The organism is Paraflavisolibacter caeni (genome assembly GCF_025628885.1).
Lineage (GTDB): Bacteria > Bacteroidota > Bacteroidia > Chitinophagales > Chitinophagaceae > Flavisolibacter > Flavisolibacter caeni.
Window position 1 is genome coordinate 1 of sequence record NZ_JAOTIF010000005.1, and the last position, 57,671, is coordinate 57,671.

At 40.1% G+C, this 57,671-nt stretch carries 44 protein-coding genes (1 of these 44 running past the window's edge); 18 read left to right on the forward strand and 26 right to left on the reverse strand.

What is annotated here, in order from left to right; all coding sequences use genetic code 11:
• Window positions 1-331 precede the first annotated feature (331 nt).
• The 18 genes from OCK74_RS08920 to OCK74_RS09005 all read right to left on the reverse strand — a co-directional run bounded on the left by OCK74_RS08920 (window position 332) and on the right by OCK74_RS09005 (window position 31,019).
• The gene (locus tag OCK74_RS08920) at window positions 332-1,756 is read right to left on the reverse strand and encodes a Gfo/Idh/MocA family oxidoreductase (protein WP_279296682.1); all 1,425 of its coding nucleotides are present in this window, start codon (window positions 1,754-1,756) and stop codon (window positions 332-334) included.
• A 78-nt stretch (window positions 1,757-1,834) separates the two neighbouring features.
• A complete protein-coding gene (locus OCK74_RS08925) occupies window positions 1,835-3,202 on the reverse strand; it encodes a 3-keto-disaccharide hydrolase (protein ID WP_279296683.1) in 1,368 nt (455 codons plus the stop codon).
• A 332-nt stretch (window positions 3,203-3,534) separates the two neighbouring features.
• Window positions 3,535-3,900: a glycoside hydrolase domain-containing protein gene (locus tag OCK74_RS08930; protein WP_279296684.1), complete on the reverse strand. Its 366-nt coding sequence runs from the start codon at window positions 3,898-3,900 to the stop codon at window positions 3,535-3,537.
• A gap of 70 nt (window positions 3,901-3,970) precedes the next feature.
• Complete coding sequence (locus OCK74_RS08935; protein WP_279296685.1) at window positions 3,971-6,502, reverse strand: beta-galactosidase; 2,532 nt, start codon at window positions 6,500-6,502, stop codon at window positions 3,971-3,973.
• Between the two features lie 224 nt (window positions 6,503-6,726).
• Window positions 6,727-8,094 carry an alpha-L-fucosidase gene (locus OCK74_RS08940; RefSeq protein WP_279296686.1) on the reverse strand — a complete coding sequence of 456 codons (1,368 nt, stop codon included), beginning with the start codon at window positions 8,092-8,094 and terminating at the stop codon, window positions 6,727-6,729.
• Window positions 8,095-8,190: 96 nt separating this feature from the next.
• A complete protein-coding gene (locus OCK74_RS08945; protein WP_279296687.1) occupies window positions 8,191-9,630 on the reverse strand; it encodes a sialate O-acetylesterase in 1,440 nt (479 codons plus the stop codon).
• Between the two features lie 56 nt (window positions 9,631-9,686).
• On the reverse strand, window positions 9,687-11,750 hold the full coding sequence (locus tag OCK74_RS08950; protein WP_279296688.1) for a DUF2264 domain-containing protein: 2,064 nt from the start codon (window positions 11,748-11,750) through the stop codon (window positions 9,687-9,689).
• Between the two features lie 52 nt (window positions 11,751-11,802).
• Entirely contained in the window at window positions 11,803-13,395 is a 1,593-nt protein-coding gene (locus OCK74_RS08955) for a DUF4955 domain-containing protein (protein WP_279296689.1), read from the reverse strand.
• A 182-nt stretch (window positions 13,396-13,577) separates the two neighbouring features.
• Window positions 13,578-14,564: a DUF5017 domain-containing protein gene (locus OCK74_RS08960; protein WP_279296690.1), complete on the reverse strand. Its 987-nt coding sequence runs from the start codon at window positions 14,562-14,564 to the stop codon at window positions 13,578-13,580.
• Window positions 14,565-14,607: 43 nt separating this feature from the next.
• On the reverse strand, window positions 14,608-16,656 hold the full coding sequence (locus OCK74_RS08965; protein ID WP_279296691.1) for a RagB/SusD family nutrient uptake outer membrane protein: 2,049 nt from the start codon (window positions 16,654-16,656) through the stop codon (window positions 14,608-14,610).
• A 19-nt stretch (window positions 16,657-16,675) separates the two neighbouring features.
• A complete protein-coding gene (locus OCK74_RS08970; RefSeq protein ID WP_279296692.1) occupies window positions 16,676-19,843 on the reverse strand; it encodes a SusC/RagA family TonB-linked outer membrane protein in 3,168 nt (1,055 codons plus the stop codon).
• A gap of 71 nt (window positions 19,844-19,914) precedes the next feature.
• Window positions 19,915-21,177, reverse strand: a complete 1,263-nt coding sequence (locus OCK74_RS08975) for a glycoside hydrolase family 88 protein (protein ID WP_279296693.1) — start codon at window positions 21,175-21,177, stop codon at window positions 19,915-19,917.
• Between the two features lie 167 nt (window positions 21,178-21,344).
• Window positions 21,345-22,616, reverse strand: a complete 1,272-nt coding sequence (gene fucP / locus OCK74_RS08980) for an L-fucose:H+ symporter permease (RefSeq protein ID WP_279296694.1) — start codon at window positions 22,614-22,616, stop codon at window positions 21,345-21,347.
• Window positions 22,617-22,765: 149 nt separating this feature from the next.
• Entirely contained in the window at window positions 22,766-23,536 is a 771-nt protein-coding gene (locus OCK74_RS08985) for a response regulator transcription factor (protein ID WP_279296695.1), read from the reverse strand.
• 32 nt (window positions 23,537-23,568) lie between these two features.
• On the reverse strand, window positions 23,569-26,823 hold the full coding sequence (locus OCK74_RS08990; RefSeq protein ID WP_279296696.1) for a ligand-binding sensor domain-containing protein: 3,255 nt from the start codon (window positions 26,821-26,823) through the stop codon (window positions 23,569-23,571).
• 153 nt (window positions 26,824-26,976) lie between these two features.
• Entirely contained in the window at window positions 26,977-29,109 is a 2,133-nt protein-coding gene (gene cslA, locus OCK74_RS08995; RefSeq protein ID WP_279296697.1) for a chondroitinase-AC, read from the reverse strand.
• A gap of 63 nt (window positions 29,110-29,172) precedes the next feature.
• Window positions 29,173-29,577, reverse strand: coding sequence for a response regulator (locus OCK74_RS09000; RefSeq protein WP_279296698.1), 405 nt, complete (start codon window positions 29,575-29,577; stop codon window positions 29,173-29,175).
• Window positions 29,578-29,972: 395 nt separating this feature from the next.
• Window positions 29,973-31,019 (reverse strand): phosphotransferase enzyme family protein, encoded by a 1,047-nt coding sequence (locus OCK74_RS09005; RefSeq protein WP_279296699.1) that lies wholly within the window; start codon window positions 31,017-31,019, stop codon window positions 29,973-29,975.
• Window positions 31,020-31,371: 352 nt separating this feature from the next.
• On the opposite strand from OCK74_RS09005, the gene OCK74_RS09010 reads away from it, so the two are divergent.
• Window positions 31,372-32,286 (forward strand): nucleotidyltransferase family protein, encoded by a 915-nt coding sequence (locus OCK74_RS09010; RefSeq protein ID WP_279296700.1) that lies wholly within the window; start codon window positions 31,372-31,374, stop codon window positions 32,284-32,286.
• A 50-nt stretch (window positions 32,287-32,336) separates the two neighbouring features.
• Here OCK74_RS09010 and OCK74_RS09015 read toward each other — a convergent pair whose 3' ends face one another.
• The 3 genes from OCK74_RS09015 to OCK74_RS09025 all read right to left on the reverse strand — a co-directional run bounded on the left by OCK74_RS09015 (window position 32,337) and on the right by OCK74_RS09025 (window position 36,203).
• Window positions 32,337-34,412, reverse strand: coding sequence for an alpha-L-fucosidase (locus OCK74_RS09015; protein ID WP_279296701.1), 2,076 nt, complete (start codon window positions 34,410-34,412; stop codon window positions 32,337-32,339).
• 96 nt (window positions 34,413-34,508) lie between these two features.
• On the reverse strand, window positions 34,509-35,546 hold the full coding sequence (locus tag OCK74_RS09020) for a LacI family DNA-binding transcriptional regulator (RefSeq protein WP_279296702.1): 1,038 nt from the start codon (window positions 35,544-35,546) through the stop codon (window positions 34,509-34,511).
• A gap of 27 nt (window positions 35,547-35,573) precedes the next feature.
• Entirely contained in the window at window positions 35,574-36,203 is a 630-nt protein-coding gene (locus OCK74_RS09025; protein WP_279296703.1) for a carbohydrate-binding family 9-like protein, read from the reverse strand.
• A gap of 171 nt (window positions 36,204-36,374) precedes the next feature.
• Here OCK74_RS09025 and OCK74_RS09030 point away from each other — a divergent pair, with 171 nt between their 5' ends.
• The gene (locus OCK74_RS09030) at window positions 36,375-37,712 is read left to right on the forward strand and encodes a sugar MFS transporter (protein ID WP_279296704.1); all 1,338 of its coding nucleotides are present in this window, start codon (window positions 36,375-36,377) and stop codon (window positions 37,710-37,712) included.
• A 343-nt stretch (window positions 37,713-38,055) separates the two neighbouring features.
• On the opposite strand, the gene OCK74_RS09035 is transcribed toward OCK74_RS09030, so the two are convergent.
• On the reverse strand, window positions 38,056-38,196 hold the full coding sequence (locus tag OCK74_RS09035) for a hypothetical protein (protein WP_279296705.1): 141 nt from the start codon (window positions 38,194-38,196) through the stop codon (window positions 38,056-38,058).
• A gap of 85 nt (window positions 38,197-38,281) precedes the next feature.
• Between OCK74_RS09035 and OCK74_RS09040 the strand changes: the two genes are divergently transcribed.
• The 6 genes from OCK74_RS09040 to OCK74_RS09060 all read left to right on the forward strand — a co-directional run bounded on the left by OCK74_RS09040 (window position 38,282) and on the right by OCK74_RS09060 (window position 43,862).
• Window positions 38,282-38,491 carry a sensor histidine kinase gene (locus tag OCK74_RS09040; protein ID WP_423803151.1) on the forward strand — a complete coding sequence of 70 codons (210 nt, stop codon included), beginning with the start codon at window positions 38,282-38,284 and terminating at the stop codon, window positions 38,489-38,491.
• 90 nt (window positions 38,492-38,581) lie between these two features.
• Window positions 38,582-38,746 (forward strand): response regulator, encoded by a 165-nt coding sequence (locus OCK74_RS27940; protein ID WP_423803152.1) that lies wholly within the window; start codon window positions 38,582-38,584, stop codon window positions 38,744-38,746.
• 920 nt (window positions 38,747-39,666) lie between these two features.
• Window positions 39,667-40,182, forward strand: coding sequence for a methylglyoxal synthase (locus tag OCK74_RS09045; RefSeq protein ID WP_279296706.1), 516 nt, complete (start codon window positions 39,667-39,669; stop codon window positions 40,180-40,182).
• A gap of 363 nt (window positions 40,183-40,545) precedes the next feature.
• The gene (locus OCK74_RS09050; protein ID WP_279296707.1) at window positions 40,546-41,748 is read left to right on the forward strand and encodes a glycosyltransferase; all 1,203 of its coding nucleotides are present in this window, start codon (window positions 40,546-40,548) and stop codon (window positions 41,746-41,748) included.
• Between the two features lie 12 nt (window positions 41,749-41,760).
• Window positions 41,761-42,846: a glycoside hydrolase family 88 protein gene (locus OCK74_RS09055; protein ID WP_279296708.1), complete on the forward strand. Its 1,086-nt coding sequence runs from the start codon at window positions 41,761-41,763 to the stop codon at window positions 42,844-42,846.
• Window positions 42,843-43,862, forward strand: a complete 1,020-nt coding sequence (locus OCK74_RS09060) for a glycosyltransferase family 4 protein (RefSeq protein ID WP_279296709.1) — start codon at window positions 42,843-42,845, stop codon at window positions 43,860-43,862. The genes OCK74_RS09055 and OCK74_RS09060 overlap by 4 nt, the downstream gene beginning before the upstream one ends.
• Window positions 43,863-43,876: 14 nt before the next feature.
• Here OCK74_RS09060 and OCK74_RS09065 read toward each other — a convergent pair whose 3' ends face one another.
• Together OCK74_RS09065 and OCK74_RS09070 are read right to left on the reverse strand one after the other, a co-directional pair.
• Window positions 43,877-45,334, reverse strand: coding sequence for a glycoside hydrolase family 130 protein (locus OCK74_RS09065; protein WP_279296710.1), 1,458 nt, complete (start codon window positions 45,332-45,334; stop codon window positions 43,877-43,879).
• 674 nt (window positions 45,335-46,008) lie between these two features.
• Entirely contained in the window at window positions 46,009-46,215 is a 207-nt protein-coding gene (locus OCK74_RS09070) for a hypothetical protein (RefSeq protein WP_279296711.1), read from the reverse strand.
• 153 nt (window positions 46,216-46,368) lie between these two features.
• Between OCK74_RS09070 and OCK74_RS09075 the strand changes: the two genes are divergently transcribed.
• From OCK74_RS09075 to OCK74_RS09085, 3 genes are all read left to right on the forward strand, one after another.
• Window positions 46,369-47,124: a hypothetical protein gene (locus tag OCK74_RS09075; protein WP_279296712.1), complete on the forward strand. Its 756-nt coding sequence runs from the start codon at window positions 46,369-46,371 to the stop codon at window positions 47,122-47,124.
• Between the two features lie 101 nt (window positions 47,125-47,225).
• Window positions 47,226-47,435: a hypothetical protein gene (locus OCK74_RS09080; protein ID WP_279296668.1), complete on the forward strand. Its 210-nt coding sequence runs from the start codon at window positions 47,226-47,228 to the stop codon at window positions 47,433-47,435.
• A gap of 4 nt (window positions 47,436-47,439) precedes the next feature.
• Entirely contained in the window at window positions 47,440-47,622 is a 183-nt protein-coding gene (locus OCK74_RS09085) for a hypothetical protein (protein WP_279296713.1), read from the forward strand.
• A 65-nt stretch (window positions 47,623-47,687) separates the two neighbouring features.
• Here OCK74_RS09085 and OCK74_RS09090 read toward each other — a convergent pair whose 3' ends face one another.
• Window positions 47,688-48,038 (reverse strand): DUF6876 family protein, encoded by a 351-nt coding sequence (locus OCK74_RS09090; RefSeq protein ID WP_279296714.1) that lies wholly within the window; start codon window positions 48,036-48,038, stop codon window positions 47,688-47,690.
• Window positions 48,039-48,700: 662 nt separating this feature from the next.
• Here OCK74_RS09090 and OCK74_RS09095 point away from each other — a divergent pair.
• From OCK74_RS09095 to OCK74_RS09105, 3 genes are all read left to right on the forward strand, one after another.
• Window positions 48,701-51,652, forward strand: coding sequence for a type I restriction enzyme HsdR N-terminal domain-containing protein (locus OCK74_RS09095; RefSeq protein ID WP_279296715.1), 2,952 nt, complete (start codon window positions 48,701-48,703; stop codon window positions 51,650-51,652).
• A 658-nt stretch (window positions 51,653-52,310) separates the two neighbouring features.
• Complete coding sequence (locus tag OCK74_RS09100; RefSeq protein WP_279296716.1) at window positions 52,311-52,580, forward strand: hypothetical protein; 270 nt, start codon at window positions 52,311-52,313, stop codon at window positions 52,578-52,580.
• A gap of 1,284 nt (window positions 52,581-53,864) precedes the next feature.
• A complete protein-coding gene (locus tag OCK74_RS09105) occupies window positions 53,865-54,254 on the forward strand; it encodes a DEAD/DEAH box helicase family protein (protein ID WP_279296717.1) in 390 nt (129 codons plus the stop codon).
• Here the strand turns inward: OCK74_RS09105 and OCK74_RS09110 are convergent.
• Window positions 54,192-55,310 carry a lactonase family protein gene (locus OCK74_RS09110; RefSeq protein ID WP_279296718.1) on the reverse strand — a complete coding sequence of 373 codons (1,119 nt, stop codon included), beginning with the start codon at window positions 55,308-55,310 and terminating at the stop codon, window positions 54,192-54,194. The genes OCK74_RS09105 and OCK74_RS09110 overlap by 63 nt on opposite strands.
• A 249-nt stretch (window positions 55,311-55,559) precedes the next feature.
• On the opposite strand from OCK74_RS09110, the gene OCK74_RS09115 reads away from it, so the two are divergent.
• The 4 genes from OCK74_RS09115 to OCK74_RS28085 form a co-directional block, all read left to right on the forward strand.
• Complete coding sequence (locus tag OCK74_RS09115; protein WP_279296890.1) at window positions 55,560-55,682, forward strand: four-helix bundle copper-binding protein; 123 nt, start codon at window positions 55,560-55,562, stop codon at window positions 55,680-55,682.
• Window positions 55,683-55,906: 224 nt separating this feature from the next.
• On the forward strand, window positions 55,907-56,062 hold the full coding sequence (locus OCK74_RS09120; RefSeq protein WP_279296719.1) for a hypothetical protein: 156 nt from the start codon (window positions 55,907-55,909) through the stop codon (window positions 56,060-56,062).
• 252 nt (window positions 56,063-56,314) lie between these two features.
• Window positions 56,315-57,529, forward strand: a complete 1,215-nt coding sequence (locus tag OCK74_RS09125; protein WP_279296720.1) for an NAD(P)/FAD-dependent oxidoreductase — start codon at window positions 56,315-56,317, stop codon at window positions 57,527-57,529.
• A gap of 114 nt (window positions 57,530-57,643) precedes the next feature.
• On the forward strand, window positions 57,644-57,671 hold the 5' portion of the coding sequence (locus tag OCK74_RS28085) for a four-helix bundle copper-binding protein (RefSeq protein ID WP_279296891.1). Its footprint extends 38 nt past the window's final position; only the first 28 of its 66 coding nucleotides appear in the window; the start codon lies at window positions 57,644-57,646; its stop codon lies off the right edge, out of view.

Below are 57,671 nucleotides of genomic sequence, written 5' to 3' on the forward strand. Positions count from 1 at the left end.
TGTTCATATTTTTTTCAGCAGTAAATGCTGACTGAAGCACCCGCTTTTGTGCGATAAAATTATGCATATCCTTTCCGGAAAGCGAGCGCAGACGTTTGTGCATTATTCCTCCGTTAAGCGGATGCCTTATTTTTTACGTTTCACATTTCACGTTTCACAACCAATTACCCCACTACTCAATTTTATTTGGTATAATTCCAATGTTTCACTTTTAGCTAATACATCATGACTTAACCAGCTCCTTTCATATCTCTTTCCGTTTTTTGTTACCGATTGGATATCCTTGTTTTGCGATGGCTTTTTCTTGTTATCTATTATTTGCCGGATAGCATTAAACTTTATAATACTGCTCCCAACCTTTGCGGGGAGGCGGGCCAACGAGTAATTCATTTGCCCGTTTGCTGCTGGTAACAGTTTTCTTTTTGCGATTGAATACAATTTTCTCACCCGTCCATTGTGCCAACACGCCTAAGCAGAATACCTGGGATAAAGGACCCGCAATTGCAAATGGTGAACGTGTTTTTTCTTCACCCTTACAGGCTTTTAAAAAATTGGCAAAGTGATTGGATGGGCTTGCAGGAACATCCGGCAATTTTGAAGCCATTGCTTTTGCTTTTTCTTCCGGAATAATGGACAGCGTACTTCCATGCGAACCGCCTTTAAAGATCAGGTCTTTGGTGTAAATGATCTTACCAGGATTGAGCTTGGCAGGCTGTATTACGCCGTTGCTTGGCGGTGGAATGTTGGGATCGAGTGCTTGCACACCATATCCATCCGGAAGGGGTGGCTGGTTGTTAATCCCGTCATACCATTTCACATCCACCGGGGGCATGTTACCACGCTTGGGAAATTTAAAAGATAGCGTTGTTGACATAGGGAAGAAGAAATTATTATGGCCTTCTAACTTCAACGGGTTTACTTCGTACGGCAAACCAAGATCGAGGAACTCATGTGCAGTGTCGAGCAGGTGCGCACCCCAATCGCCAAGGGCGCCCATTCCAAAATCGTACCAGCAGCGCCATTGACCGTTTACAAAATTTTTATTGTATTCATGTCCCTGTGTTTGCATTTGCCACACATCCCAATCGAGTGTTGACGGAATAGATTCTGCGGAAGGGAAGGATGTGATCTTCGGATTCCAGCCATGCCAGCGACGTGCAGAGTTCATGTGTGCAGTAATCGCTGTTACATCTTTAATGATACCTGCCTCTTTCCACGCTTTAAATTGGAAATAGTTTGCTTCCGAATGTCCCTGGTTGCCCATTTGCGTAACCACATTCGGATGTTTGGCAGCCGCTTTCATCATCAGCTCCACTTCGTTAAAAGTATGAGCCATGGGTTTTTCTACATATACGTGTTTACCTAAACTGAGCGCCATCATGGTAACGGCAAAGTGAGCAAAGTCGGGTGTACATACAGACACCGCTTCAATTTGGTTGCCCATTTTATCAAACATCTGGCGGAAGTCTTTAAAGCGGGGCACATCTGGAAACTGTTTTAAGATAGTGAGCGTATGCGGTGCTTCCATATCCACATCACAAAGCGCTACAATATTGGCCAACCCTGTTTTGTGTAATTCCTGGATTACTTCTGCTGCACGGTTGCCAATACCCACACAGGCCAGGTTTACTTTTTCACCTGCGGGCATGCCAGGACTTTTTCCTTTAGCCAGCAATAGGCCCGGCGTAGCTGCCGCTGCAGAAGCCAGCAAAGCCTGTTGCAAAAACTTTCTTCTTGAATACTGGTTATTTGACATAAATATCGTTTTTAATAAAAATGGAAGGCGTTAATCCCCGGCAGTAAAATAACTCACCTTTCTTAACCTGGCAATTAACTATTTCAGTTCCCTGATCTTAATACTTCTAAACCATACTTCGTTACCATGATCCTGTATCAGGATATGCCCCTTGGGCGCTTCACCAAAGTTGGGCCATACCTTGTATTTGCTGATGGCAACCAGGTCACGAAACGCTTGTGAACCACGGTCGAACTCTACCACTTTTACACCATTGAGATAATGCTCTACACGATTGTTCGGATAAACAACAATGCGTCCTGTATTCCAGTTGCCGGGCTGGCGAAAAAAACGGGTGGACTTTTGTGATTTAATGAGATCATACAAAGAAGCCAGTGTACGATTGCCATCACGACCCAATTTTGCATCGGGATGAGTTGAGTCATCAAGCAATTGATATTCCAGGCCAATGGCCGATCCATTGCTGTTTTCTTTGAGTGTAACAAAATATTTCACACCGCTGTTGGCGCCTTTGGTAAGTTTAAAATCAAAAGACAGTTCAAAGGCGTTGTATAGATCTTTTGTAACAATATCGCCGCCATTGGTTGACTCAGCACCAGTTGATGGCAATACTCTTAGGGTACCACCTTTCACTTCCCATCCTTTTTCGGGAAACGAATCCTTGTGTGCGCCAACCCAGCCATTGGTTGTTTTTCCATCAAACAACAACTTCCAGCCATTTTGTTTTTCATAAGCTGTAAGTTGGTTGGGTTGCAGGTTGACAACATAAACCCCTTTGGGGAAAGACTTTGGTTTTATGTTCTTTGTTTGAATACGAATATCCTTCCAATAAATTTTCACACCTGCATGCTGAGGCTTACCAATAGCATGTACCTGTAAGCCAATTAAACCTTGATTGGCCGTTATTGTATCCACCAGGTAAGAAACGGCGTTTCCATCGAGCCAGGTTTTTACAGTATTACCAATACATTCAATCCTGATCTTGTGATACACATTCGGCGCAAAAAATATTTGCCCCTTAGGGTTGTAAGAAACCGGGTACAACCAGCTTCTTCTTCCCTCTTCGTAAATACCGCCGGTCCAATTGCGTGAAGAAGGATCAAAATCGAATTGATAACCATAAATTCTCCCTTGTCCATTATTTGCTTTGGCATCAAAATTACTTTTGAACTGTACGCCAGAATTAGTATTAGTGTCGGCCATCATAGCCTCCAGTTCCAATACAAAATCGCCGGTAAATTTCTGATCACATACCAGGAAGGAATTGGGCGAACCCATTACAGTGGTACCAACAATCTGCCCATTCTCTACGGTATAAGGGGCAGAACCAGTCATCACATTCCAACCATTCAACGACTTTCCATCAAATAAAGATTCCCATCCGCTCTTCTGTGCATAGCTGTTAAAAGAAATGACCAACAAAATGATCGCTAAAACCTGTTTCATAAATTGATTGTTGATAATGCTAAGTGTTTAAATGATTAAATATGGTTAAATGAGGTGCAGTTTTAATGAGTTTGCGAAATGCAGTACATGCGGATAAGCTTGCCCGTTTGTTTTCGGCAAATAAAATAAGTAGCAGTGTTTATAATAAAGCTTAGTAAAGCTCTTTGCATGCAACAAGCAATTTTGATTATTAAAGTGTAATCCTTTCAAGGGTTTAAAGTTGCTTGCAAGCATTGAGGAAGATGGGCGTAAAATGTATTTTTTTAGGGTAAAAATTGTCTCAGCCATGTTCTTTGATCAGATAAAATGCATAAACACAGAAGGGCCGCCTATCAAAGCCAGCCCTTCTGTGTTTCCTGAATATTTTCAAAATAGCCTGCCTGGTCTTTTTTAAAGCTGCTGCTATTACCCGTAAAACCCACCACAATCGGATTCACCATTTTAAACCATACATCATCCTTACCCACCAACCCTAATTCGGGCGAATTGTGAAAAGCATTTTCGCAAATTAACCGGGCCCATTTTTGTGTTAGCCAGGGTTTGCCCAATACATTAAACATGAAGGGTACATGGTGTACCGGTTCGTTGGCATGGTTGTAATAGTATAGCACTGAATTAATAAACTCTTTTCCATAGTTACCCATGTATATTTGGCGACCATGTTGTGAAAATTGAGCATAAGTAGCAGTAGCCATCATATTTCATTGGTGGTATATTCGATTTCATTGGTATGTTCAACTGGCTTTAGTCCTTAAGCATCTAATCCTTTTATTTCACCATTTTCTCTTCAATCGCTACCTTGTATCTGTACACCGGAACGATGTCAATTTCCTTTACTTTAGCCTTTAACTGATCGTCTAATGTTTTTTCTAAGCTACCCCAATAAATATCGAATTGCTTTTCGACAGGTAATACTTGAATTAATATAGGATCGGCTGTATTCTTAGATAAATAATTCAATCTAAACTTGCAAATACCATTATAGTTAAACTGGTCGTACACCAATTTATTGTCTTGATACATTGTCATCAAATCTCCATCGTAATTCACCGTCACTTCCCAGTCAACTACACCGGCAGATGGCTTGCAACTATAGTTTGACTGATAAAGTTGCTGATTGGGCAAAGAATGAAATGTTGGTAAATATAGCGGACCAGGCTGCAGCGGATTAAACTCCTTTGACTTTTTAAACACAGACAAAATAGAGTCTTTGAATGATTGAGCCGCTGCAATATTATTATCAACGATTGGCGAAAAATGTGCAGAAGGCTTGTTACCAACAGAAGGATTGATAATAAATGAGCTGAATAAGTTGCCTGCATCCACCTGCTTGCAGGTTACCCCATTTGAAATTGATTTAACCACTACATCAGAGTTTGGATAGGTTTTAATCTCAATCTTCCCGTCTTTGTTTGCAACTTCAAGACTCCATTGATTATTTGCTTCCTGTCTTATTAAGGCCTCTGTAAAGATCAATGCCTCTTTTTTATTACCATAATCAATTTTATATGTCTGTAAGGCCTGCTCCCGGGTAACAACAAGCACTTTAACCAGTTCACCATTTTTACCCATTACTTCAAAATAAAAACTTCCTTCTTGTTTATCGCATGTTATCGTGCCGCTTTTTGCATTCCACAGACAACCTTTTAAAGCAGTTACTTTTTTTATGGTAGTGTTATCAAATACCATTTCCGGAGCAATGGCATCCCTGAAGAATACAAAAGTTTTTGTTCCACCATTATTTACAATAGAAAGCGGCTGTACCGTAGCATATTGTAGCAGTACACTTTGCATTTCTAACTTATAAGGCCAGATTACATAATGATTAGAAGGAAAAGTAATCGGCTTTGCCGGAACCATTTCCACCGTTGTGCCATTATTTAAACTAAGTTGAAAATCTTTAACTGCGGGCAATGAAACAAGCCTTTGGTAATTGGAAAGAAATATAAAGCCCGCACCATTTTTGGTACGAACAGAAGCCTGCACTGTATCTGTTGAAAACATTGAACGTTTCAATTTAGCAGGAAAATAAGGGCGTGTTTCTGTCAATTTGCTTCCATAATCCTTTGCGAAAAGATTCATCAATTTTAATTCAGAGAAAGAAGGCGCCGGTATTCCCATCGCGCCTAAAGGAGCCTGGAAATCGTAATTAAGCAAGGGCATATCGTTAGGATAATTAGAAACCCTTGATTCCTGGAACCCGTAATTGTTTCCCAAATCAAGAGGAGTCATCCCTCCATGAAACATAAAATATCCGAACCCATTTAAACCTGCTGCTAATTTTGCAAAAATATTGGCTGCTACATCTGCGGCAGACACGTCTACACGCCTGTGATAGGTTTTCTGCATACCGGCACCCAATTCAGCAGAAATTAATGGATAATTGTTTCGAACATTAGCATCCACTTTCCCTAACAAATCACTTCCGATATCATCATCTGCTTTCAACGGTTTAATGAAATACACGGGTTTAATAAATGCCTTTGTTGTTGTATTCCACGGGCTATCGGGATAGCTGCCAAGAGTATACAAAAATTCATCCTGCTTATCTGGACCTGGGGCAAAACCACTATAATAAGGGACATCTATTCCATCACGAATTGCCATCTTTTTCAATGTCTTCATGTGTTCATATTCAGGAGCATTCTTAAAATTCAATTCATTTTCCAGTTGAAGTCCGATAATTGGCCCGCCTTGTTTAAAATAATATCCGTTACATTGTTTAGCTACCTGTTTATAATACAAATCAGAATAATGCAAGTAAGCTGAATCGTCTGTCCGTAGTTTTATGTTTTTAGCCATCAGCCAGTCGGGGAACCCGCCATTCTTAATTTCAGCATGTACCCATGGCCCTATTCTTACCCATACATACATTCCATGTTTTTTACAAAGAGCCAAAAACTTGTTGAGGTCATTGTTTCCACTCCAGTCAAAAACACCTTCTTTGGTTTCATGGAAGATCCAAATAATATAAGAACTGATCACCTGAACACCACCTGCTTTCATGGCAAGAATCTGCTGCTCCCATTGTTCAGCATTGTACCTCTCATAATTAAATTCACCCATAACAGGAAACCAGGGTTTTCCATTGCGTAGCAGGTAGTTTCCTGTATAGCTAAAGCTTTCGCCATCGGGCCTCACACTGGTTCCCATTTTCAACTTCGGTGTTATTACTGCCGCATTACTACTTTTAATTTTTATATCATATTCCAAGCGATTCTGAGCATGCAGTGCAATACACTGAATGCCAAGCATGCTCAAAAGAAAAAAAAGGCTTTTCATCATATTAATATTTCTCACTTAAGGTTTTTAATAAGAGCTGTTTAATACAACTTGACCAATAGCCTGTTTCGGCTATTTTCCCGGTCGAATTTTTATAAAGTTTACTTGATTAACTCTTGGCGGCGTTACATTATTTTACTGATACTTCAATTACATAGGCAGTATAGAACGGATAGCCGCAGGCACTTCTATCATCAACTTACCCTTTTCAACACTGTAAGCGGATTTCGTGTCAACCAGCATCAATTCAATACCAATTCTATTACCGGTATTTCATACAAAGGCTTTTTAGCTGGCAGTTTTATCACGACATCATCTCCCTGCACTTCAAACTTTAATTCAGAGTTATCAAATAAAAACTGCGCATATTTTAGCTTGCTTTTATAACCCGGCAAAAGCAATTTGGCATCAGAAGGATAATTATATAAATGCACATACAACCTTTTAATATCAGCATTATATGTAAGCTTGCTTCCTTCAGGCACTTTATATTCATCGGGGGCATAAGTACATTTGTAAATCGATTTGCTGTTGGCATGCATCCAATCAGCTAGACTGTCTAAAGCATTTTTTGCCCTGTAGTCAAATTCGCCACGGGCAGTAGGCCCAACATTCAAGATCAGGTTGCCGCCGTTGCTAACAGAAGATATGAGCAGGTCGAGCAGCTGCCTTTGCGATTTCCAGGTATTTTCATCTCTGTAATAGCCCCATGAGCCTGAAAATGTCTGGCAGGTTTCAAATGTCTTTCCCTTGAATTTTGCCAGTTCTTCGGGTTTCACCTGTTCAGGCGTTTCAAAGTCGGCGCCATCTTCGTACTCCGTCAAGTCTAGACGGTTGTTTACGATAATATTGGGCTGAAGTTTTCTTACCTGTTTTAACAATGCAACAGACCCCCAGTCATCTTTACCCTTCCCAAGTAAATTACCTTTTGTGGCGTATGAATAATCCAGCCACAATAAGTCTATTTTACCGTAGCCTGTCAGCAACTCCGTAACCTGGTTATACAGGTATTTTCTGTACACGGCCATATCCCTGTTTTTATTCGCATCCTTATATGCCGCCGCCGTATCTGTAATATTGTTCAGTCGCTGCGGATGTATACGATCGATCGTAAAATCCGGGTGGTGCCAATCAAGCAAAGAATAATAAAAGCCTATTTTAATTCCCTCCGCTCTGAAAGCATCTACAAATTCTTTCACCAGGTCTCTCTTTGCCTGCGTATTGGTGCTTTTGTAGTCTGTGTATTTGCTATCGAACAAACAAAATCCCTCGTGATGTTTGGTGGTGAGTATGGCGTATTTCATTCCGGCCGCTTTCGCCTCCTTCGCCCATAACTTTGGATCGAACTGATCAGGGTTGAAGAGGTCAAAATATTTTTGATATTGTTCATTGGTTTGCTTTTCCCTCATTTTTATCCACTCGTGGCGTGCAGGCAGGGCATACAAGCCCCAGTGAATAAACATTCCGAAGCGGGCATCCGTCCACCACTCCATCCTTTTCGTTTTCTGCTCAATCGTTTCATTACCTAACTTCTTTTGACCAAAGGCAAAACCTGCCATCATTACAAAAAAAGCAAACAACAAAAAAGTTTCACGAAAACTGCTTCTCATTTTGTACATAGTTTTTATTCAATTGAGTTTAAATGGATCATTTATTTTTGAAGACATAGACATACGCAGCATTTTTTACTAAACAGTGTAATGCTGTTACCAATCATCAGTCCTAAAACTGCTCGTTGGAAATCCTTCCGTATTAAACAGGTCGCCCACTACAAAATCCTTAAAAGCATAGCGTACTGCCACCGGGTTGGGAACTTCGGGGCTTGATACCAGTAGTTTTCCCTGAAAGATGACAGCTCTCGCCGGGCGAAAGACTTTATCGGGGCCAGCAATTTCAAAATAGCTTAATTGCTTGCCAAAAGAAGTTAACCCGTTGGGTGCATTGGCGAATTTGATGGTAGCCACATTGCCTGCAAAGCTTACAGACTCATACATTGGAGAAGCATAGGGGAATCCTTTGAATCCGTATGTTTTTGCCAATGCCATATAAGCCAAACGTTTGCTAACAGTTTCCTTGTCCCAGGGATGAATGAAGATTTCATTGCCAATATCCATGGTTACCGCCATGCCGCTATTCGGGATTTTCGCTAATGCTTTTCGTTGGGCATCTCTCAAATAGGCAGAATTGTATTTGGTTGCCGAGTCGGGCTTATTGAGGGTATAGTTGAAAGGTGCAATTTGTACATAGTAAAATGGAAGACTATCGTTGTTGGATTTTGTTCTTAGCATTTTAACAAATGCAGGAAACAAGGTTTCGTATTGTTTGGATCTTGTGTAATTACTTTCTCCCTGGTACCAGATACAGCCTTTAATGGTATAACCTAAGAAAGGATGCATCATGCCATTGTACACTCCAGTGGCATTCTGATTGTTGATTTTTTTTGAAGTATCTGTTTTAGAGGGGAAGGATTTGATTTCAGGAAATGCTTTCAATGCTTCTTCATCCATAAAACCTTCAACAGGAGTGCCGCCATAGCTAATGCACACCAAACCAACCGGCACTTTTAGTTTTTCCTGCAATAATCTTCCAAAATAATAGGCTGTGGCACTGAAGTTGGAAACCGATTCAGGTTCTGCAGCACTCCATGCTTGCTTTATTGAAGTATCTTGGGGAACACGTTGAAGAGCACGTGGAACTGTGTATAACCTGATTTTATCGTTGGTTGAATTAAAAATAGCATCATTGGAACCAAGAACGGGCTGATCTCTATACCCTTTCATATTCATTTCCATATTGCTTTGGCCACTGCAAAGCCAAACCTCTCCAATTAAAACATTTTTAATTGTGATTGAACTGTTCCCTTCACTTATACTGATCTCAAAAGGCCCGCCGGCAGCGGGGGTATCCACATTTGTTTTCCATTTGCCTTTTTCATCGGCAGTAACCACATACTTCTTTTTATTCCAGGAAGTGATGAGGATTACTTTGCTTCCTGCATTACTCCATCCCCATATCAATGGCGCAGTCCGTTGTTGCAGTACCATATTATCCGAAAAGAAATAGGGAAGCTTAATAGCACCGAAAGATTGGCTCAACAGGCCAAAAATGCCTATAAAGATGACGATTGTTTGCTTATAGACCTTCATTGTTTTGATTATTTTCTGTTATGATTAATCCGCGGATATTGATACAATAATGATCTTTACTTTACCATGTCACTCTTAAAACTAATCTTTATATTTTTCGACGCAGTCTTTATCAGTATCTGTTTTTTATCGCCAGAAATGGTGTATGATTTCACCGGCATCAGTTCTTCACTGCTCCATTTCTGACCCGATTTTTTCCAAAGCATCAATGTAATGTATATTTTTTCCTGCGAGGCATTCAACTGATCGGCTACGTTAATAACTTTCGACAGCTTGCTTTGTGGATGCACATTTTCTGTACTTAAAATTTTCACGTCATTCCAGCCTTCCAAAGGCACCATCGCCAATTGATACTCCCCGTTATCAATAATTTTTACCCAGTATTTTCCTGCTGTTTTAGTAGTTTCCACAATAGCTCCCTTTAGTTGCGGAAGTGCATAGTGCCCCAATCGCAAAGCAGTTGCTGTGTCGGAAGCTATTTCATCAACCCTCAATATCCCATTAGGAAGTGGTATATCTGCCAGGTTAAACTGAGTGGCGGGATGTGTTTCCAAAACAGCCTTGCGGTAATAAACGCCATCTTCAAACTTTTGAAAATTGTACAGGTGTAACGGCTCCCAATTGCCTGAACTGTTTTTAGTAATATAATTCATGGCTACCACACCATCCACACTATCAGCCTGCCAGGGGAAGGCACTATTATACGATAAGCGGTTGTAATTTTCGCTGGCTTTAATAGGCTCTTTTGCACCCAGTTCTTTACCCCAGGCCCTTATTTCCGAAGCGCCAATATTAGGATAATCGGTAATAAGAATATCGGTACCTTTTCCAAACTTGTTATATACCGTTCCTTTCTTTAATTCCTTACTCCAGGCACCTTCATTTTCTTTTGCATTCCAAAACGGATTATCATCCGGTATCATCAACCCAAGGAAGGCTTTAGCCATCCAAAATACACTGCCACGGCAGCTGTATGGCTGTATTGCAGGTTCAAACGCTCCATAAAAGCCAAGTGTAGGAATATTGTCCTGCATCAGATCAGGATCCTTCAAAAATTGCAACAATACACCTGATGCAATGCGGCGCATCCAGCCATAGTTGATAGCAGTATCATTCTCAAGTCCCATCAGCGGAAAAGGTATAATCGAGGCCATGCGATAACTCATACTCCTGCCCCTCATTATCACCTTTCCATCACGACTAAACATGTAAGGATAATCGTATTTGAGTTCATTAAAATTTTGCATGAACTTTTTGGCATATTCGGGATAATATTTTTTGCCGAAGAACTCCGACCAAAGCGGGCCATACATTTGAAAAGCCCACATGCTGTAATAGTCATACGCAGGATTATCATGATACCAACCATCGCCCACATAATTAGCAAGCGATTTATTGAGGTAATCAACCAACAGCGCTTCGTTTACTTGATATCCTTTGCTTTTATAAAAACTCAACACTAAGATGTTGAAGAATTTCCAGTTGTTACCAAAGCTTCTCCCCTCTCCATAACTCAACATCGTAGCGGCCAATAAATCCTGTTGTGCTTTGGGTAGCGGATCAAATAATATTTCTGGAATATAAAACAGAGCAACTGACAATCCGCCAAACTCTACCAGATTCTGGTGGGGGGCTGCACCCTTTTCCTGTTGTTTAATAAACTCAGGGCTTTGCGGGTTGATTAGTTGCATAAGATGGTGGCGGTAGTAGTCGGCCACTTTAATACCATGTATCGTTAGCCCTGGGTTATCTTTTAGCAGTGGTGCCGCAATAAATAAAGTGCGGCAAAGTCCTTCTAATTTTTCAACAGGTACCTGTTCAATGGTTCTGGGATAACTCTTGCCTTGCATTTTGGGAAACTGCATGGGATCATCAATATTATCAATGTAACTAAATGCTCCATTCAGTAAATAAAGTGCGGCATCCTTCCAATGTTTTTTGGTCATGCCTGTATAAGGACTTGTGGTATAATCAGGGCCTTTAACTTGGAATAAAGGCTGATTAGGAACTCTTTTTTGTTGAAGCAAGGCCGATAGGTCTGCCTGATTCTGGGCATTTACTTTTCCAACAACCATTATACAAAAAACAAAAGCAAGCGCTGTCAGGGCAAATTTCTTCATGTCTATATTATTTAACAATGCAGTGATTGTTACTTTTGCTGTTTTTGATGAGCTACAAGCAACAACAAAGAGCTTTTCTTTTTTTCAACCAACTTGGTATCTTTTTCAGTCGCAGTTCCAATTGGGCTTCATACAACGAAGCAGGAGCCACATTTTGTCCTATGCTTTCAAAATAACCCGCCTGGTCTTTTTTAAAACTGCTGCCATTACATGTAAAACCAACCACAATGGGATTTACCATTTTAAACCATACATCATCCTTTGGCCAAAAGTCAAAATCCTTTACTGGAGCGCTTGTTTGTGTATAATTCCAAAGCACCAACCCTGCCAAATGGTTGGGAAGGTTTTCGATGGCGCCTCCCTGGCGGCCCGGCATAAAGCCGCCGGTTACGTTATCCAAAAGGGTGTTTCTCGGCTGGCTGGCATGCGATTCAAAACAGGTGGTAGCCGGATAGCTGCAATGCCAAATGACCGTGTTTACCGCCCCATGCGACGATCCAAAAGAATGCCATTGCGAAGCTTCATCCTTCAGGTTAGCTAGCAATACATTGGTGGAGTGGGTGGAAGAAATTGCTTCGTGCCCGGCATTACCCGTAACCACACAATCCATCACCGTTACATTGGCACTCTGGTTCACAATGGCGCCTATATTGCAATCGGTAAAGCGACAGTTGCGCATCCACGAGTTGGTGCACCGGCTAAACAAAAAGAGGTTGAAACCACTATCGTGTTTCCAGGATTTGTGGTGTACAAATGTTTCCTTCCAGTTACCCACAAAAGCTATGTCCTCAATACCCACTTCGTTGGCATGGGCAAACTGGTAAACTGTCCAGCCGTACTTGGGATCTACGGGATAAGCCAATGGCGCATGCAGCCGTATGGTATTTTTTTTCACCTGCGCTACCTGGTAATAAACACAAACATCTACGCCTTCTTTTACAATGTATTTCCAACTGCTGTCCGGTTTATGCGGCGCCAGTTCCTGGTTTACCAGTACGGCATCGTTGTTTAGCATTTTCAGGGCAACCCAATCGCCCACTTTGATATCGGTGGTAGTATTGAGCGTAAGTTCCATCGCACCAACTGCGGCCGGCTCCTTTACTTTTCCTATTTCCTGATCGCGTCCATTAGCTGTAACCGTAAACATGGGCCGACCCGTCCACATTTGATCGGGATTTACGGGCACCAGTGGCTCTTTCATAAACAATTCGGTACCATTAGATCCCGAACCGCTGCCACGGAGTATGATATTGTCTCCTTTGCAGATGATTCCCTTTTCCAGCGTGCTGTCGTCGTTAACTATAAACCGGCCTTTGGGGAAAAACACGATACCTAAACCATTTTTATTGGCAGCATTAATGGCTTGCTGTATGGCCTCCCGGTCGGAAATATCATCGTTGGGTTTGGCGCCAAAATCCAGCACATTAAAAACCTTATAGTTTCTGATATCAGGTATGGCCTTTTCGCCGCTATGGTAACCGGCGTAAGAAAAGTCTGGTAATGGCGATTGCTGTTTGTTTTGCCTATAGGCTTCAAACAATTGGGAGCCTGGAGCAGACTGCGCTGCCAAACGGCCGGAGGCCACGAATAGCAAGACAACAAGACAAGCATTGCTGAAATATAACTTTCGTTTGTTTTGAACCATTTTACTATCTAAATAACTTGAGAAATTGGATTCACTGTTTCAAAATTGCATTGACGTAACACCTCTCCCTCGCTGCTCAGCACTTCATATATTACTAAAGAAGCCGCCCTCAAAGAGAGCGGCGTCCTGGTTATTGAACTCTATTTTCATGCGCTTGACACAAAAATAAATACTCGCCGCACCTATTGTATAACAACAGGAAGTTTTCTTACAACAGTGTCCGTTGTATATACAGTAAGATTGGTGGCAGCAAAAACTGCTTCGTATTTTCCTATAGCTGGATAAGTGTACTTGTACGGTGAGGTCGTGACTGTAATATCCTTAACAGGCACACCCACATCGGGTGTTACTTTAGTTAAATCAATTCCACCCATAATAGCCCATGCTTCCGCATTGGAAGTAGCGGCTGCTGCTGTTGCAGCACCTGTAATGACCAATGAAGTACCTGCCGTAACAGCCCAATTGTATGTATTTGCAACAGGATAAGCTATCCAACCCGGGCTAAACGCAAGTACACCATAGTTGGAAAAAGAAGTTGTTGGTGCATTTAAGTTAGCAAGCGTATAAGTAGTGTTATCAGGCAAACTATTGGTAATACTCAGGTTAGTGATCGTCCATTTATTTTGAACCGATCCAGCCGCTGCTGTATATTTAAACGCAATAAATGCCCGTTTACCACTTTTTGCATAAGAACTGAGGTCAACTGTATTTGTAACCGCCGTAGCATTGGTTGCCATATTTGCCGGTGTAACATCGTTCCAATTAGCAGCGGATATATTGGCAAGTGTTGCGGCAGTATCACCCACAACCACACCTTTAAAATCAAAAGACAACATCACTTGCAACGAATTAGCTTGCGTACCTGTATTTAATGCATTGGTAAAATTAAGCTGGGAGATACCTGCAGCCGATGTTCTATTGCGATAAATGTACCTGTGCCCAACTTCGCCCGAATAGAAAGTAACCCCAACCGGGTTGCCGGTGAAATTAAAGGTTGTTTTACTGCCTAATGTATAATAAGCGGTATCATTGGAAGGCTCAGCAGATTTCGTACTATCTGCTTTAACATTGAATGTATTGATAGCGGCCAAGTCAACGTCTTTCTTATCACATGAAGCAATAAGAACGCCGCTAAGCATGATCAGAAAAATATTCTTATATGAAAACATAGCTTAATTTTTTTATCATTATTGTGAATGCGCATTGTGTCCTTTACCATCCAGGATTTTGTGTCATATTTTTATTAACAGTGATCTCGGATGCCGGGATGGGCAATAACAGGAACTTATACGGTGCTGCCGATGCTACATTGTTATAACCGGCAATCACCTGGGCTTTCGTGTTAGATGAAAATGTAGTCCAGGAATTTACCTGGTTAGCTATGGAAGTCATGGTTGGAACGAAAATATTCCACCGGATAAGATCCCTGGTTCTCAAACCCTCATAACAAAGTTCCCTGGACCTTTCATCCTGGATGTTCTGGAGGGTTACAGCCATCAAGTCTACATCTGCCTTTGTTAACAAAGTTCCGGTAGCTGTTGCAGCCGGGCCTGCATAGGTAAACACAGCCCCTGTAGTAGCAGCGATAGATGCTCCTGATGTTTGTGTGGGCGGTGTACTTGTAGATGTGCCGGCCGTAGTTATGGTATATAAATTTCCATTATTAATTACCTGCTGGTTAACCGAATAGGTTATATTGGCCGCCCAGGCATTTCCTAAGTAGATAGTAGTTGCTGATGTAGGGGTAAAACCTAAACCGCCCGAGGTTAAATTAACTGCGGTTACTTTGCCGCCGGTAATGGTGGATGCATACCCCAGGTTATTGCCTTGATTGATATTGCCCAGGCTGGCATTATTATAGCCACTGGTAAGGGTAGTGTTATAACCCGACCCCTGATTTGTTATCGTTAATGATTTAAGTGGAGCTGTTGTTTCTGCTAAACCAAAACCTCGTTCTCTAACCGCGTTAACAGCAGCTATACCTTCGGCAGAACAAGTACCTCCGTTCAGTTGTAAATCGGCTTCAGCAAACATCAATAACACATCAGCAAACCTTAAAATAGGAAAGTTGATGGCAGTGTTGTTTTTGCTTTTAGGGAAAACAACCTCATAATTTCTTCTCCATTTTGCATTATTCCTGTTGTATGCAAAAGGGGTTGTATTGCTGATCGGGTCTCTTGAAACAATTGGAGACCTGGACGTATTAACACCGTAATTGAAGTTTTGGATATTCCAATCCCTCCTTGTATCAGACTTATCATATAAGTCATACAGTTTTTGTGTTACATAAATATAAGCATAGCTATAGCCACTATCCTGCCAAATTGTAGTTGCTGAGCCAGCATATGTGTTTTCGGCAGTAAATCTGATTCCGTTTTGGCTGCCCAGGCCACCGGTAAGCCTTGCAGGATTGGCATCACTACCAGAAAAATCAGCCTCCCAAATGCTTTCCTTTACCTCATACTTATCTGCCGCATGGTTAATAAACACCTGGCTATAACTTGGGTTCAGGCTATGAAGGCCGGAATTAATTACTTTTTGGCTATACACACTTGAACTATCGTACATGGCCCTTGACCCGGCTTTACCTCCATTGAATGGATAACCGGCCATGGTGAGATATACTCTTGCCAGGATTCCCTGCACTGCAGTTTTCGACACCCTGCTTGCAGTACCCAACTTACTGATAGGATACACTTTGCCTTCCGCCATTTTCATATCGCTAAGGATCGATTGATAAATACTGTCAACGGGTGTTCTTGACAGGCTCAGGTTATTGGGGTCGGTTGATGGTGTTAGCTTAAGGGGCACTGCGCCAAAATTCGATACAAGTAAAAAATGATAGTACCCTCTTAAAAAAAGTGCCTCCCCGTAAGCTGCCTGCACTTCAGCACTTGGGTCATTCTTGTCAACATAAGCAATCAATTGGTTAGCCCGTTCAATACCTGTATAGAGCTTGCTCCATAAGTTACTTACGTTTGAGTTTGCATAATCAAAAGAGAAACTTGACTGAGCGTCGGGAGTATTTCTGCCCGGCCCTCCCCAAAACGTTTCATCATTACAGGTAAACAATCCTTTTGCATAATCTTGGCCATAAACACTTAAAGAATTGTAAACACCTGCCAGCGCATTGGTTAATGTGGCGCCAGTATAATACTGGTCCGGAGCCAAAAAACTGCTTGGTTTTGTGTCTAAAAATTTTTTGCAAGATGTAAATGCAACTAAAACCACCATTGCTATTATAGATATATTGTGTTTCATATCACATTTCTTTTTTAGATTAAAAAGTAACATCCAATCCTAAAGTAATGGTTCTTGCCTTAGGGTATGATGAGTAATCAAATCCGCCTGTCAATACCGAATTATACAAGCTCACTTCAGGATCCTGGCCCGAATATTTCGTCCATGTAATCAAATTCTGAACAGAACTGTATGCCCTGATGGCTTTAATTTTCAACGGTTTTAAAGCTGAAGCGGGCAAATTGTAACCCATAGAAAGGGTTTTAAGCCGCAGGTAAGAGCCATCTTCAATAGTATAGGTAGAGTAACCCGTAAACGATCCTATGAAGCCGCCTGTTCTAACAATCTTTGTATCGGTATTGGTTGGGCTCCACCTGTCTAAAAAACTTTCATACTGGTTAAGGCTGGTACTTCCTCCTCTAAACTGGTAATTGTTTAGATTCTGAATATTGTTGCCATAACTCCACTGGAAGAAAATATTTAAGTCGAAGCCTTTGTAAGCAAAATTGTTTGTAAAGCCACCTATATGAATGGGTAAACTTCTGCCGATAACTGTAAAGTCATTTTTATCAATTGTTCTATCGCCATTCAAATCCCTGTACTTAATATCGCCAGGCTTAATGCTCGCCCTGGACGCATTACCGTTACCGGTAATCTCGTCCTTTAAAATATAAGTGCCCGATGTAGTTTGATCAAAATCGCTGTATTGATACAGCCCGTCGGCTATTAAGCCAAACATAAGGCCCAGCGATTGCCCTACTTTTGCAATGTAAGAAGGTACTGAACCTAAGCCAGTAGTCCAGGGTGTTGTTATACCAAATGATTCTTGGTCTTCTGCCAATTGCAACACTTTGTTTTTATTAAAGGAAATATTAAAACCAGTTGTCCAGGTAAACGCTTTGCTTCTAATGTTTGTAGAATTTAAAGAAAACTCCAGCCCATCATTCTGCACTTTTCCTATATTCTTAAATACTTTTGAATAACCAGACGAAGTAGGAACGTTGGCATTTAAAAGCAAATTGGATGTAATTTTTCTATACGCGTCAACCTCTAAGTTTAGCCGGTTTTTAAAGAACCCCAGTTCCAATCCTACATCGGACTGGCCGGTGGTTTCCCATTTTAGCTTTTCGTTGCCGATAGTGGTGGGAATTGCCCCGCTTATTTGTTGGTTATTAAATGTGTATCCGAAAAAAGGATCCATGTTATAGACAGAGAGGTATGCAAAATCGCTTACCCTGTTATTCCCCGTTTTGCCATAGCTGGCTTTCAACTTGGCTTCGGATATCACATTACTCAACCCATCCATGAATTTTTCCCTGGAAATTCGCCATGCAATGGCGCCCGATGGAAAATAAGCCCAACGATTTTCGGTAGAAAACTTGGATGATCCGTCAGCTCTGTAGGAAGCCGTTAACAGGTATTTTGATTTGTATGAATAATTCACCCTTCCTAATAATGAAACTGTAGTATTCGAAGAAGCTGTTGTTGTATTACTAAGGGGTGTACCCTGTGCTAATGCATTTATCCCCAATTGTTCGTTAGGAACCTTATTGGCCGAAAATCCATGAATTGATGTTTGCACCTGTTGGTTGCTCATACCGGCCATTGCCGATATATCGTGAATTTTCTTAACAGATTTCGTATAGGTTATATAGTTTTCATTCAGAAGAGCAGTGTAGTTATTATCGTTAATTGAACCATTAGGACTGCCGCCTACACTTCCAAGAGAACCTTGTGCTGTTTGAGAATTATAAAATTTTTGCGATGTTACCAGCCTGTTGTCTATACCACCAGTTACTTTTAGCACCAGGCTAGGTATAATACGATATTCCAGGTACGCATTCGTTAACAGATTTTTTGTAATATTCTTACTGAGTGTATTCTTTAACGATTTAAAAGGATTAAACCTGTAATCATTCGCTGAAGACACCAGAGGATCGGTATTGCTATCGTCAGTAATGTCAAAATCCACGCCATTAAGCGCAGCTTTGCTGGCAGGGCTTGGGTTAACGGGTCTGTAACCCCAAACACTATACATCAGGTTCAATGTACCACTAAAATTAGAGCCGCCAACACTTAACCCGTTTTGCTCCAGGTAGCTATAATTGGTATTAATACCCACTTTCACCTTATTGTTAAGAGTCTGATCCAATACAAACCGCCCTTGGTATCTTTTGAACGCGGATGTGATGATCACCCCCTTTTGATCAAAGATGTTCCCGGAAAGAGCATATTTTGTTTTATCATTACCACCTGTTATTGAAAGAGAATTATTAAAAGTGGGAGCATCCTGAAATATCTGGCTTTGATAATCCAGGACATCGGCCGTATCCTTATAATAGTCCATTGTTGTACCGCCACCTAAATAAAGTAGTGTAGGCGGCGGAGGAGTACCTGGTGTTTTGCTTGGGTTTGCTTCTATTTGATATTTAACATACTCGTACGGGTTCAAAACCTTCATCTCCTTAATGTTTTGCTGCCATCCATAATAACTATTCAATTTCACAACCGGAGCGCCTGCTTTACCTCTTTTAGTGGTAATCATTACAACACCGTTGGCACCACGGGCGCCATAAATAGCTGTTGCTGAAGCATCTTTTAATACCTCGATCGATTCAATGTCGGCTGGATTAATTGTATTATTATCCATATTCTCGATCGGGAATCCATCAACCACATATAGGGGTGTATTTGACTGTGTAACAGAATTAGGCCCCCGAACCACAATATTCATTGAACTACCGGGCTGCCCATCTGCTGCATTCACTTGTACGCCTGCTACTCTTCCAGCCAGCGCCTGATCAAAAGAAGCAACGGGCGCTTTCTGAACATCACTCATGCTTAATTTTCCTACAGAACCGGTCAAGTCTTTTTTCTTGGCAGTACCGTAACCAATTACTACCACTTCCTCGGATTCAGCAACTTTCAATTGGAGGGTAACGTTCAATGTAGCATTAACCCCGGGGGAAAGCTCCCTTTGAATATAACCTACTGAGCTAAAAACAAGGAGGACATTACTGCCAGAAACCTGAATGGAATAACTACCACTGGTGTTGGTAAATGTGGCAACTTTTGTTCCCTTAACTGTTACGGTTACATTTTCCAATGGCTTACCATCAGGACCTGTTACCGTTCCTTTAATAATTTTCTTTTGAGCAAAAGCAATACTGCTCAAAAGAACCATAATTGCAAACAACCAAATTCTCATTGTGTAAAGGTTTGGATAATAAATAAAAACTTTTCAGCCCTGCGCCAATTAACCGGCTTGAGCTTTTCTTATTATGATTTTCGCTTATTTAATTGCCGGTAGCGTAACAATGCTTCGAGGAAGTAATAATCAGCATAAACCAATGGCACATCTACTTCTGCACCGTGAGGAAAGCTGCCAACAGAATGTTTCAGCAAAAAATACGCATTGGTGCCAGGTTCTGCAAAATAAGCAGGCGAGCTTAAAGTATTTAGTGTTGCAATGGCAAAATCCTTATATTTTTTACCATCCTTACCCAAGTACCCATTGAGTTCAAAAAGAGCTGAACAAACAATTGCAGCAGCAGAGGCATCCCTGGGTATATAATTAAATTTATTAGGATCATAATTCCATTGAGGAGTATACCCTTTCTGATTCACGTTAAAATCCCAATAAGGAATCTTATCCTTAGGAAGATTGGGATTATTCATGTAAAAATCAGCCATCTTCTTTGCTGCATCCAGGAACTTTTTGTTTCCCGTTTCCCTATATGCCATCGTGAACCCATAGATGGCCCATGCCTGCCCACGTGCCCATGCTGAATTATCAGAATACCCCTGGCATGTTTGCCTATTCAATACCTTACCAGTCAGGGTATCATAATTCACTACATGATAAGAGCTATAATCACTTCTAAAATGATTTTTCAAAGTTGTTTCTGCATGTCGCACTGCCACCTGCTTATACAAAGGGTCTCCGGTTACTTTAGAAGCAAAAAACAACAGTTCAAGGTTCATCATGTTGTCAATGATTACAGGGTAATACCACATCGTTTTACCATCCCATGATAAACGGGAATCCCAGGATTCTATGCAGCCAACCTTTGGATGATACCTGCTTACCAGGGATTTTGCAGATTGAATCAATATCTTTTTATAGCTTTCGTCTTTTGTAATCCGGTAAGCATTTCCATAGCTGCAATACATCATAAAGCCCAAGTCATGGTGACTTGTATTGAATTGATTTTTTTCTAAACTTTCGGTCCATTTAATGGCTTCCTTTTCCCAATTTTTGTTTTGGGTATACTCATACATGTACCAAAGGTTTCCGGGCCAAAAGCCGCCCGTCCAGTCAGAAATGGGCACATACTTTATGTCACCGTTTTTTTCACTGGTACGGGGATACATTGAAAGGTCTTCAGACTTGCGCAGCATAACAGCATATTGCTGTTCTGCTACTTTAAATATGTTATCAATAAATTTCTTATCCTCTTTTTTGTCTCCAAAGGCACTAAGAATAAAAACGAGCAGAATAGGGAACAGAAGCCCGGAAATCAAACGGAGTTTTTGATGCATATCGCTAGACTTAATTAATGTTTAAAATATTTTTTAGCTGTTATACAAATCTGCACAGATTGGTCAGGATATAGGGGGCAAGAATTTATGCAATAAGGGGTAAATTTTTATTTGTTTCTGAAAATCGCAATTGATTATATAGACACAATTTTCTTTATTCATTACAGTTAGTTATGAGATAATTGAACACTTAATTCTTTGGCTTCCTTGTTGGTTACCAGACGCAGGGCAAAATAACTCACTACAAGAAAACACAAGGCCGGTACTAGATAAGCCACCTGGATGTTGAACAGATCAGACACCCTCCCCATCAACAAGGGCATGACCGCTCCCCCTACTATAGCCATAATCAGCAAAGAAGAGCCTTGCTTGGTCTTTTCTCCCAGTCCGATCAGACTTAAGGAAAAGATTGTAGGAAACATGATGGACATGAAAAACTGCAAAGCCACCAGGGCATAAATACCTGCCAGGCTCTTATTCATCACCACTACCACCAACAAGCCGATACTGATCAGACTATAAAGCAATAACAGGCGAGCTGCAGCAATGTATTGCATCAGGAAGGTACCAATGAAACGACCACCCATAAAGGCAAACAGGGCTGCCGACAAATACAGGGCAGCAACTTTTTCATCCATGCCATCAGCATAGCCTGCGTAGCGGATGAAAAAGCTACCCACACACACCTGGGCGCCTACATAAAAAAACTGGGCAACTACACCCCGCACAAAGTTCTTCTCTTTGAGTAAGCTTCCCTTGATTGGAGTAGCAGCGGCAGTTTGTGATTCGGTAATTTCCGGCAGCGTGGTTTTCCAGATCAGCACCGCAAAGAGCAAAACAACGATGCCGATGAGGAGGTAAGGCAGTTGCACGACACTTGCTTCCCTGGTCAGAAAGGCATTCAATTCTTCGCTGGTCATGACCTGTTTTGCTTCATCAGTAATAGAGTTATCCGTTAGAATAACGGCGCCTCCGATTAGTGAAGCTAAGGTAGCAGCCAGGCTTTTAAATGACTGGGCAAAGTTCAGGCGGGTGGTGGCCTTGCTTTGCTCCCCTAAAGCATTGATGTAGGGGTTAGCGGCCGTCTCCAGGAAGGTAAGCCCACTGGCAATGACAAAGAGGGCCAAGAGGAACAAACCATAGTTACGGGCACTGGCAGCAGGATAAAAAAGAAACGCCCCTATCGCAAACAGGAGCAAGCCAAAGACAATTCCGCCCTTATAGCCGTATTTTTTCATGAACATACCAGCCGGCATGGCGATGAGGAAGTAAGCAATGAAAAAAGCAGAATCGATAAAGGCCGATTGCATATCGGAAAGCTGACAGGCCTTTTTCAGATGGGGAATCAGGATAAGATTGAGGTTATGGGCAAAACCCCACAAAAAAAACAAGGACGTCACTAAAATGACTGGCAGCTTATACTTACTATACTCATTCATACAATTCCCCACTTGACAGTAAGTTGTAAAACTATTTAAGCAGACAATAGACAGGGGGGCAAAATTGTATCGGAATAGGGTTCATCTTTTATTTTTTATCAAATAAAAAGATAAAATGACAGTTATTTCTTAAGACTTTCTTTGATAGGTCACTCTGAAAATTCAGATCCGGTAACATATTCGGAAGGAGATTTACCAAAAAACTTTTTGAATTCTTTACTGAAATATTTGCGATCGCTGAAACCAACTTCCCATGCCACTTCAGCAATATTCATTTTATCGTGTGTGAGTAGCAAGGCAGCCTTTTTCAACCGTAACGATTTGATAAACTCCCCAATAGGAATCTTTGCCAGCGCATTAAACTTTTTATAGAGTACAGGTTTACTCATTCCTATTTCCCTGGAAAGTTCGTTAATGTGAAAATCAGGATTGCTCAGATTTGCTTCTGCAATACTCATCAGGCGCTCCATAAACTTTTTATCGACTGTTCCGATTTCAACTCCTGAAGGCTCTAAAAATATTTTCTGGCTATACAATAGTCGGTGGGTTTCTCTTATTTTCAACAGGTTTTTAATATAGGACTGTAAAACCTGGATACTAAATGGTTTGGTGAGGTATACATCAGCACCACTTTCCAGCCCTTCTACCTGCTGCTCTACAGACACTTTAGCCGTTAACATGATGACGGGAATATGGCTTGTCCTTTCGTCATTTTTGAGATTCCTGCAAAACTCATTGCCATCCATTTCAGGCATCATAACATCTGTAATGATCAGGTCTGGAAGTTCCTCCACTGCTATTTCCCACCCTTCCTTCCCGTTGGCAGCCTCCAATATGGTATAGTCGGCTTCCAGGCAGACTTTAATAAGATCCCTTACTTCATCATTGTCTTCAATAATTAAAATTTTGCAAGTATTCATATTGGTAAGCAATCATGATGATTAAAAACATTTTATTCTAAAATAATACTACTTTCATTAAAATGGCCTTTACCCAGCTTAAGACAAACAAAAAAGCAGGTTTCCTGCGTACCTGTACTCTTGTTGATACCACTATGAAAATACATTTTGCCATGATGAAGTTCTATTAAGCTTTTGGAAAAAGCAAGGCCGACGCCTGAACCCGTTTTTTTATTCCCCCGGGAATCTACCTGGTAAAAATTGGTAAAGATCATTTCCTGACTTTCTTTGGGAATACCAATGCCATTATCGCAAACGCTAATGTGGACAGTCTCGTTACCGTTTCTTGCAACATTCATTGAAATTGTCCCCCTGTCGGGTGTAAATTTAAGCGCATTTGAAAGTAAGTTGGAAAGCACAATTTCTAAATGTTCCGGATCAAAATAGGCTTCAATGATATCTTCTTCACTCGTAAAAGTAAACTCAATAGATTTACTGGTAGCAGCCGAAAGAAATTTAGCATAAACGGACTGGCAGAAATGAACCAAATTACCTTGCCTGATTTTTAATTGGGTATATCCGGAATCAGCTTTTCTAAAATCCATTAAATCGTTAGTCAGCTTAAGTAGCCTGTCAGCATTGGTCTTTATTGAATGGAGCAACTTCTGACTGGTAGGGTTTTCAGGAATTATTTGCGACAACATTTCTACAGGCGTTAATATCAGTGTAAGTGGTGTTCTGATTTCATGGGAAATATGAGTAAAAAAGTCCATCTTCATCTGGTGTAACTCCTGCTGTTTTTTATTGACCATGTATTCGTAATGAAGTTTTCGCTTTAATTCTGTCCTGGAAGCTATGAAGTAAAAAATGCCATAAACAGTCAATAAAAAGGTAAAAATATAGGTTGCATACGCCCACCATGTTTTCCAGGGAGGGGGAAGAATGGTAATTTGCAATACATTGGGATTAGGATTCCATACGCCATCGTTATTGCATCCTGTGATCAGTAGTGAGTACTTGCCAGGAGGCAAATTGGTAAAAGAAGCATTATGGGTATCCGTAAAAACCCAATCCTTATCATAGCCTTCTAATTTGTAGGACGATTTATTTTTTCCAGGCTTTATGAAATTCATGACCGCATAATCAATCGAAACAATATTTTGATTATAGTTTAATATAACTTTCTTTGTTTCCGATAAATCATTTTTTAATATACCCCACGCATCCCTGGCATGGACATGATTGCCGTTAACGCTGAGTCCAGTCAGTTTTATATCGGGTGTTACCAGGTTGGTCTCAATTTCATCAGGATTGAACTCAATAAATCCATTAAAACTACCAAAATAAAGGCGGCCTTCGTTGTCTTTATAAAAGGAATTATAATTAAATACATTCCCCGGCAATCCATCATAGGTATTAAATGTATTGAAACGCCGTCTTGACCGATCTAACCTGGAAAGACCGTTATTGGTACTGATCCATAAATTATTGCTATTATCCACCAAAATGCCTACTACCTTATTTCCAGAAAGGCCATCTGAAGACGTGAATGTTCCAAAGCTTTTTGTCTCCGGATTGTAATAAGACAGGCCCGTATAAGTGCCAATCCATATAATCCCTTTTTCATCTTCTGCAACACAATTGATATAATCGGATTTCAACTGGCCGGCATAATTCTTTTTCAAAAAAGTCTTTAGCGCATGATCAGCAGTCTGTAACATGCTTAAGCCCTGCTTTGTACCGATCCAGATATTCTTCCTTGAATCTTCAAACAGAAAGGTGATTGCCTTGGTAGGCAAAATTTTACCTGGATAAACCGTTTCAAATTGCTCCATCCTTTTTGCCTTGGTATCATATATGTTAATTCCATATTCCTGATGACCAATCCATATCCGGTTCTTGTCATCCTGCATGAGACAGGAGAGTTCATCGGAATTAATGGCATCGGGAAGTTGATTCTTCCTGAACTCTTTTAACTTCTTTCCTGAACTATTTAAAACATTGACGCCCCCGCTGTGCAATCCTACCCATAAATTATTTTCATTGTCTGTTAGTATTGCTTTTACCAAATTCGAGCTCAATATTGCATTTGAATTTTCTTCATATTTGAAAGATCTGAATACCTGCAATTTCCGGTCAAAATAATTAAGTCCTTCTGCTTCGGTCCCAATCCATAGATTATCACCTTGGTCACCTACAATGGAGCTGATCACATTGCTGCTGATCCAGTTTTTCCTATCTGTATTTTGATAAATTTTGAAATTGGTGGTGTATGCTTCCGCGATATTTACGCCTCCAAAAAATGTACCCACCCAAATGCTACCCTGTTGATCTTCAAAAATATCGTAAATGGAATTGTAATTGAGTGTATGCGGATCCTCTGGTTTATGAACATAGGAAATAAACCTGTCAGTTAAGGGGTCATATAAATTCAACCCTTTTAATGTGCCGATCCACAGCCGCCCTTTCCGGTCAGTCCTTATTTTACGGATAACATTGCTGACCAATCCCGTATTTGTGCCCACTTGGTGGCTGTAATGCTTTATGATCAAAAGCTCTTTATCGATTTTGAACACTCCTGAGGCTGTGGTACCGATCCATAAATTCTTATTTTTATCTTCTGCTATAGTAGAAATGCTGATACCTGATAATTGATCGGCAATCAGGCCCCATTTATGATCGCTAACTTTTTGATTTTTACTAATAAAAATTCCCTGGGTGGTTCCAACAAGAATGTCTCCCGCACTATTTTCAAAAATGGCTTGAACATTTTTGAAACCGGAGCTGTCTTTTTTATTTATTATAGGAATAGACTGAAATTCAAATGGCTGGCCATAGTCAATTTTATTCAATCCACCCTCCGTTCCTACCCATATATTTCCTTTGCGATCCTGGTAAATTGCTTTAATGTTGTTATGGCTTAAGTTTTTCCTTCCTGCTCCAGCATAAAAAACGCTAAAGGAGTCTGTTCGTGTGTTGTAAACGTACAATCCATTATTAGTACCAATCCAAATGTTCTGTTGCTTATCTGCGATCAGTTGATTGATTTTTATACTTGGGCCTATTGGATTATCCTGGTAAAAAGATTTGAATATCTTTACCTTATTACCATCATAACGATTCAATCCATCCATAGTACCAATCCATATGAATCCTTTCGCATCCTGGGTGATAGAAAGCACAGATCCGGATGAAAGGCCATTTTCAACAGTTACATGATCGAAGACAATTGATTGTTGTCCTGCTGCAAATTGTGACTTAATAATGATAAAAAACAGCAGGAAAAACAGAGCTGGCAATCTACCCAAAAACGGACCTTTTAACATAAGAGCTTATTCAATGAAACTGTATTAAACTTCATAACTCAAGCTTCTAAAGATACGATGTCGATTTTAATAATTAAAAGTAGCACAGAGCCTTAACAGCAACCCCTGTAAAATTTATTCACAGACCTATCGGCTTTACATCTTTTCAACGTTAATGGAAATAGTAGAACCTGCCATTTCGTTTTCAGGCAGGTTCATCTTAATGCTTTTTTGTCCATTTGTCTTCAGATTGACAAGATGTATTGTAATGTCCTGTTCTTTTTGACTTGGGTCTGCAATGAAAATGTTTTTACTTGTAGCATCCATATTCTTAACCATCATGATGCATGGCTTATCAACTGTTATCGAAAAAGAATCGGCGTGAACAGTACATGGCTTATAAAAAACCACCTGCATCATTTTTAAATTCGCATGTAGTACCGCCTGAACAGAATCATTATTGGCGATCACTTTAATCAATTGGTCATTAAAGTCCATCATCTCTTTGGCGCTTTGCACACCTGGTAATATAATATAGGCATAGCTAGCGTTTACTGGCTTGACTCCATGATTGATCCAGAGTTTAAAAACATCCCCAGTTAATTTTTGATCTGTATATACTCTGTTGATCTGATACCAACTACCTGTTTGGTTAGCCTTAGAAATGGCAATATTACTTCCCTTGGGAAAAAAATACCCTATGCTGTCATGTAACACCCAAGCCTTATTTTCTTTATTTAAATGAAGCACTTCATTTTTGCTAACACTTCTCTTTTTACCAGATGTTAAAACATTTCCATTTATCCAGCATTGATTAACAGTTGTGGTGACAGATTCCTGTGCTTCACTGTTAATTCCGGCACCGAGGCATACAATTTCCTTATCAAAAAGAAACCATGCTTTTTTTGCTGTAACACTATCATAATTTAATTGATAACCGGAAACGCCGTATATCCCATCACTGACACCGCCGGAAAAAACACTATTACCAACCTCTCCCCAGGTAATACTCATTGGTCTGTCTGATGTGTAATCTCTATTGGTTACACCCGGAACTTTGTCCCACTCCCAAAGTGGCATAATATTATCATATTCCGCCCCTCTCCGCTGCAGATTTGTAGCACCATCCGACAAATACCTGCCCAATAAATTTTCTTGGTTTCCCATCTCACATCGTTTGGTTCGGCTGCTTACCATTCTAATATTAAATGAATAAGCAGGTCGTAAGTGCATGGTATAGTCTGCACACCAAAAATGCCTATGATAAGCGGTTACTTTATAATCAGGCGGTTTAACACCTTCTGTTCTCAATGCTGCCAATTGCCACTCCATAAAATGCTGAGGGTCAATTAACGCCATGAGCTCCAGGCGTTTATTTTCAGTATACTTTGATAAAATATTTTTTCGGCTGATACCACGACCTTCCACGTTAAAATCTATAAAACTTCCGCGTATGGCCCGTAAATATGTATTTCTATAATAGTTCGACAGTAACTCCAGTTTAGACTGGCTAAGTGCATATGGAGTGCCTCTTACATAGCTGGCTACAGTTATTGCACCTGTTAGGAAGACAGAACCATAACTGGATATTTGTAATTGCGGCCCATGTTGCAGGTATGAACCATCGTACTGAAGTCCTTCTCTCAAATGAACAAACACGATCGGATAAAACAATTGCACAACAGCTTCTTTCAACAATAAACTATCTCTATTTAAAAGTGCACGATAAAAATAATGTAATGCGACATCCGTTTTATTTGCTCCTGTTTGTTTATAAGGATCGCCACGTTTCATGCGCCTGATCAATGAATCCTCTAAACTCGCAGGTAATTGTTTTTTAGCATACCTCATCAGAATTAATAATTCACCTAAGCTCTGTGGCATCGCAATTTCATTATGCCACCAGTTATTGCTTTGAGGGTCTTTTTCATACCAGAAAGTAAATGCATTCTGTATCGTCTTATATAGCTGCTCATCTTTCAAATCACTACCAGTAATATAACTCGTAATGAGCATACGAAGATTTAAAAGATGGTCGCCTGGTTTCCATTTAACAGCAGACTTGTCGTTATAATCTATATCACCCCAACTACCATCAGGCTGTATTGAATTCAAAATAAATCGGGCAGAACTGTCTTGTTGCGCTGATTGACTCATTATATTCTGCCGGACCCTATTCATAATGGTATCATAGTGATATGATTGGGCATACGATAAATTAGTAATCGTACAATTGAAGCATAATAAAATGACCAGGAAGAAAAGCTTTTTACTAGTCTTTACACACATTTATTGTCATTTGTTTTTTGCAAAATAAGAAACAAATCACACTTTACTACTGCTTTATTAACCCTATACCATACTGTTTTGTTTCAAAACTGTTTTCACTTCACCAACTAATTCCTGAAAAGACCAGGGCTTTTCAATATATAGTTGAGCACCTTCATCGTAAGCCTTCTCAATTTCTAGTAATGAACAGGTAGTGCTCCACATAATAATTGGAATATCTGTTAATGCAGGATGGCTCTTAATCTGCTTTATATAGTCAATTCCATTTTTCTTAGGTAAGTGATACTCAATAAAAATTAAACAAGGTTGCTCCTCTTCTAATGTTTTAAGAAGGTTATCTAAGTCTTGGGAACACTTTATTGCAATCTTATCAGAAATCCTTGTTATTGCCTCGGTAAACAGCCAGTAATCATCCAAATTATTTTCAATGAGAAAAATATTTTTCATTTGGTTGGTGTTCTTAATCATTTATTTCCATTTAAGGTTCAAAAATGATTTTATACAAGAGCATAATGGGTTATATCAATGATACAACCTCAGCAATAATTTACATGCTGAATATTGGATTTCATATTTTCAATAATTTATTAGGATAACTAATTAGGGAGGTCCGGAAAATTAAAATCTTACAAATCTGCAGGTATGATCAAAGCAACACCAATGCAAGCAAAACTTTACCATTTCTACCTTGAACGTAAAGTTGATTAAAACTTTGCTGCCCCAGGGTAGAAAAAGGATTCTATTTAGGGTGAAAAACGTATAGATTTAACAATAGAACAAACTTATTTCATGAAGAGCTAGGTTTCTTTGCAATGTTTTGTTCATGTAAATACATTACCTGTCTCAAATTTCTTTTTGTTTATTCAGGGCTGATAAGTAGCAAGCACAGATTCCTTCTCCATTAACCGTTCCAAAAGCACAATTTGATTTTTGGCCCTTATTAAATTATGTCCAGGATATTTGGCACCATAATACACATCATCATTAATGTGATCGGTTAGAAAGCGAAGAGCCTGCATATAAATCATAAACTTACCTGCATAGAAAAAATATGACCTTTCTGTCTGGGTTAATTCATCTCTCATCTCATTGAAATATCCCTGCGCGATGGCCTTATAAAAGTCATCCTGGACTTCAATTTTCTCAAAATCACGTTCTTCTTCACTTACCGGCGACAAATACGTACGCATCATATCGCCTACATCACTAATGAAATAGCCGGGCATTACCGTATCCAGGTCAATAACACACAAACCTCTATCCTCTGCATCAAATAGCACATTACTGATTTTGGTATCATGATGAGCAACCCTTAACTTAAATTCAGGATTTGATTTAATATGCTCATACTCCCTTACTATATCAGAGAAGCCAATTAATGTTTTGATCTGTTCCTCAGTTTCATGGATGCGAAGGGAATTACCTTTTTCAATTGCAGATAAAAACTGGTCATATCGTAATGAAAGGTCATGAAATGAAGGTATGGTGATTTTAAGCTTAGCCGTATCCATACCCGCAAGCAGTTTCGTAAATCTTCCAAACTGCTTGGCAGCTTCATAAGCCTGATCAGGTGTTTTTACAACATCCTTGGAATGGGAGCCACCTACAAATGGAAACAATCGAAAATAGCCTTCGCCATTCATATGAACCAGGTCTTCACCTTTTGAGGAAAGAAGCGGTGCTATGAATTTATATTCCGGATAATATTCCTGTAAATAATCAGCGATCAACCTGATATTATGAGCAATATGTGAAGGTTTATGGAAAACCTCCTGGTTCACTCTTTGCAATATATAATTACCATCTGGTGCAATTATCTTCCACGTATGGTTTATCAGACCGCTGCCAAATGGTTCTATGCGCATTGACTCTTCTTTCAATCCAAAAGCCGGTAAAACTGATGGGCTCATAACAAATCTCCTTTACAATAAATATGGTTTCAAGAGGAATGGTTCTAAATACGATACCATTGCCGCCATTTCAAGCAATATTAACAATGATACCTTGACTTTTTTAGTGCAAACGAGTGCACAAAATTGAAACAATCCATAACAACAGGTAAAGTGAACCAGGAACATTTCTAACCCCTGTCTTTATTGACTCACAAACTTGTCTATGCAAACGATTGCTCAAAATTCGTGCAATCGTTTGAGCCTTTTCTTCCCTGAAATTCGACAGATGCATTCCCTAATTTCACCTGCAGATTTCCAATTCAGCGTTTACTGTTCAACTCAAAACATTTAAGAAAACATAATCTTCATCATGAATTTATTAGTTTTAGCCGCAGGCATGGCATCCCGCTACGGAAGTTTAAAGCAAATAGACAAATTTGGACCGTCGGGAGAAAGTATTATTGACTTTTCAATTTATGACGCTATTCAAGCCGGATTTACCAAAGTAGTTTTTGTCATCAGAAAAGAATTCGCACAGGAATTTAAAGATATTTTCGAACCCAGGTTAAACGAAAAAATTGAAACCGACTATGTATACCAGGAAATAGATTCCTATACGGAAGGCTTCCCAATTCCTGAAGACAGAATTAAACCCTGGGGCACAGCCCATGCTGTATTATGCGCAAAAAACATCATTCAGGAGCCATTTGCAGTGATCAATGCAGATGACTTTTATGGAAGAGATGCTTTTGAAAAAGCTTGTCAATTCCTAACCAGGGAAGCCGGTTCAAAGCTTTGGGCAAATATCTGCTATCAATTGCCAAATACTTTATCCGAATATGGTTCTGTAAGCAGAGGTATCTGTCAAACAGATGAGAACAATTATATCAGTTCCATTGTAGAAAGAACAAAAGTGTTTAAAAAAGATCAAAATATATTCTTTGAAGAAAATGGAGCGTTGCATGAATTAGCTGCAACTAGCAAAGCCTCCATGAACTTCTGGTGTTTCACGCCCGATATATTTAATTTTTCACAAGAACTCTTTCAGCAATACCTTCAGGAAAACGGCCATTTACCCAAATCAGAATTTTTTATTCCGCTGGTTGGCGATGAGTTTATCCAGCAAGGTAAGGGAAACATCAAAGCAATTACCACCTCAGAGCAATGGTTTGGCGTTACCTATAAAGAAGACAAGCCCATTGTACAAGCGTGCATCAACAGGTTGATTGCTGATAAAATCTATCCTATCAATCTTTGGAATCGACAACTTCAAACGCAATATTGATGTAGTCTTGCTCAAGTGTTGCATACCATGCAACACTTGAGCAAGACTTCTCATCTTGTTATGACACCTATTTCAGCAACAGTTATCTGCTGATCATTTTCGTTCACTGTTGAAAGCACTTCTAATTTAATAAAGCGGGCTGCATAAGAACGCTCAAACAATACGTCTTGTTTAACCGGGTTGTTTTTAATATTGGCAAACGCAGCATTGTTTACGACCCGCGTCCAGTTGATCCTATCTTCACTTGTAGAAAAACTGTACTGATATATAATACCACCTGTGTTTCCATCCTGCCGTGGCACATATGAGAAACCCTTTAATGTTAGCTTTTCTCCCAGGTCAATGATGATAGGACGCTGGCTTGTCTCATTACTTTGCGCACTCATCCAGAATGTCCGTGCGTCACCATCAATCATGCGGTCAAGGCGTTTATCCTTGTCAGATCCGGCCACAGACCATTTTTGCGACGCCTGATCGTATGTATTAGAAACTGTTTCGCTTGCCTTTGCACCATTATTGATAAAGGCCTTTGCTTTTACAATTCCGCCACTTCCAAAATCAAAAGGCTGTGTGTAGTGGCTGGAAGAAAAAGTCGGTTCACTTCCATCGGTAGTGTATCTAACTACAGCATCAGGGCTCTCCGACTGGATAGAAACTTTTCCTTCCCTGTTTCGGGAGATCTGGGGCAGCGACAGCAATTCCGGCGCTTTGTACAACTGCACTTCGGCTATTACCGGGCAGGCCTTGGATTCCAGGATATTCACCCTGACCTTTGATGTTTTGATAACAGGAAAAGTCAAAATGCGTTTATAACCAATGGTGGTCTGGCGATCCAACTCCCGGAACTTCTTGCCATCCCAATATTCAACAGCGAAAGATTTGACCCGCTGTCCCAATGGTATATATTCCTGCAATACAATACGGTTGATGGCCGTTTCTTTGGCCAGATCAATAGTAAGTGAAGCTTCTGTTACTGCATCATCCGTGCTCCAGTAACTTTCATAATTGCCATCTGCCAGGTTATTGGCAGCAAACTGTTTTGCGCCCCCTCTTACATTCGATGCCGCCACTTTTGTACCCTTCGCCAAATTATTCGCAAAGGTCTGGTCCAGCACTTTCCTGAATTCCATCAAACGGATGGAATCATTTGCATGAATGAGTCCGCGACGGTCAACCGGCACATTCAACAACAAGTTTGCATTACGCCCTACAGAACCATAATAGATGTTTAAAAGATGATTGATGGATTTCACCTTATCATCCGTTGCAGCACTGTAAAACCAACCTGGCCTGATAGAAACATCCGCCTCGGTCGGCACCCAGGACTTTCCATCTTCATCCCCCTGGTTCAGCACTTTTGTGGAAGGCGCTTTTTGTCCGGGTTCAAATCCAGCCGTATTTAACGTGCTCCAATTGGTGGTGCCAGCAAATCCATTCTCATTACCTACCCAGCGGCAACCAGGACCAACATCGCTGAAAATGACAGCTTTGGGTTGATTCCTGTAAACAGTCTGATGGAAAAGCGGCCAGTCATACACCTGCCTTTTTCCATTGGGGCCTTCGCCGTTTGCACCGTCAAACCATTGCTCAAATACGGGCCCGTAATTGGATAATACTTCCGTAAGTGTATTGGCAAAAACGGTATTGTATTCCGGTGTTCCATAGGCCGGGTGGTTGCGATCCCATGGTGAGAGATAAACACCAAACTTTAAACCGTATTTCCTGCAGGCATCGGACAGTTCCCTGAGCACATCTCCTTTCCCATTTTTCCATGCGCTTTCACGAACCGTATGGGTGCTATATTTACTAGGCCAGAGGCAAAACCCATCATGATGCTTTGCGGTGATAATGATACCTTTCATACCAGCGGCTTTTGCCGTGCGGGCCCACTGTCCTGCATCCAATTGTGTTGGGTTAAATACTTTAGGATCCTCATCGCCATGCCCCCATTCCTTATCTGTAAACGTGTTGGGGCCAAAATGAATGAACATATAGTATTCCATTTTTTGCCATTGAACCTGGTTTTCGCCAGGTAGTGTTCCATAAGGAGCAGGTGCTTTTACCTGTTGGGTAAAACCTATAATGGATAAAAGTTGGAACGTCAGTACAAAAAGTAATTGCTTCATTTTAAGATAAAACATTGAAATTTATTATAGTCATCAATTCTTTTCCTTCACCATTGGTCATAAATCGGCCTGTTTCTATTATTCAATCGTCTTCTATTACAGCAGGCTTTGTTGATTCAGTACAAGTGTTGCAGGCATTTCTTCGTTGTAATAAACAACCTGTTGACCCGTTTTACCTTCAATCTTATCGTTTAGAATACTGATCATGATCTCCATTGCTTTTTCCCCTTGTCCATATGGATACTGCTCGATGGACACCAGGGGAGGATGCGCTGTATAGCTGGTAATAGGCAGATTTGCATAGCTAACAAATACAAGATCTTTGTTGATTTGAATGTTTTGCTGTTGTGCATACTGCACGGCATCCATGTGCACATAATCATTGAATGAAATAATTGCAGTTGGTGGATTTTTCGACGCTAAAAGGCTTTTTACAGCCCGATAAGTGCTTTCTTTTGAAAGATCTGTATTTTCTACCAGTTGCATATCTACTTTTAGCTTTTTCTTTGAGAAGCCTTCTATGTAACCATTCAACCGTTCCTTAGTAGCGGGTAGTTTTTCCGGCCCGTTAATGATGGCTATCCTCTTGTATCCCCTTCCAAATAGCCAGTTTACCATGTCCACGGTGCCTTTAAATAAATTGCAATATACCTTATGAGCATGCTCAAACGGAGGCACCCTGTCAAAATATACAACCGGGATTCCGAACTTTTCTAATGCCTGCAGGTGCTCATAGTTTTGTGTCTGCTTTGATAAAGAAATAATCAATCCATCAACCCTTTGCTTTTTCATAGTTTCCACCACCTTCTTTTCCCTTTCAGGATCGTCAAAGCTCTGACCAAATAAAATTGTATACTCATGTTCCATAGCAGCCTTTTCAATGCCGCTAATTGCCTGGGAAAAGAATTCTTCCCGTATATATGGCAGAATAACACCTATGACAAAGGTCTTTCGCTGCTTGAAGAAGATGGCCTGGGCATTGGGTTCATAATTCAACTCTTTTGCCAATTCCTGCACCCGCGTCTTGGTTCGCAATCCAATGCGAGGATGATCTGCTAATGCGCGGGAAACCGTGGATACAGAAACATTAAGCCGTTTAGCGATCTCTTTAATGGTAGGAAGTTTATTATCCATTATAGCAAAAATTTGGTACTCTGCTTATTATTCAAATCGCAAGGTCCCAAAAAACTGGGGCAAATGAAAATTTGGTTCTGCAGAACTGATCCTGGACCAGGATATGAAATGTGGTTCTGGTAAAAGATCACCACATTTATAAAAGTTGGCCCGGCACTGCTTTCCGTTAATCGTGGTCAGCGTATGATGAACAAAAACATCCAATGGAATAGATATTGATAATTCCCAATAAATCAAACCATCACGCTCCTTGCGAATGACTGATTGTGTATTTATTTTTTTGATCAAATCTACTGAAACCAGTTCCCGTTTACTTTTTTCTTTTCCAAAGCCCACAAGAGCTACACCCTCACAGTTAAATTCAAGATTATAATAGCCCTTATCATCAAAACTGATAAAAAATTCTACGCAACTGTCTTCCCAAACACTGCCATTTATATTTTTGGTAACGGCACGTATAGACTTTTCTTTAACAAAATATTTAAGAAATATACGTTCTTCTTTGTGAGCAATGGCGAATGCTACCTCTGGTTGGTATGGATATGAAGACCAGGATACCTGGTCGATCTTGTGTCTTTCCAGACTATCTAATTGCAAAAACTCCTTGTCTGGCAAGGGATATTTTCTTTTAAGATTCGAAACAGTCAACTCTTTCATAGAATATTTCCTACATTTAATACACTATACTTTTTTCAAATTTCCAATCTACTCAAACTTATCCAAATTACTATTGCTAAATCTGCGCAATCGTTTGTCCAAGGTAAGTTGTATATTGATGCAAAGCATTCCCTACTTTCACGTAACTATAAAAAGAAATTTTTTTGTCATATGCAGCACTCAAAGAGCAACAATCGTTATGCAATTGTTATTATTGGTATTTTATTTTTTGTCTTTGGTTTTATTACCTGGCTGAATGGGACATTGATTCCCTTCCTCAAACTGGCCTGCGAGCTGGAAAATGATATCCAGGCGTTTCTGGTCACCTTTGCTTTCTACATGGCTTATTTCTTCCTGGCCTTGCCGTCGTCCCTCATACTGAAGAAAACAGGATTTAAAAATGGTATGGCACTTGGCCTGTTGGTAATGGCAATAGGTTCCGTGATCTTTATACCGGCAGCTCAAACAAGAAACTTCTCCTTATTCCTTACCGGCTTGTTTGTTCAGGGCGCAGGACTTGCCATTTTGCAAACTGCAAGTAATCCATACATCAGTATCATTGGTCCTATCGAAAGTGCGGCACAACGTATCAGCATTATGGGCATTTGCAATAAAATCGCAGGTATGCTCAGCCCAATCATTCTAGGCGCACTGGTTCTGAAAAATGCAAGCACGATCCAGGAAAAAGTAGCCACAGCCACTGATACTGCTACAAAAGAAAACTTATTGAATGAACTGGCAGGCAGGGTGATCACGCCTTATGCAATCATGGCTGTAGTGCTGGTTTTATTGGCATTTATGATCAAACGATCTTCCTTGCCTGAAATTGATACGGATAAAGCGGATGCTAATGATGCTGTATACGTTGAGAAAAAAAGCATATTCCAGTTCCCACACCTGATGCTGGGTGTACTTTGCCTGTTCTTATATGTTGGAGCAGAAGTAATGGCAGGTGATGCTATTGGCGCATATGGCAGAGAACTGGGTATGCCGCTGGATGAAACAAAATACTTTACATCCTTCACGTTGTTTGCCATGTTGGCTGGTTATATCGTTGGAATTTTCACCATACCAAAATACCTTTCGCAACAAAAAGCATTGGCAATTTCCGCCATTTTAGGTAGTGTCTTCACGATTGGTGTTTTTGTTAGTGAAGGTTATACCGCTATTTCATTTATAGCTTTACTGGGACTTGCTAATGCCCTGATGTGGCCAGCTATTTTCCCTCTGGCTATCAGCGGGTTGGGCAAATTCACCAAAACGGGTTCTGCCTTACTGGTGATGGGTATTGCAGGTGGCGCCTTGATTCCGCTGTTGTACACAACTTTAAAAGATAAAGGCATTTTATCGAATCATACTTCATTTTTAGTATGCATGCTCCCCGCCTATCTTTATATCATTTACTATGCAATAAAAGGTCACATTCAAAGAAAGCCAACAACAGTTTCATTGAATACCTCCGATAAAAAGAAAAGCTATGAAATGCAGGAAACCACTGTAGGAAACTAGTGCTTTTACATAGTATTAATTTGTGCAGCAAATGCGACAGGTACTTCTCCTGTCGCATTTGCATTTATATCTAAGTTGCCAAGCCATTCCTGAACTTAACTCTTTCCTCCCTTAATTTGCATGATGAGTCTTTAATCGCTCATTGCTCCGGTTTTATTATTTTCCGAAATAACATAAACAATAAACAATTAATATATAAATGTTTAATTTTAAGATCATATAAAACATAGCAAGTATATATTGTTTATATGGTTTGTCGCTGTTCTCAGTATGCTGACAGGAATTTTACAAGCTCACTTATCCTTTTTCTATAGCCTTTCACTCCGCTTTACTGCTTTTTTTATTATCGATTGCAACAGCCTGCTTCCACCCTTCTGTTGGATTTATTCAATTGTTCACCGGCAACAGGTTCGGGAATATAATGATCAAGCGGCTCTTTCCATTGATTGTATCTGTAATGGTCATCCTGGGATATTATTGACATAGGTGATGAGCGTTTTTCGCTGACCATTTTCTATGATATTTCTGAACGAAAGATAGCAGAAAAGAAACTGGCGGAAGCAAAACAAATAGCAGAGGAGTCGTCTTTAGCCAAGGAACGGTTTTTAACCAATATGAGTCATGAAATAAGAACACCCATGAATGTGATTATTGGCTTTACGAACCTGATCGAAAAAACCACCCTTAGTGAAGAACAACATCAATACCTGAATTTCATTAAAACAGCGGTAAAAACCTGCTGGACCTCATCAACGATATTCTTGATTTTTCAAAAATAGAAGCAGGAATGATGCAGTTAGAGCAGGTACCGTTCAAGATTGCTAACATTATGCATTCTGTTGAGATGATGTTTTCCGAAAAGGCAAAAGATAAGAGAAGAACTTGGATTAACAGTCCCCATTATTGCAATGACGGCGCATGTGATGCCGGGAGAAAGGGACAGATGTATAAGTTATGGAATGAATGATTATATGTCGAAACCCTTCAAACCGGAAGTATTGTATAACCTGATTGCAAAGTATGCGGAAGTTTAAGTATCTCGTTAAAGCAGATGATGAGTTTGTTTCTTTTAATTTTCCTCAGTTAGTGTAAGACCTTACTCAAATCAATAAATCATCTGCATATTCCGAAAACATTATAAGCTGAAATATTAATTTCTTTTAAGTACGTTCATTCTGTATTACGCCTGTTAATTAATTACGTGATAGTTAATTGCCTGAACACTTAAAAATTATTCTTACCGTTCGAACAATGTCTCAAAAAATAAATAAACTTGTGCACCAAGAAATATTACAATCAAACTAATAAGAATGATTGTTGGAATTATTTTTAAACCGGATTCTAATTGATCATTTATTTTTCTTATTGGGGTTATTGATTTCATATACCTATATTAAGATAATACCGTGCCTTAATTTATTTATTTAAATATTTCATATAAAGAGGACGTCATTATTTATATATTATTGATGTAATGATGAGTTCAATTCATTGTGTTATGGTGGCATAAGTTTAATAAGTGAAAAGATGGAATTAAATAATAAAACCAGTAATGCCGATTATATAGCGTACATTACATCTAACACTAGAAGCACCTCGTAATCATTCCTGTATATCTTTCTAACCTGTTTCAATTTTTGTATCTGTCTTTATGAAGCGCTAAAATAGATATTGACTATTCATTCAAAAAAAATCAATATGCTTAATAAAGATGAAATCAGCTTTATAAAAAATATAGGCTTACTCTTTTTGTCTTTTTTAATAATAGGTATTGCATGTCTACTTTTAGTTATGGCAATTACTTATCTCTAAGCTGTATTAATTAGGAGTGCAATGAATGTCATCTATGTGCTATTAACATGTCACCATGCAAACACTCAAACTACTATGAGTTTCAATCACTATAAGTGTAATTCCTTTGCTGCTCTAACATTTCACATTTAAATTTCAAAACTTGGTAAACAATTTCAGAAGTATTCATAAAGCTAAACATATAGCGCTTGTAGCGCATGATCATAAAAAAGCTGATTTAATTGATTGGGCTTATTATAATAGAAAGTTATTAATTCAGCATGAATTAATCTCAACAGGCACTACAGGAAAACTGTTGGAAGAAAAGTTGCAAATACCCATAAAAAAAGTATTTAGTGGCCCTTTAGGTGGGGATCAGCAATTGGGTGCGATGATTGCAGAAGGCAAACTGGATATAATTATATTCTTCTGGGATCCAATGGAAGCGCAGCCCCATGATAGCGATGTCAAAGCATTATTGCGTTTAGCAGTCGCCTGGAATATTTTAATGGCTTGTAACAGAACAACTGCAGACTTTATCTTGACATCTGTATTCTTTATCTTGACATCTGTATTAATGGATGAAGATTATCCAGTTACTATTCCGGATTATTCTACTTATTTAAAGCGGAAATTGCTTGTTGAGCAGAATAATAAGGAAACAGTTCTAATTTATTGAAGTAATATTCGATCTTTACTAATAGTACAAGTAGTCTTTTCCTCTCCTAAGTAGTGATTATGTGAAACGTGAAAAGGACTCCATCATTTATTATTCCTACACTGATTGCCTCCCGGTAATTTAAGTTTTTCACATAAACTTATCAAAGGTTTTTCCTTAATCACCGATTTATTAAGCTATCTTTAGAGGCTTTCAGATTGTTTTGCTATCTCATATTTAATCCGGTTATATCTACTGAACAGCAAATTTCACTTGCCTTTTTATATTTCTTGTTTCACAAGCAGATTGTAAAATTCAAGGCCCACCTCATTGGTTGCAGGTAGTTTTACCCTACAGTTATTATTATATTTAAAATATCAAATTATGGTGTCATTAGATCAAAAATCTAAAATCCTGTTTATAAGCACTTTCACGCCTAAAAAATGCGGAATAGCAAGCTTTACCCAGGATTTGGTGAATGCAATCAATCCGAAATTGACAAAAGATATTCTTATTGAGGTATGTACTTTGGATAAGAAAAAGAATGGAAGTTTATATGACACTCCTGTGTGTATGGTAATGGACAGTTATCAAATGGACTCGTGTATAGAAACGGCTCAAAACATCAACAGGGATCCCTCTGTAAAGCTTATTTGTATAGAACATGAATTTGGCTTGTACGGCGGCGAGCTGGGTGAATACCTGCTTGGTTTTTTAGCATTGATAGAAAAGCCTTTTATCATCCGTCTTCATACGGTGCTCCCCACTCCCGGTGAAAAAATGTTGAAAATTGTCCAGTCTATAGGATTATTGGCCGATAAAGTAGTTGTGATGACGAAAAACTCTGCCCGCTTACTGAAGGAAGATTACCAGTTAAGTGAAGACAAAATCATCATTATACCCCATGGCACACATGCCACTAGCAAAACAGGCACTAATGAGTTAAAGGTTAAATACAATCTTGAGAATAAACAGGTGCTCACAACATTTGGATTGTTAAGTCCCAACAAAGGAATTGAAAAGGGTATTATGGCCATGAAAGAGATCAGCGCCGCTTTTCCAGATGCAGTCTATATTGTATTAGGGCAAACACATCCTAATTTATGGGAGCAGGAAGGGGAAAAGTACCGCGACTTTCTGCAGGAGTTAATTGATAATAATGGTTTGCAGGACAATGTACTACTAATCAACGAATATGTGCCTACCAGAATGCTCATGGAATATTTAGCGTTGACAGATATTTACCTGTTTACTTCTAAAGATCCTAACCAGGCCGTAAGTGGCACTTTTCTGTATGCTATGAGCGCCGGCTGCCCGGTGATCTCCAATTCATTTGTTTTGGCAAAGGAAATGCTCGACGAAAAAACGGGCATCATTCTAACGACGGGCCAGGAACATGAATTAGCAGAGCATGCAATCAGGATCCTGGAATATCCCCAACTAAAAGAGGAAATGAGTAAAAATGCTTTTTTAAAAATGAGGAATACAACCTGGGAAAAAGTAGGTCAAAAACACGTCAACTTGTTCCACAATGTATTGGGAATTCCTGTCTTTACCTCGAAGTTATCTAACGAATACAGTAAGTAGTAAAATAAATTTATGACAACAGGAGTAGCAATTTCTCAATCAACAGGAGCAGTTTTTCAACCCGGGGATTTACCAAAAGTAAATTTATCGCAGATCATTAATTTGACGGATGATACCGGCATGATACAGCATGCCTTATTCAACATACCCAACAGGAAAGAAGGATATTGTATTGATGATAACGCACGTGCATTATTATTGGCAGTATTGACCTGTAAGGTTAAGAAGAATCCGGCAGTACTAGCATTGCTCCAGGTGTATTTAAGCTTTATACATTACATGCAGACTGACAACGGTGAGTTCAGGAACTTTATGAGTTATACCAAGATCTGCCTGGAAGAACGGGGTTCGGAAGATTCATTTGGAAGAACATTGATGGCGCTGGGGTTTCTTGCTAACGAAGGCCCTTCTAATGCGTTGGCCAGAACCGGGGCTGATATATTTTCCAGGGCATATCGTCATATTGACAAATTGGTTTCTATACGTGGTATCGCCAATTCTATTATTGGGGTTTGCCAATTTATTAAATACAATTATCCTGATGATCTGAAAAGAGATCTTGTGATCGACCTTTCCAACAAAATGGTAAGGATGTATGAAGACAACAAAAAAGATAAATGGCATTGGTTTGAGCCTGTGCTTACATACGACAACGCCATATTACCACTTGCTTTGCTGAATGCATACGAGATTACTAGTGATGAATCTTATTTGTTGGTAGCTTTCGAATCGTTGGATTTTTTAGAATTTAAAGTATTCCATAATGGCGTTTTAAGTCCTATAGGAAACCAGGGTTGGTTAGAACGCGGGCATGCCAGGGCACGGTTCGACCAGCAAGGCATTGATGCAATGGCCATGGTGCTTTGTTACCAGCAGGCTTTTCGGCTTACCCGCGATAAAAAGTACTTAAAGCGTATGTACCAGAGCTACCAGTGGTTCCTGGGCAGAAATGACCTGGGTTTGTCTTTATACGACCCTTCCACAGGTGGATGTGCGGATGGATTGCATAGTGAAGGAATTAATTTAAACCAGGGGGCAGAAAGCACATTAGCCTATTGGATATCACACATGGTGGTAGCCTCCTCACTTAAAGAATGAAAGTAGCAATTTTAGCCCCGGTTACCTGGCGCACGCCGCCAAGAAATTATGGACCGTGGGAACAAGTGGCCTCTGTATTAACAGAGGGATTGATAAAAGAAGGAATAGATGTAACCTTATTTGCCACAGGAGATTCTATTACACAGGCAAAGCTGAAATCCGTCTGTGAAAAGCCATTGGGAGAATACCCGGCTGATGCAAAAGTTATGGAATGTTTGCACATTTCTAATTTGATGGAACAGGCAGCAGCATTTGATATTATCCATAACCACTTTGACTTTCTTCCACTTACTTATTCCCGTTTGATCCGTACGCCTGTCCTGACAACCATACATGGGTTTTCTTCCGAACAGATCATCCCCGTATATAAAAAATATAATGCGCACACCCACTATGTTTCTATAAGTAATAGCGATAGGCATCCTGATCTTAAGTATCTCGATACTGTTTATAATGGATTAGACGAGCAACAGTTTGATTGGGGCAAGGGCAATGGTGATTATTTATTGTATTTCGGAAGAATTCATCCGCACAAAGGAACACATGAAGCCATCCAGATAGCTATTCAATCAAATAAGAAATTGATCCTTTGCGGGTTGATACAGGACACGTCTTATTTTGAAGAAAAAGTGGCTCCCTGGCTTAATGATTCATCCATCATGTACATGGGGAATGCAGGTCCCCACCAGCGCAATCAATTATTAGGAGATGCATTGGCCTTATTACATCCTATTAGTTTTGAAGAACCCTTTGGCTTAAGTGTAGCAGAGGCTATGATGTGTGGCACCCCTGTGATTGCCTTTGATCGGGGTGCAATGAAAGAATTGATACTTGATGGGGAAACCGGTTTTTTAGTCAATAACATGGAAGAAGCTACTGCCGCCGTCAGAAAGGTTGCTGATATCAGCAGGTGTGCATGCCGGAAGCTTGCAATGGACAAATTCAGCAGCCGGGTGATGGTATTACATTACATGAGGTTGTACAAGCAAATTGCGCAAAGATCAAATGGCCTTTGAACAGAGGATATAAATTAATTGCTGTTAATAATTTCCTCCAACAATTCTTTAAGCGGAACGGTTGCAAAAGATGAGGCATGATCGGACACGGCATACGGGATGAATAGTTTGTCACCATGAATGATTGAACCACAGGAGTAAACCACATTAGGCACATAACCATGTCTTTCCTCTTCATTCGGCACTAGGAGTGGTTCGTTCAACCTTCCCAGTTCTTTAGTTGGATCATCCAAATCAAATAAACTTGCACCCAGGCAATATTTGCGCATTGGTCCCACGCCATGGGTAATCACCAGCCATCCCTTTTCCGTTTCAATTGGGGAACCTGCATTGCCTATCTGCACCAATTCCCATGGAAGCTTTGGCTGTTGTAATAATATAGCTTCTTCCCACAAGTACAGGTCATCAGAGAACATAATATAATTATTGATCCCATCAATACGGGAGATCATTGCATATTGCCCATTGATCTTCCTGGGAAATAATGCAAGGTTTTTATTGATGGCTGCTCTTCCATGTAGGGGTGCTACTTTAAAATCACAAAAATCACGGGTTGTAATTAAATGAGGCAAAATAAAAGAACCATCATAAGCAGTATAAGTGGCGATATAGGTGAATGAGCCATCATCTTCTATAAACTTTACAAATCTTGCATCCTCTATTCCATTCTTCTCTGTAAGTGTTACCGGGAAAATAACACGTTCTGACAGCAGTGATTCAGGGGGGAAATGCACCTCGTAACTGGTATTCACCATACTAAGAATGTCATATTTGATCTTATTTTTCTCAGTAGCCGACTCTATTTTCAGTAAGGCATTTTTTAAGGCCTTCTCGATTTCTTTATAGGAAAACGGGTCTTGCAACTGTTTTAAAATGGTGGGATAAATATCTTCCGGCAACACCATTTGTGTCAATAACTTTTCAAAAGCTAGTTTGTTATCATTTTTTTGCTGCGTCACTATTCCCTCACTGATATACTTGCCGGATGGTTCAAAATGGATCATTCCATTTTCATCCAATAAGCCCCGTTTGAACACCAATGAAGAAATATGGCTTTCACCAGTAGCCCTAAAACTTACGATTACTTTTTTTTGCCCGGCACCTGCGCCACCCTGGTCCGGATCTTCCACTATGGAAGGATTAAACAGGGCTGCCGCTTCGATGGAATATTCCATTGTAAAATAGGCCCCAATCAGCAATTTTTTTTCGGATATAGCATGTTGCTCATTAAGTGGCAATAGATCTTTGACTAAAGCAAAATGTTTCAGAAAGATATCGTAGATGTTCCTGTAACGGTTAGAGAACTCTTTAAAAATATTACTTAATACGATTTCCGCATCCTTATCATCCATCTGCATTACCTTATTGATGATCAGGAGTGAACGTTCATTACCTGTATTAAAAAACCTTGCGATCACTTTCTTATAATCCGGGTGGATCCTTATGTTGGTCCTGTTAACAGGTATTGCCATTTGTGTAATTTTGGTTAGCTGTTGAAGGTAAGTTAATAATATCTTTTGAAGGGTTTTAATTCCGCGCAAACACATAAGTTCTCCGGGCGGCCGTTAGGCGACCGAACCCGCACCAGAAGCCATTGCTACTGTTCCTAGAGTACTTGTAACCCATTCAGTCAAGTATACAGTTATACCGGCATTTAGCATATCATCTGTATCATTAACTACAGTCAAATTCTTCAGAGGTAAATTTGTAAAGTGAAATAAGGAAGAAAGAGAAAATAAGAATTGTCCGACTAAAAAAATAACCCCTTGAATTTCAAGAGGTTATTTCCTAGTCTGTGATCCCGCTGGGATCAGAATATGATCACAGAAACCACTACTGTATTATATTTCAAAAAACCAGTTCAAAAAGGTAACCGAATTGGTAACCGGATAAATTGACTGACTTTATTGGAATTTATAAGAGCTTTAATGCGGTGCAAATATACAAGATAAAAGCATAAATAACAACAAATTGATTCAAAAATTATTGAAGCGAAATAATAATCAGGAGCCATGCTTTTACCAATTAGTGCACATTATAGTGACCATTACATTTAGTTTATTTTGAACTGAATTAGGCTTGTTAATACTCTATCTATACTTTATCTTGGCTTTATCCATGCTACACTCCTATTCTATCCTGGCATTTACCGGGTTAGGAATTGGCGGACCCTTTCTTCGTTCAGGTTTGTGTGTTCGCAAAATTCGTAGATGGTGATAAGGTCGCCGGGCTTTTTGTTGTAACGGCGGCGGATCTGGGCAATGATCTTTCGGGCAGTGCGCTCCTTCCTGCCTGTTATATTGCTGATGTCTTTGGCATAGATGACTATGCGAGTTGGTACAATTTCCTGCATAATGCTGCAATAGCGGTACCGCTACTTTGGGCTTCTAATATGGTGTAATAATCTTGTGGTGAGGAACTTAAAATTAATCATTATTTATCATTTCTTGTTGGGCTTGCAATTGCTTCCTCCCTGCCTGGCAAGACTTTTTAAAAACTTTATCCTATGGCTAAACAAATGGGTATCATCAAACTCCAGGGAACGATTGGTGATATCACTTTTTACAAATCCCAGGACGGTTACCTGGCTCGCGAGAAAGGCGGCGTAGACGGTGACCGCATTGCAACCGATTCTGCCTTTGAAAGAACCCGGGAAAACGGAGCTGAATTCGGTAGGGCCGGTAAGGCTGCCAAACTCCTCCGGAATTCCATCCAGGGCTTACTGCAAAACGTGGCTGATAGCAGGCTGGCCAGCCGTCTGACTACTGAAATGGTCAAAGTGGTGAAGGCGGATGACACCAGTACACGCGGTATGCGAAATGTGCTGGATGGTGAATTAGAGCTGTTACAGGGCTTTGAATTCAACATCAATGGGAAGTTAACTACAGCTCTTTATGCGCCTTATGATGCTGTTATCAACAGGGCTACAGGTCAGTTTACCGTATCGGTAGCACCTTTCATTCCTGCTCATATGATTGCAGCTCCCGTAGGTGCCACGCATTTCAGGATTAATTCCGGGGCAGCCGAAGTTGACTTTGAAGGAGGCAAGTTTGTAGTGGACACCAAGCAAACTGCTATTCTGCCGCTGGACAACATGCCAACAGCAGCCCTCAGCCTGGAATCTACACTTACTGCAGCGAGTGTGCATCCGTTGTTCCAGGTGCTGGGCATTGAATTCCTGCAACAGGTGAATGGTGAATATTATCCACTGAAGAATGGCGCCTACAATGCCCTGGCTTTGATCAAAGTTGAGGGTGTATAAGATATCATCCTGTGAAACACCATGGAAACCGGAGAGAGGCATGGCAAGCGCTCTGGTTTCCTTTTTCTAAATCCATTTTCCTTACTTCTTAATTCAGAGTTATGAAACAAATCATGAGCAGGATCCAGGCCCCTACTCCACCCTTCTTTGTAAAGCTGCGGAACATTGGTTTGGCACTTACAGCGGTAAGCATTGCCCTGACCACTTCACCATTGGCCCTGCCGTTAGTGGTGGTCAAAATAGCCGGATACCTGGCCATTGCCGGATCTGTGGCTTCTGCGGTGAGTCAGGCAGCTGTTGAAGGAGAATAAAGTTATGGAGCACGTGTTCGACAATACCACTAAGGCAGGCACAGCAGCAGGTACGATGCTTACCATCCTGGTGAACATCAGTAGCGAGGATCTGCTTAAGACCGCAGTCCTGGCGGCTGTGGGTGCGGCCGTGAGTTTTGTGGTAACTTTAGTGTTGAAAGCAGTGGTTAGGTATTTCCATAAATGAATGTTCTCTATAAGTAGTGGTGACTTTAGAGAAAATAAGAAGGGCCGGTTGGCCCTTTCTTCATTTCAGTATTCTTTAGGTAGCATCAGCGTACCATTAACCAGCCAAAGGGTGGCGAGATCGTAAGTAAAATCACTGTAAAGAATGTACTGATAGGCAATGCGGTTGTGGCTTCCATCGGTAGCAACGATCGTAAACCGGTTTTCATTGATCCGTTTTAGTTCCCACACCTGGAAGCGGTGATTTTTTATCTGTCTTTTATACTGGTGAGAGATGATCACATCAATGAACCAATAGGCGGAGCAGGTATCTACCAGGTGTTTTACTCCTGATGTTAAAAAGATCCTGGAAGGTTGATTATAGAAGAAGCGTTCTGAGCCATTGCTGTAGCCGAAGTGGTCGTTTGCGTTAGTCATGACATTTACATTTGTAGGTTTTAAAAAGTCATTTTCCCAAAAGAAAAAAGGGAAAAAAAGAAAGCCCCGGAGAAGCAAGGGCAATGCTGCAGACCAAATTTTTTGGCTATAAAAGAGAGCTGTTAGAATCTTCGAGAGAAATGTAGGAACGCCGCAGCGCAGGCATCTGTGTTTATGGCCTTAAAAAATTTGGTAGCAGCTAAAAGCCTGATGTAGCAAGGCTTGCCCTTGCTACCTTGTTTTGCTTTTTTTCTTTTTCTTTTGGGAAGGACAGACAGCAAGAAAAATGCTCTTGGGAAACGAGGAATGCAATTGCGTATTCTTGTGTTCAGATTAGCACTATGGATGGCTCATTCAGATGGGGCAACAAAGAATGCAAAATAGAAAAGCATTGAAAGACATTGATTAGCATGAAGTTATATAGATTTTTAAAAAATCTCATGACAGGATGAGCTTGATTCGTAAATTAGTAGTGTAAGCAGCAATGAGTGAGAGTCCCCGAAATGAGAAAGTGTAAATCATACGTTTTTACAATGTTTGCTTATAAATGGGGCTTCGATTGCAGCTAGCAGTTTTCTAGATTTGTTATGGCAACTCAGGTTTTAAGAATATCATTGTCATTAAAATCCAGAACTAGCCTACGAGTTAAATATAGATTGTTAATGAACGAAGAAGAAATAAGAGGTAAGCTATTATTACCCTTTTTAAATGACCTTGGTTTTGATGTTTCCGAGATTTCGTTAGAAAAGTCATTCTCGATTAAACTTGGAAAGTCTAGACATACTATTAATGGAAGATCAGATATTTTATGTAAAAGAAATGGGAACAATCTCTTCATTGTTGAATTAAAAAATGATTCAATTTCCATTGAACAAGAAGACATCGAGCAAGGAATCTCATATGCAAGACTACTTACCGACAATATTGCTCCATTTACTATTATTACAAACGGAAAAACAACAAGGATTTTCGATTCAATCTCTCGAAAAGAATTAACTGGAACCAAGATTTCTGACCAGTCAAGCTATTGGCAAAATGATTGTACACTATCCACAGATATTGATCTACGAATAAGATATGAAGCTCTAAAGAAATTTGTTTCATTTTCATCAGAAAACTTAAAGAAATTTTGCGAAGATCAAGTTCGGGATAGAATGGGTCCGATAATAGGCAATATCAATGAACCTTATGCAAAATTTGTAAAAGAACTTCATGTTCAAAGACAAGGCTTACAAAATGCATTTAATACTTTTACCAGTTCAGAAGCTTCAGTATTTGGAATAGTTGGATCGGCAGGGGTTGGCAAAACAAATGCAATGTGCTCATTGGCTCTTCAACAATTAGAAAATGAATTTGTTTTTTTCTATAATGCAGCTATAATCAACAAATCTCCTTTACAGCATATCGCTCAAGATTTAAATGTTGTTTTTTCCAGCAAAAGTGAAAGTAATAGCGTTTTAAAAAAGCTTGATGAATTAGGTAGTTTTCTTAATAGAAATATTCTAATCTTCATCGATGCAATAGATGAAAGTAGAGATTCTCATTTAGCCATTGAATTAAGCGAAATAGCTCTTTCGATAAGAACTATGAGGAGAGTCAAGATATGCATTAGCTGTAAAGCAAATATTTGGAACAATATCTTAAAGAAAAACGGCACTCCCACTCATTTATTTGAGGAGCTAAGTAGATTTCATGAAAAGATCTCTAGCGCTGACAATTGCCCAGGTTTTCTATTAGAAGATTTCAGTGATGAAGAGATCAACTCAATATTACCATTATACAAAGAGGCTTTTGGTTTTCAAGGCCAAATTTCAAAGTCAATATCGGAAGCGCTAAGAAATGGCTTCTTCTTAAGAATATTCAGTGAAGTGTATAGTCAAAGAGAGGTTCCTCAAGAAATAAATGATAAAGACTTAATTAAAAGATATCTCAAACAATCCCTTGAAAAGACTGACATAGGATTTCAAGTTGGTTTGCGGATTCTGTCAAAAATCGGAGAGATTTTAATAAATCAAAAATACGCCTCCTGGGAAACTTTCCATGACGAAGGAATGGAAGTGGAAAGCTTAATAGAAAAATTAGAGTTTTCCATAGATGAAACTATACCTGAAGATTTATTCGCAAGAAACATACTTATTAGGTCTAATAAAAATGATTCATACAATATATCATTCTACTATTCTAAAATCCGTGATTATATCATCTGTTTTCATTCTTATAAACTTTATAAACTTAGTGAAGATGAATTTTATGACACACTCGAGAGATTCTATGAAAATTACATCGGGCAAAGTGCAATCTCTTTCTATCTAGAAAACGCAAGTGATGGACACAAGAGAACATTAATCAAATTCAAGAGGGATAAATCGTTAAAATATGTGAATAGCTATAATTCTTATCTGGAACAGCATTTCAAAAGTTTTAAGGAAAAATTCGATCCCCAAACCAAAGGTGATATAGGAATATTCTTGCCAGAAGATTTATTGCAGAAAGACGGTTACGCACTTTTCCCTTTAGACTCTAATTCGACGAATAAAGTTCAATTTGCAAAATTGGGAAACATATTTTCAAATTTAGATAATGATCTTTTTTTTGAAAAAGGTGTAAACACAGTTTACGGAAGTAACCTATCATTATTGATCGAAGATCAAAGCAAAACTGTTCAGAAAAACATATTTAAACAGCTTAAAGAAATAATTGAAAAAGGCAGACTAAGTGTATATAATTCCGATATTCTTTTGTTGGAACAAGTTTCGACCATTCTTTATTATTATTTCAAAGAACTCGGATATAGCTTTACAATAAAGGATTATTACCTGCCAAGATTTAACTTAATCTATCCAATCGATTTAAAGAATCTAAGAGACCAACTGTATAAATTCTGTGTTAGTGAATATTACAAAAGGCAGTATCATTTAGATCCAAAAGTAAAAGCTGATAAGATTGATGCAGCTTTAAGAGGAAATTTTGATGTTCCGAGATTAAATATCATAGGAGATTTCCCTCCGATGGAGGAACTATTTAAACTTGTAGAGATCCTATTAAGTAAAGGCTATAGCGAACTTGCAGAACATCACTTGCCTTGCCCAGATATATCGATTAGTGAAACAAAAGCATTTTGCGAAAGAGAAAGAAACCTAGATATACCGCAAATTCGAACACGGCAATTTAGTAAAGGACAAGCTAAATTATACATAGAAACCTTTTTGAAGCATTTAGATTCTTGTTACAAAGAATTTGTTGAATATTGTTTTCCAACCTTTAAAGACAGGTTTCCATTTTTTATGACAATTCCACATGAGTACTTTTTTTACATGAAGGATGAAGATGTTCGTAAGTGGGGGATGTTAGGTTATCGCTCCTCTAAAGATGGAGAAGTGAAAATAAATTTTAAGAAATTAACTCAAACAGATGAACCCTTTACAAGAGGAGAAACAAACGTTTTGAGAGGATTCTCGCTTGACCAAATTCTTCATAATGATTACTATAATTTAATCAAAACAATAGACAAGATAAACACTCCCAAAGTTGACGAGTTTTGTGTTTTAAGGAATTGGGTTTATAGTTTTCTTAAATCGGATATGGAAACACTTTTTAAAGAAAATAAAGAATAAATTTCCGTTCCTAAGGTCTTTATTCTCTAATTGTTATAATTGTTTTCTTAGAGGTTGCCATATACTTACCTCGTGCTATTGCTGGCGGCACTTAGCTATAATGCAAAAGTTTTTAAGGAGTGGTATTACCAATCGCAGAGGTAGCAATCACAACGCAAGCTTGCACACGACAGACCCTACTGCGATACGATTATTTTCTCAAAGAGGCACTTTTAGTTACACATTTAAGTTAGCGTAATCACAGATAAAGTGAATGCTGATAAACGAGTAGACAGCCCTGAAACTTGTGGGTAGTAGGGAGCGCCTCGCACACCACTGTACGTACGGGCCTCGTATAAAGCGGTTCATTAAGTGCAGGAGCCACTTTAAAGTAATATTCCGAAAGGCTACATATTCTCTTTTCCTCAATCCTACTCACTTAGGCGGAAATCTCCGATTCAAATGCCGTAATAAGGTTTTTCTCTTTAATGAAGCCCGGGGCGTGCCGAATACTTGCGGCACTTAGGGGGCGAGCCGTTAAAGCCGCTGGAGGAAGCCCGTTGTGCGGAGGGATTTGCAGCATGGCAGGGCTGAACGGAAGCGGCTGCGAGCGCTGCCGGCTGGGGCGCACAGGTAATGACCGTCAGGGAATGATGGGCGCACAGAGACGGGGCGGAACGTGGCATGTTTGTGTTTTGGATATGTGGTGTGGAAACATAAGGTAGGGTACTGCGCCAGTGAAGCCCAGGAACGCAGCCGGCAGCAGCGCAGGCGAGCACAAATGTGGGCAGCGGGTGGACTGAACCCTGCTGAAGTGAATGACCGACGGAGGGGAGCGGAATGGAACCCAGTGAGCCTTTGTGCTGATTGCTTTGCGGAAAGGTATGTGCAGGCCTTGGGGTATTGCTTGTGTGTTAAGGTTTGGAGCGTTGCATTTGTGTTTTGGTAAGGACTGCCATGCCTTGGAGCAAAATGTAGGGGGCGAACGGGTGGAATGGAGCGGAACGCAGGAGGGAATGAACGAAGATGGGTGAAGGACACAGGAGCTGCCCGAACGAAGGCAGAGGGAGCTGCAAACAGCATGACAAACTGCGGAGCGATAGCGGAGCACCCAGAGGGCCTTGCAGCGGCGCCAATACCATACAAGAGACGTATAGACCTTATTGGCGCTGCTGCAAGGGTTTGGCACGCCTGCTTGCCGACCCTGCCTGAGAGAGACCTTTTTACCTGGAACAGCCGACGACAGGAGGATGAGGGCACGCAAGTCGAATATTAGAGGCTTACAAGCAAGATCAAGAGGAAGCGCTGGTAAGCCCCGCCAGGACCGGGCTAGTGGTGCTGCGTATTGTGGGTGCAGTGAGATGCTGCACCTGCTGCCCGGCTTGGCGGGGCTGTGCGGGGTACGATTGATATATACTGCGGTTGTTCGAAATAGAGAGTGAATGAAGCGTTGGCAGAAAGCAGCTTTGTGATGAACGAATGAGCATAGTGAAAGAGAGAATGAACAAGGCTGCTGTGCGGAGGGAAAAGAAGCGAGGTTTTGTGTCAGGAGTGAGTTGGCAGAAAACTTTATGGCTGCTTTGTGGATCTTGTGCGGTTAGAGCAGTGATAAAGTTTTTGTGTGCGGTGGGTAGATCAAAAGACTCTAAATTCAGGAACTGCTAAATAGAATTACAGAAAGTTGAACGGAGCGTCGCAACAGAAGATCAACTGAACTTACTTGTGTTGGGTTCATCCTAATAATCAATACACTATTTCTTTAATACCATACCTTGTTTTAAGTCCTCCCATTTATAGGATAAGGTAAACTAGGAAAAATGGATTTTATTAGTATTATTTACATCTGATGATGCAACTATATTTTTTCTGATGCTGCTTTATGCATATAAAGCCTAGTAATAAGGCTGATACAGTTTATTTATTTAGGGAAACTTTTAGAATATAAAATTGTTCTTTCATTCTGAGGTAAGTTTGAAAAAAAATTATAGCAGTTTGATTCTATTATATATTAATGAATAAAGCTGCCTCAGATTATTCCTGATGAAACAATCTCAATCCTCTCTCCGAACGTTGATGTTTGTTGGTACCGGCTCTGATGTAGGGAAAAGCATCATTACAGCCTGATTTTGCAGGGGCGACTTATATAAATGTTTCAACATCAAATATGCGAACTGTTTGTACCTTTAAGGCGAACACATATAACCTATAATAACATGTATAAGAATAGCGAGGGTTGGGAATAATCGATTTACAGGTCTTCCGGGGCGAAATAGCACCCTGCGACCATGTAGTTCAGATTTATGAGAATGGCAAGATATTCTTAGACTCTTTAGAAGGATTTATCGGCTCTGGTTTTATTGCAGGTGATAGCATTATCATTATTGCAACAAAAGAACATCTTACAGCTTTGGAAGTACGAATTAAAAAACAAGGCTTCAACCTTGATTCTTTATCCCTTACTAACCGATACATTGGATTAGATGCAGAAGACACACTTTCCAAGTTTATGGTAAATGGCTGTCCTACAAGAGCAGCCATTTTATTACCATTGAGTTTAACTTTAATTAGCCACAAGACCACTGGTGCCTATTGGCAAACCTCCTTCTTCTTCAATCAGTTTTAAACTGCCATCGTTATGTACCGAAAATCCCTGAATAGTATGGCTCCCGGAAGTTAATATGTATAGGAAATTTGAATGGGAGCTCAAAGCTGCATCTATAGGCCCTTTGCCTGTTTGAGCAGTCATGCCATCGCTATTCAGCAACTCAGCATCGCCAGTTTGGCTGATGCTATAACCGCTAATGGTGTTGCTTCCAGCGTTGGTAACATAAGCATATTTTTGGTTACCAGTCAATACCGCCCAGCAGGCTGCGGTTTCTGTAGTGGATTCAGGTCCGTCTATCAAACTTAGATTTGCGTTGCCATCTACATGATATACTGATAAAGCGCTGGCATCGGGAACACTGCCTGCTGCTTCAGATACAAAAATCTTTCCTTCCTGGCCTACAGCAAATCCAAAAGGAGTGGGAGCTGCTGAGGCAAAGTTATGCACAGCTATTGGTTCACCGGATGAATTCAATTCCCAGCTACGGATATTATTAGTTGCTTTTTCGGTTACAATTAAAGCAGTACCGTTATGGGAAAATGAAATTTGTGCAGGGTCGGCTGCATTACTGCTCAAAGGCTTGATGGAGTTAGATATAGGTGATAAGGTGCCATTTGAATGAAGATAGAACCCTGCGATATTGCCATCACCTCCTGCATTCAATACATATACCCAGTACCCAAAATTGGTTATGCTGATGGGTTTAGTTCCACCGGAGGCTATCAAGTCGGTTACAGTAAGACTCTTATCATAAACTTTAAGCACAGAAATATCATTACTGCCTGAGTTTACGGCAAAAAGCCACTTGTGATTTTCGCTAAGGAACAAAGCCCCTTGGCTGCCCAATCCACTACCAGTTCCTTGGCCTCCTGTCGGTGTTGTACCGGTAAGTGATAGTAAGCCGCTGGCGTTTCGTTTGTACTGAATAATACTGTTCCCTTTAACTTGATTGTTTAGTGTATAGACATTACCGTTATTAAATAAATCGTCAAATTCATCCTTACCATCTTTATGACATGACGAAAGAAGTGTGGCAACAGCAAGCACAGCAACAATTGCTCTGGTGTTTTTCATACTACAGGTTTTAAAGATTAAAAAAGATAGGCAGCTAAGGATGTGGCACAGTATAGAGCAGTATAGATAGGGTAAGCGAATATTGTTCAGTGAAGGTGCAACCTTGTACAATGTTGCAAAATTAATTTTTCTATTTCAGTTGCCAGTCGGCTTTGTCGCATTTATTAAAATAGAAACAATAAAGGAAATTACTGAGCATGAATTTATGCTGCTCATGAGCATAAAGATTGGTATGTAGTTTTCAATGGAATTGGAGCTGTTGTTTCTTTTTCATGTCGTGATGAATGTGGTAAACATCAAACAGAACATTGCCAGGAATGTGCAAGAGCTTGCAGGAGCTGTATGGAAGAGTGCAGCAGGATGGCAGCCTAGTAAATAGACTTCCAATATCCTTTTTTTTAAGGTGAACACTTGACGTTTAAAAGAATAACGTCTAAGTGAAGTATGACGGGTTCATATCTTCGTTCCGCCAGTGACAGTTCTTTTGAAAGCTGCTGATTCAAATGGCGGAATGGGGATATGAATTCTAATCAACTTCTAATTCTGAAAACAGTAAAGTGGCACAATCACAGCACTGATAAATAAATAGTGAGAAGATGGCACAACAAGCTGCAGAAGAAATCAGTAATATCATTTGTAATAAAGTTATTCCAGAGTTTGAAGGGTTAAAGACTACAACTGAATTATCTGCGCTTTGGAGACAAGGTTCATGTCCTGGACTGACAGAGCGCCAGCGGAAAGAATACCTCTAGTTATTAGCAGAGCAAAGTACTTAGATTCAGAACAGGGCATATAACAATAATATTTGTGAAACGGCTACTCCTGTATTAACTTTCAGCCATAAATTAATAATCAATGGCATGGGTACAATGAAACGGTAGTAACCCAGACTTCAGCCGTTTCACAAATACTGGTGATCGTTAGGCAACATTTGAGAACGAAAGCGCAGATATGCAAGAATAATTTCATGATTGTAAAATTGTATTGTGAAAAATCCTTAAGCCATGTACGATGTCATAGTTATTGGTGCCCGCTGTGCCGGTTCACCAACTGCGATGCTGCTTGCACGCAAGGGTTACAAGGTGCTCTTAGTAGACAAAGTTGCATTTCCGAGTGACACTATCTCAACCCATATCATCTGGCCGCCGGGAGCATCACGGCTGAAGCACTGGGGACTGCTGGACACTATACTGTCATCAAACTGCCCGAAAATAAGCAAAGTGACCCTAGACCTTGGTCCATTTGCTTTAACGGGCTCACCCCTTTTCTCTGAAGTTGTGGAGGTGATTGCACCGAGGCGTACTGTGCTCGATAAAATTTTGGCAGATGCAGCAGTAAATGCCGGCGCAGAACTGCGTGAAAACTGTGTGGTAGAGGAAATTATAATGGATGAAAATCGGGTTACGGGCATTCGCTGCCGCAACAAGGGCGGCTCATTAGTCAGGGAGAATGCGCGGATGGTAATTGGTGCAGACGGTAAAAATTCAATTGTGGCACGGACAGTGGACGCACAGGAGTACAATAGCCGACAGCCACTGACATGCTGGTATTATACTTACTGGAGCGGCATGCCGGTGGAAGATATTGTGTTATACTCTGTGCCGAACCGGGCTATCGGTGCCATTCCAACGAATGATGGCCTTACCTGCCTTCCTGTGGCATGGCCTGCAAATGAATTTCACGATTACCGCAGTGACATTGAAGGCAACTACATGAAGACACTAGAACTTAATAAAAGTCTTGCCGAACTGGTACGCCAGGGTAAAAGGGAGGAGCGTTTTTTTGGCATGGCTGACTTGCGCAACTTCTTTCGTAAATCATCAGGTCCTGGTTGGGCGCTTGTGGGTGATGCAGGCTATCACAAAGACCCTATAACAGCACAAGGCATCAGCGATGCGATCCATGCAGCCGAAATGCTCACTGATGCACTGGATGCAGGGTTTTCAGGAAAGGAAACGTTGGAGAAAGCGCTGGAGCATTACGAACTGACTCGTGATGAAGAGGTAATGCCTATGTATGAATTTACCTGCGATTGGGCAACACTCCAGCCGCCGCCACCTGATATGGAATATCTTTTTACTGCCTTGCGGGAAAACCAGGTAGAAACTAATCGTTTTATTGGAACTCTCGCTGGAACAGTACCCATTCCTGAATTTTTTTCGCCTGAAAACATACAGCGAATAACCGGTACGATGGAAACCGGAAGCAATATTACTTAACATTGATCCTAAACTGATGATAAACGTTGCCTAATCGAGTTGACGACCCTGCCACTTGTAGGTAGCAGGGAGAGCCTCTCACACGACTGTACGCAGGAAGATGATGTTAAAATGATGGCAAGATGCATTCAATTGGATATGG

Coding starts and splice junctions, on each gene's coding strand:
- OCK74_RS08920 (WP_279296682.1), bottom strand. CDS start 1,756: ATGTCAAATAACCAGTATTCAAGAAGAAAGTTTTTGCAACAGGCTTTG.
- OCK74_RS08925 (WP_279296683.1), bottom strand. CDS start 3,202: ATGAAACAGGTTTTAGCGATCATTTTGTTGGTCATTTCTTTTAACAGC.
- OCK74_RS08930 (WP_279296684.1), bottom strand. CDS start 3,900: ATGATGGCTACTGCTACTTATGCTCAATTTTCACAACATGGTCGCCAA.
- OCK74_RS08940 (WP_279296686.1), bottom strand. CDS start 8,094: ATGAGAAGCAGTTTTCGTGAAACTTTTTTGTTGTTTGCTTTTTTTGTA.
- OCK74_RS08945 (WP_279296687.1), bottom strand. CDS start 9,630: ATGAAGGTCTATAAGCAAACAATCGTCATCTTTATAGGCATTTTTGGC.
- OCK74_RS08950 (WP_279296688.1), bottom strand. CDS start 11,750: ATGAAGAAATTTGCCCTGACAGCGCTTGCTTTTGTTTTTTGTATAATG.
- OCK74_RS08955 (WP_279296689.1), bottom strand. CDS start 13,395: ATGGTTCAAAACAAACGAAAGTTATATTTCAGCAATGCTTGTCTTGTT.
- OCK74_RS08960 (WP_279296690.1), bottom strand. CDS start 14,564: ATGTTTTCATATAAGAATATTTTTCTGATCATGCTTAGCGGCGTTCTT.
- OCK74_RS08965 (WP_279296691.1), bottom strand. CDS start 16,656: ATGAAACACAATATATCTATAATAGCAATGGTGGTTTTAGTTGCATTT.
- OCK74_RS08970 (WP_279296692.1), bottom strand. CDS start 19,843: ATGAGAATTTGGTTGTTTGCAATTATGGTTCTTTTGAGCAGTATTGCT.
- OCK74_RS08975 (WP_279296693.1), bottom strand. CDS start 21,177: ATGCATCAAAAACTCCGTTTGATTTCCGGGCTTCTGTTCCCTATTCTG.
- fucP (WP_279296694.1), bottom strand. CDS start 22,616: ATGAATGAGTATAGTAAGTATAAGCTGCCAGTCATTTTAGTGACGTCC.
- OCK74_RS08985 (WP_279296695.1), bottom strand. CDS start 23,536: ATGAATACTTGCAAAATTTTAATTATTGAAGACAATGATGAAGTAAGG.
- cslA (WP_279296697.1), bottom strand. CDS start 29,109: ATGTGTGTAAAGACTAGTAAAAAGCTTTTCTTCCTGGTCATTTTATTA.
- OCK74_RS09000 (WP_279296698.1), bottom strand. CDS start 29,577: ATGATTAAGAACACCAACCAAATGAAAAATATTTTTCTCATTGAAAAT.
- OCK74_RS09005 (WP_279296699.1), bottom strand. CDS start 31,019: ATGAGCCCATCAGTTTTACCGGCTTTTGGATTGAAAGAAGAGTCAATG.
- OCK74_RS09010 (WP_279296700.1), top strand. CDS start 31,372: ATGAATTTATTAGTTTTAGCCGCAGGCATGGCATCCCGCTACGGAAGT.
- OCK74_RS09015 (WP_279296701.1), bottom strand. CDS start 34,412: ATGAAGCAATTACTTTTTGTACTGACGTTCCAACTTTTATCCATTATA.
- OCK74_RS09020 (WP_279296702.1), bottom strand. CDS start 35,546: ATGGATAATAAACTTCCTACCATTAAAGAGATCGCTAAACGGCTTAAT.
- OCK74_RS09025 (WP_279296703.1), bottom strand. CDS start 36,203: ATGAAAGAGTTGACTGTTTCGAATCTTAAAAGAAAATATCCCTTGCCA.
- OCK74_RS09030 (WP_279296704.1), top strand. CDS start 36,375: ATGCAGCACTCAAAGAGCAACAATCGTTATGCAATTGTTATTATTGGT.
- OCK74_RS09035 (WP_279296705.1), bottom strand. CDS start 38,196: ATGTCAATAATATCCCAGGATGACCATTACAGATACAATCAATGGAAA.
- OCK74_RS09050 (WP_279296707.1), top strand. CDS start 40,546: ATGGTGTCATTAGATCAAAAATCTAAAATCCTGTTTATAAGCACTTTC.
- OCK74_RS09055 (WP_279296708.1), top strand. CDS start 41,761: ATGACAACAGGAGTAGCAATTTCTCAATCAACAGGAGCAGTTTTTCAA.
- OCK74_RS09060 (WP_279296709.1), top strand. CDS start 42,843: ATGAAAGTAGCAATTTTAGCCCCGGTTACCTGGCGCACGCCGCCAAGA.
- OCK74_RS09065 (WP_279296710.1), bottom strand. CDS start 45,334: ATGGCAATACCTGTTAACAGGACCAACATAAGGATCCACCCGGATTAT.
- OCK74_RS09070 (WP_279296711.1), bottom strand. CDS start 46,215: ATGCAGGAAATTGTACCAACTCGCATAGTCATCTATGCCAAAGACATC.
- OCK74_RS09075 (WP_279296712.1), top strand. CDS start 46,369: ATGGCTAAACAAATGGGTATCATCAAACTCCAGGGAACGATTGGTGAT.
- OCK74_RS09080 (WP_279296668.1), top strand. CDS start 47,226: ATGAAACAAATCATGAGCAGGATCCAGGCCCCTACTCCACCCTTCTTT.
- OCK74_RS09085 (WP_279296713.1), top strand. CDS start 47,440: ATGGAGCACGTGTTCGACAATACCACTAAGGCAGGCACAGCAGCAGGT.
- OCK74_RS09090 (WP_279296714.1), bottom strand. CDS start 48,038: ATGACTAACGCAAACGACCACTTCGGCTACAGCAATGGCTCAGAACGC.
- OCK74_RS09095 (WP_279296715.1), top strand. CDS start 48,701: ATGAACGAAGAAGAAATAAGAGGTAAGCTATTATTACCCTTTTTAAAT.
- OCK74_RS09110 (WP_279296718.1), bottom strand. CDS start 55,310: ATGAAAAACACCAGAGCAATTGTTGCTGTGCTTGCTGTTGCCACACTT.
- OCK74_RS09120 (WP_279296719.1), top strand. CDS start 55,907: ATGGCACAACAAGCTGCAGAAGAAATCAGTAATATCATTTGTAATAAA.
- OCK74_RS09125 (WP_279296720.1), top strand. CDS start 56,315: ATGTACGATGTCATAGTTATTGGTGCCCGCTGTGCCGGTTCACCAACT.